Here is a 57671-nt window from a genome sequence, read left to right as displayed (position 1 = left end):
AACCCCAATGTGCGAGCAGTTCAAGACCGATTGCGACAGTTGGGCTATTTTAACAGAAGTTCCACCGGTCAACTCGGCCCCCTCACTCAAAAAGCTTTGACTAACTTTCAGCGAGACTATCAACTATCCCTGACGGGAAGACCCGATCGCGATACAGTATCAGCACTCAATAGTTTAAGGGCGAAAACTCAAGCTTCTAGAACTGTTGATACCAATAATTATCGGGAGTTGCGTTTTGGAGACAAGGGTGAAGATGTTTTAGTTCTCCAGCGCCAGTTGCAGCAGTTGGGATATTTTACAACAACTCCTACTGGTACTTTTGGCAGAATTACTGAAGAAGCTGTCAGAAGTTTCCAACAAATTAACCGACTACGGGTAACTGGTGTGGCTGACAGCCAAACTTTAGCTTTGCTCTTAGGACCGTCCCAGCCCCTGCCAACGAATCCGAATCCCGACGTTATTTCTGGAAATGGGGGTTGCAGAGGGTTGCGCTTTGGAGACAGAGGAGCGACGGTAGACTTGATTCAGCGGCAGTTAAAGGATTTGGGCTATTTTAAAGGTCCTGTTGATGGCAAGTTTCGGGAACGTACTCTCTATGCTGTTACTCGTTTTCAGCAAGATAATTTTCTGGTAACAGATGGCTGTGCTGACACGGCTACTTTGATTGCGATAGATACCCGGAGGGCTGAGTTTCAAGCTACTTTTTTTCCTAGACAAAGTAAACAGCCAAATTTTGTGGTGGACTTTCTCAAGTTCGGTGACACGGGCCGACAAGTAGAGCAGTTACAACAGAGACTGCAAGTATTGCGCTATTATGCAGGTCCGATTCATGGTTTGTTCGATCGAGCTACTGAGGCCGCGCTGATTCGGTTTCAGACAGCTAACCGCCTGTCTGGGACTGGAAAGGTCGATAGACAGACTCAGGGAGCTTTACAGCAAAGTCAGAAACAGACTGCACAGACAGTTCCCCCTGGGGGCGTGAGCATACCACAGGTCGATCGAGGTTCTACAGTTCCAATTAGCATCACTTCTCGATCGAGCATTTACCAGTTACAAAGACGACTGCGAGACCTCCGTTTTTACAACGGTCCCATTAGTGGAGTGTTGGATGCTCCCACTCAAGCCGCTCTTGACCAAGCTCAGCGCAGTTACCGGGTCAGCAGTGACGATTTGTTGACCAAAACTTTCTAGCCAAGGCAGCACCAATATTTGTTAATTTTTGTAACAAGTTGTACTTAAAACGCGAATATAGGTGTAACTTTAGTCGCTTGATTCCGGGGCGTTGGCATTTTGGGCGATCGACCTCGGACAAGACCAATTACTCGAAACCAAAGAAGGCCATCCCATTCTCAAAGCTTCGTGACAAACAGTATGAATGGTGAGCTGGCAGTCGAGGAGGTGCAACCCTGACTTTTCAGCTTGCTTCATGCCAATTTTTAAGATCGAATCGTTGTTAAATTCGATCGTGCGGTTGCACTGAACGCAGACTAAGTGATGGTGGTGGTGCGGATAAGGCTGGTTTATTTCATAGTGTTTGTGACCTTCTGCTAGTTCGAGTTCCCGCAACAAGCTCATCCTTGCCATTAACTTTAAAGTTCGGTAAATAGTGGATAAGCTAATGTTTTCTCCGCGATTTTTCAACAAAGTATACAAATCCTCCGCACTCAGGTGGTTGCCTTTGGGGAGGTTCTGAAAAACGTGCAAGATGGTTTCCCGTTGAGGAGTCATCCGCCAGCCTTTGTCATTGAGTTCCGATTTGAAGGAAGAAGCTGTGTAAAGTGCCATAGTGACCCTCTCAAGAAAGTCTGTCTATTGACAATCATACACAACGATCGGGATATTTTTCAAATATCAAAGCTTATTGATAATTTTTAAAGACAGGAGAACCCGGACTTCTTGAAGAAGTCCGGGTTCTGACATCACAGGATTGTGGATGTACCAACTTTAACCCAGAGACTCTAAATAATCCCGCACGCGGTTGCGACGCTTGGGCTGACGCAGCTTTTGCAAAGCTTTAGCTTCAATTTGGCGGACACGCTCGCGAGATAAATCCAGTGCACGACCAATTTCTGCCAGTGAGTAGGGGTGTCCATCACCCAAACCAAACCGCATCAGAATCACATCTCGTTCGCGACTGCTCAAATCTGCCAACAGTTGCTGCAAGTCGCGGTGCAAAGCTTCTCGCATCAGCATTTCTTCTGGCGATACGCAGTCTGTTTCGAGCAAGTCGCCCAACTCTGTATCTTTCTCGTTGCCAACTTTAGTTTCTAGAGAAACAGAGCGGGGTACTCGGAGTAAAACTTCCCGCACTTGGATCGGAGTCATATCTAACTCAACAGCGATATCTTCTATAGTGGCTGTCCGACCTTTTTCTTGAGAAATTTTGCGCTGGGCTTTTTTAATTTTATTCAGCTTTTCGGTAATGTGAACCGGGAGGCGGATGGTACGGCTTTGAGTAGCGATCGCCCGTGTAATTCCCTGGCGAATCCACCAGTAGGCGTAGGTGCTAAATCGATAGCCCCGCGTCGGATCGAACTTTTCGACAGCTCGTTCCAGTCCCAGAGTACCTTCTTGTATCAAGTCTAGTAGTTCTAAGCCACGATTTTGATATTTTTTCGCCACCGAAACGACTAGGCGCAAGTTAGCCTTAATCATGTGGTCTTTAGCTTCGACACCTTCAGTTTGAGTCCTTTCCAAGGTCTCTACTGTCATCTCTGCTAACTCGGCCCAGTGGCGCTTACCTTCACTCATAATCCGCTTGAGTTCCGACACATCACCGACTCCGGCCGTGGTGGCCCAACGTTCCAGGGAAGGTTTGTGTCCCAACTGTGCGGCCAAGCGATCGCGCACCTCAATTAAATGCACGAAGCCCTGAATCTTTCCTTCTTCCTGCGAAGCGGCGGTGTTCCGCAATTCTAGCAATTTGATATAGCGCTGAACTTTTTGAGCTTCGGAGACTTCCTCATCTCGACCTAACAGACGTACCCGCCCTATTTCTTGGAGGTACAGACGCACTAGATCAGTAGTGCGGCGATTAGCATTTTTTTGAGACTTTGCTGCTGAGTCTGCATCTTCAGTCTCTGCTGTTTCTTGGTCGATGAGTTCGTCTCCAGCTTCTTCAGCATCCTCATCCAACACATCATCTTGCAAGGGATTTACTCGCAGTTGTTCGTCGAATTCAGCTTCAGCGTAAAAAGAGGTGGCTGGCATAGTGATTTTCTCAGTGGCTCCGGGTGAAAAGATGCTACGCTTAGCGGTTATTTATATTTATGATGCCCATTTGGTTAGGACGAAGCATCACCGCTTTTTGTTTCTTTACTAATTTTCCTGACTGGAATACTGTTGTCCGATCGAACTTTGACTTACCATCTTGTTTTAGTAACTTTCGGGAAAATGCCAAGAACTTTCTGATGTAACAGTTTGGAGACCAGGAAAGTGTGTTCTACTTCTTTGTTTATGTAGCTAGTATAGATAATCTCTAGCTATAAACAAGTGACTCTCGTCAGAAGTTAAGTTAATCTTCATCACCGATCTGCTGGTTCCCGATCACTTCTGAAAATTAGTTGCTTTTTTCATAAAACTTCATAAACTCTCAGATTTAGACGCCAACGATCGCCCAACCGAGCATTTCTACCGAGGGTAAAGTTCCATCAGTTCCCTCACCTGTTCGGCATGATAAGAACTGCGAGTTAAGGGAGAAGCCACAACCTGCAAGAAGCCCAAAGATTCACCAAATTCTCTCCAAGCATCAAACTGTTCCGGTGTCACAAAGTTTTCCACATTTAAGTGTTTTTGACTAGGTTGCAGGTACTGTCCAATTGTCAAAATATCGCACCCCACAGCGCGCAACTCCTGCATAGCCTCACGAACTTCCTCGTCTGTTTCTCCCAGTCCCACCATAATCCCAGATTTGGTGTAAACCTCTGGTGCGATTTCCCGGCTGCGTTGCAACAGTTCCAGAGAGCGATCGTACTTGGCCTGTGGTCGCACTTTCCGGTAAAGTCGTTTGACAGTTTCAGTATTATGGTTGAGTACCTCCGGCTTAGCTCCCAGAATAATTGCCAAAGCTTGCCAATTGCCACACAAATCGGGAATCAAAACTTCTATAGTCGTCTGTGGCATCACAGAACGAACTGCTTGAATGCAGTGCACAAACTGGGATGCACCGCCATCTGGCAAATCATCCCGATTCACCGAAGTAATCACCACATGGTTTAATTTCAGGCGCTCTACTGCTTGCGCCAATCTTTTCGGCTCCGTCGGATCGAGAGGTTGGGGCTTTTTCTCAAAGTCAATGTCACAGTAAGGACAAGCGCGGGTACAGGCTGGCCCCATGATTAAAAATGTGGCAGTACCTGCATTGAAGCACTCGCCGATATTGGGACAGGAAGCCTCTTCGCAAACCGTATTCAGGGCTAAATCCCGCAAAATTTCCTTAACGTTGCCGACGCGCTCCCACTGGGGGGCTTTGACTCGCAACCACTGTGGCTTAACTGTCACGTCTGTTTTTGCCTGGTTAGTATTTTACAAATTATTATATACTATAATGTTGAATTTCGAGTTGAATATGATATAATATTCAAACATTGACTTGATTCGGGATGTAGCGCAGCTTGGTAGCGCACCTCGTTCGGGACGAGGGGGTCGCAGGTTCAAATCCTGTCATCCCGATTTAATTTAACCGTTTATTTCTTTAGCTAAAAGCTTAGGGAAAAAAGCGGATTTGATATCACTTCCGACCCAGCCACAAGTGATATCAAATCCGGTATTCATGTCCTAGTAAAGTGTTCTCCAACAGCCAAGCAATATCAGATTCAATCAGCTAAATCTGGGAAAACTTCGCGGACCGCAGGATGCACCAATCGGTGATGTTGCACGTTCAATCCCTTGGCTAAACTAGGATTGGTTTCCAAAGCTTTAATCCCGAAATTTGCCAACTGCAAAACATAAGGCAAAGTGCTGTTATTCAAAGCTTGAGTCGCAGTCCAAGGCACTGCACCGGGCATATTTGGCACACCATAATGCACGACTCCTTCCTCAATATAGGTAGGATTGGTGTGAGAAGTTACCCGCAAAGTTTCTACGCAACCACCTTGGTCAACTGCGACATCAACTATCACAGAACCGGGGTGCATTTTGGCAACAAAGTCACGAGAAACCAGAGTTGGGGCTTTTTTACCCAACACCAAAACCGCACCGATTAACAAATCAGCATCGGGGACAACAGCTTCTATTTGTAAAGGACTGCTGTAGAGGTATTCCACTCTGGAACCGAACAGAGTTTCTAAATAAGCTAGGCGATCGACATTGACATCCAAAATCTGCACTCTAGCACCCATTCCAACAGCAATACGCGCTGCTTCGGTCCCGACGATTCCGCCGCCCAAAATCACAACTTTGCCCGGTCTTACCCCTGGTACACCTCCCAAAAGTACGCCTCGGCCTCCTTGCTGGCGTTCCAAAAACCGAGCCCCGAACTGCACGGCCAAACGCCCTGCAATAATACTCATGGGGGTTAGCAGTGGCAATTTCCTGTCTGGGAGTTCGACAGTTTCGTAGGCGATCGCCTGGACTCCACTTTCCATTAAATACTCGGTTAACGTGCGATCGGCTGCTAAATGCAAATATGTAAATAGCAACTGCTCTTTTTGGATCAGCGGATACTCAGCAGGTAAGGGTTCCTTAACTTTAACAATTAGTTCCCGATTCCAGACATCCTCCGGCTTTGAGACAATCTTAGCCCCTGCTTGAATGTAGTCTTCGTCGGCGAAACCAGCCCCAGTACCGGCACCTGTTTCGACAAACACTGTGTGGCCTTTGTCTGAACAAGCGCGGACACTGACGGGACTCAGGCCAACTCGAAACTCTAAATCCTTGATTTCCTTCGGGACGCCTATTTCCATCTATAAACCTCAAATTTTAGCCATACTTCGATCGAATCTAGCTTAGAAATTATCCCATCGGCATCATACCATGCGCCATGTCAGCACTTGAGACCCGCCACAACTCCGGCGAAGTAGGGGATTTGGAGATACTAGGTTTAGAAATCATACTGTGGGGGCGAACAATTGTTTGATTTTCAGCCAGTACGATCGCATTTTCCCAAAATTGTCATTTTCCATCAAATAAATCCTATTTTTAGCTTTCTCTAACTCTAACTGAAGCTGTTGGATTTGAATTTGGGCACTATCCCAGTCTGAATCCTCATCTGGCAACTGAATTCGCACTTCCTTGTCGTCGCTGTTTTTCTTGATTGCAATATCGTGATAGCCAAGAGACTGAAGTGCCAAAAATACGATTTCCCAGTTATTAGCTAAACAAAATTCATTGACCGCTCTGGCAACACCATAAGGCATAATCTCGCAGATAGACCAATTTGTATAATCGTTAAAAACCATCATCCCGTCGGATTTTACTTTTTTATATCCTCGATCGATATCTTTGCAGACACCTTCATAAGCGTGGTCAGCATCAATATAAATCCAGTCAAAATACTCATCGGGAAACTCACTTAAAATTGTCGATGAATCGCCTTCATGAAGCTCGATTGTCCCATTTTTTATGCCCTCTTGTAACAGGATTTTTTGTTTCTGAGTTACCTGGGTTTTAAATAATTGCAAATTATTATCTATGATATGCAGTTTTTTGGGTTGAGTAATAGAAAATATTTTTTCAGCAAAGTTTCCATATTGAGTTCCCACCTCAGCAACAACACTATCTTTAGGCAGGTATTCTAACAGTTTTGCCCGACTTTCAACTAAGCGGCAATTTTTGACGTGGCGATTTTGCAGAATCGGGGCAGAAATCAGGAAGGAATTGCTATCTACATTGCTCCATTTTTCATTATCCCAGCCCTTAGTCGCTTCTACAAATCTTTTTTTGTATTTGATAAAATCAAACATAAAATTATGAAAGTAAGTGAACGCGGTATAGTAGATTATGGTTGAATAGATTTCCTCATAAAAGTAGCCTAAAGAGAGTCTGCTGTCAATATATGTAAAAAAAAATGCCACGGATACCTAGCTTAACATTCGATCGCGGAACTCTCCTGCTACATCCACCACCAAAAGGCAGAGACTGGGTGGATTTTGCCACATGGGACGATCGCGTCGAAAAATTCCGCATTCGGGCGATTCACTACCGTCCCCTGGTAGAATGCCTCCAGGCCGATTGTGTCAACTTCACCGACCTTGCCCGCGCCTACGAACAACTCGAACTCGTACCCAGCGTGGAAATGCAGCCTTATCCACATCAAGAACAAGCCCTGGCTGCATGGCAGCAAGCCGGTAGTCAAGGAGTTGTGGTGCTTCCCACGGCTTCCGGGAAAACTTACCTGGCACAATTAGCCATGCAAGTCACTGGTCGCAGTACATTAATTGTAGTGCCAACTCTGGATTTAATGCACCAGTGGTATGCTAATTTGAAAGCAGCTTTTCCCAAAATTGAAATCGGATTGTTAGGCGGAGGTTCGCGGGACAAAACGCCGATTTTAGTAGCAACTTATGATAGCGCAAGTATTCATGCAGAAACCTTGGGCAACAAATACGGCTTGCTAGTTTTTGATGAATGTCATCACTTACCTACGGACTTTTTTCGAGTGATTTCCGAATATGCGATCGCCCCTTTTCGACTAGGACTAACAGCCACACCCGATCGCACAGACGGCCGCCATAGCGATTTGCATTTCCTGATCGGTCCGACAGTTTTTAGCAGAAAGCCTGAAGACTTGGCTGGCGATGCTTTAGCCGAACACAAGATAGTCCAGATCATGGTAAAACTGTCAAAAGAAGAAGGCGATCGCTACCGCGAATTAATCAACACGCGCAACGAATTCTTAAAACAGTCTAACATTAAAATATCCAGCCTGGAAGGATGGAAAAAGTTTATCATGGCCAGCGCGCGATCGGCCACCGGACGCCAAGCCATGCTAGCCCACAACCAAGCCAAAGCCATCGCCCTTTGTACCGAAGGCAAACTGCGAATATTAGGGGAATTACTAGAAAAACATTACCCCCAGCGCACCCTAATTTTCACAGGGGACAACGCCACAGTTTACCGAATCTCCCAAGAATTTCTGATTCCCACAATCACCCACCAAACCCCAGTCAAAGAACGCCATGAAATCCTGCAAAAATTTCGCAGTGGCGAATACAAAACCCTGGTAGCATCCCACGTACTCAACGAAGGAGTTGACGTTCCCGATGCCAGAATTGCTATTATATTATCAGGCACAGGTAGCGAACGGGAATACATCCAACGTCTAGGTCGAGTTTTGCGGAAAAGCAGCGATGTCAATAAACTAGCAATTCTCTACGAAGTCGTCACCGAGAACACCAGCGAAGAAAGAACATCCCAGCGGCGGCGGGGTGGAATGCAATTTGAGAAACCGAAACTACCAACCATAATAGAACCACCACAATCCGAACCTCAGCAACTAGAAATATTCCAGCCAACACCTATTTACGGAGTCAATCGCCAGACAACCAAGCGCGCGGCCGAGTCGCCTCAAAAATGGGGAGAAAATAATGATGATAATAATGAAGAAAATAACCAGGTAGAAAATGAAGATTGAAGAGCGCCAATTTAATGTATAATCTCATAAACCACTAACTCGGAGTAGCTAACAATGAGCGATATTCCACCAATAACTAACTTTAAAGTTTTGCCCAAACATATAGGAGTTTGGGAGGGAGACTGGACAATACTCGATGGAGACTGCAAGGAAAAGATGAAATTTACAGCAGTATTAACCCAAAAAATAGTTGATAACCAGTGGAGGCAAACTAACGTTCAAACCTATGCCAACGGTCAGAGTGAAACCCAAAATTTTGTGGGTCATGTTGTGGGTGAAGGACAAATAGCAATAGAAAGTCCAGACTCTCCTTTTTCCAACTACAAGACACTAGCGACAGAAGTTGGAGAGGATTTGATAATTTTTCAAGTATGGGAGAAAGCAACGGGAAGTCTCAGGGCTGTGGAAACTATCAATTTGATTAATTCGGGTGAACGAATTCGGACTACCCAAAGCTTGACCCCAGAGGGAAAACTCAGGGGAATTATGGTGGTTGTTGAACGAAGAATTGAGTAAAACTTTTACTGCTGATGCTACCAACCGAACTACTAAGTCACCGCCAAAACGGCGAATCGATCGTCCCCCTACGCCTGAAGATCGATGCGAGAAAAAATGATATATTGATTTGATATATAATCTCAATCAAAATTTATCCGTTGGTATTCGGTTCGCCGATTGCGTAAGTCCTGTCTAAGTCATTTGTTCTAGGTCAGATTCCTCTTCCATCTCTTCATCCTCGACGATCGCAAATTCGCTGATGTAATCTCGCACGACACGCTCGAAGAACAGGGGAGCAGGTAAACTCGACCAGTCGCTGTAGTGACCGAAACTATAGCGCAGAGATTCTACAAGCGCAGCAAGGCGATCGGGATTGTCATTTTCTTGTCGCAAGGTAACAACAATCTCAAGGGGATTAGGAGTTGGCAATTGTCCGATATAAGGTGAACGGCTTCCGATTTTGTGAACCTCTAATCCAGCTTTATTTAAAACTATTTCAAGCGAATCATCTTGTTTTTTGATTTTGAAAAGTGTACTAATTTGTGTCGAGCAATAGCAACTTTGACCGCGCGATTCTTTATGGAGGGTTTTACGTCCTACAGACAGGTAAGCAACACAACCAGTTTGATTAATTTCGCGGCTTTGATTAGTTGGATTTAGCCGAAATAACTTCATTGCGCTGGAGGCTGATGGAATTTCAAAAGTTGAAGTTAATTCTTCTTTGGTTCGCCGATCTTCCAGAAAAGTTTCTGCAAAATATCTTACTTTTTTATCGATAATTCCAGGGGCGAGGTCTTGGCGAATCCGAATTATCCGCGCGCCTTTCCATTCTTGTTCCATATGTTCGTGCAAGGGGCTTCCCGACTTGGTATCAAAATTAATCTGATTTGCATTCATTTTAGAATCGGCAAGCCAAGACCAAAGTTTCACGCAGTTGGAAGAATCGATCGTAACTAATGGTTGATTTCCCTCCTCTACAGAATTGGAAATAATCTGCTTGACAAATTCCATGAAACGATTCCGACGCACATCTTCTTTGTCAGCCAGTTTCACGGGGGAGATTTGAGAAATGAAGGCGATCGCATCAGAAAACTTGCTCCAAGGACTGATTTGTAAATTATTACCCTTCTCATAAGCACAGCACAGTTCGCACTCGCCTGTCTCCACGTTGAGACGCATAGCAACTGGTAAAAATGTCTTCTCAATAGAGCCGCGAGTGCGACCTTTCTGTTTGCGGACGATCGTAATCCCGATAATTTCTTTTGGCCTGGCTTCTATTGGAGTATCTTTTAGCCATTTGTCAACCTTTTCTTTGACATCATCAATGCGACCAGAATGAGCTGAAAGTAAGTCTTTTAGAGCAGCTTGCACTCGATGGGAAAAATTATCGAGGTTGAGAATATTTTTCTCCTTAGTTTTTTCAATTGGTAGCAGAAACTGCACGCAAGAACCGGCGATTTTAGCCAGTGCTTGACGGGATGATGGTTTATTCACCGAATCGTCATGTTTATTGTTTGGATACCATTCCGGCGCCATTACGAGGCAAAAAGTGCGCTGTTTGCGTAAAGCCAGTTGTTGGACGATCGAGTCCCAGGCTTTTATGCGGTTTTGCGATCGCTCTTTCGGTTTCAAATTTGCACCTGACAATGACTCTTTCGGCCCGTGAGTGTTTGCTGGCAAACGATTAGCAATGAGTTCGATCGCACCACCCCAGAGAACGCGAATCATTGCTTGCAGCAGTTTTATTTCGGTTTGGCATTGTTCTTCGTAAAAGACAACAAGCAACAGTCTTTCGTTAGGATATAGCCGACGCATAGCTTCCTGGTTTGCCTGAATCATCGCCTGGAGTTCTTTTAATTGACAAACCAATTTAAGGGCTTTTCTGCCTTTTGCAATATTATCTAAATTGGTATCAAGGTGTTTAGTGAGCAAGCTGTTTAACTCATTGTCCTCAAAGCTTTCTAGATATTTGGGAGTCAAATCATAGCAGTCGTCTTTTTCGAGAACTTCTAAAGCAGCACCTAACAGAGTAGGCAAATTAATCATGCGTGAAGCTGCATCATCTAATTTGTGGCTTTCACCTCTCTTAAATTTTACAGGAGAGTAATTATCAAAAGCTTTAAAACCGATAGGTTCAAGAATTTTGGCGATCGCCTCAAAAGCTTCTAATTTATCAATCTCCGGTACACCAGCATCAATCTCGTGTTTTCCTTCTTGCAGTCCGTTGCGGTAAGTTAACATTACTTGACAGCGTTCTGTTGAAGCTTGACCCAAAGCAATTTGGGAACCATCAATATTTTGACCGTTAGGGGTTTTCAGCGGGAGTTTTAGCTTGCCACGCAATGCTTCAAAATCTTTATCGATCGCCCAAAACCAATTTTTCTTTTTGTCCTGCTGATTTTTCTCCTGTTTTTCCGACTGGGAAAGCACTGTGTAGCTAAAAGCGCGATCGCTGTAGTTTTGAGAAAAGACAAAACCGCTAATATCTGCTGAGTTATAGCGTGCAGGTTTTAACTTACTGAACCATCGGCGTTTGGAGACATCTATCTTCAATAAAGGCTGGTGCAAAGAAGGATAGGTTACAACTTCTAAGCGTACCACCAGACTGAATGTTCCTGTAGTGTCTGGTAGAGTAATGGGATCGGTAATTAATTTTGCCATCCCAGTTGTGAGGCTACCACTGCTGGAAATAACCCGCTTCATTGTTCCTAGCCCCTGAAAAATCTCTTTTCCGGCGATCGCACGAGCTGCATAATCGACTAACGCGCGATAATCATCATTCTTTCCCTGAGTTGTTCCTGTTGCTGCTGACCACTTCCAAGGTAAAACATGAGACTTTAACACAGTAATTTTTAGCAACTCCTGTTTCTCATGGAAATCTTCCAAACGGTCGATAACTTCCAATAGCCCCTCTTCTTTTTTAGCAAAAGGTTTGATAAAATTTATCATCCACTCGTTGATAATGGGGCGTAACGCTTTCTGGATATCTTGAGAATTTGCGCAATTTAAGTAAGCAAATGGTTCAGGCTCATTTACACTTTGAGGATTCAACGAATAGTTACTCAAACCTACATTTGACTGAATCCGTGCGGCACTGTCAAGTCCTACTTCTAACAAACCTCGCAGCGAGGCATAAGGGAGATTTTTGATGGTTGAATCACCCTTGCAAATAGCTTTTTGGATGGTCGAAAGCTCATGCAAAGCAGCTTTTGTCCAACCTAGCGTCAAGCCTTTGACTGTTACTGGCTCGATGTTATCTGGCACGGTAAAAGCTAGGGGAATCTCTTTCAGACTTTTGGGCTTGCCGAGAGGAATGTAAAGGGTGTCTGAAAGCACAGTCGCTTCAGTTTCTTCGTCATCATCGGATTCGATTTCGTCAAAAATTTCGTCGTTCATGGTTGCATCTCCAATAATAGTAGTTTCCTTTGCTTCGCCGTCATCATCGAATTCAATTTTGTCAAAAATTTCGTCGTTCATGGTTACATCTCCAATAAAGGTGAAAAATTATCAAAATCGTCTTCTTCCTCTGTCAAACCTTCTGAATTCCGTAAACTGGGCGGGTAAACTACGCCATCAATGCGCCGCAGGGGATCGAGAAATGCACCGTAAAGCTCTTGATATATTTCTTGAATCACTGGATCGGGATGCTTGAGGCATTCTTCTAAAATAATTCGCATCTGAACTAGCATACTGTCCCGCCCGGAGTCAGGTTCATTTTTAGTAGATTTAATAGCCCAAGCTGCATCGACAAAGTAAACTTGTACCGGACACCCATTTCGCATCCCGCGCCCGATAGTTTGCAAAATTCCCACCATCTGATTGGCCGTAAACGGTTTAAATAAATCTTCACCCAAACGGCTAGCCATCAGAGGTTCGCGCAACAGCCGATTCGCCGTTTTCCAGAGTTGTTTTCTCGACTGTTTCCAAGCATTAAAAATTGCTGGCAAGTCTTCTGCTTCAGTAAAAACTAGACTGTCAAATTCTTGGGTAGATTTTCCGGCTAGGCTGTACAAAAGTTGTGTATCGTCAGTCGTGGGGTGGGGACGGGTGAGGAAATAAATTGTACCAATGGCTGCATCGAGTTTCCTATCTCCTTTGGTGAAAACAATATTTACGCCTCTACCAATTGCCAACATGGGAAAAATGATAATATCACAAGTTTCATCATCTCCTAAAGCCTCGCACTGGGCCGTGGTAACGAAATCAGTGGGTTGCTCTCCGTTTTTGAGAAAATTAACAACTGCTTTGGTTCGTTTGCCGATTTCTGGATGATAATCGTTGATAAATTTCTTAATGTTGCGAGCTTGTTCGTAGCTGTTAACAATTAAGGCTGCTTTGCGGTAAATACCCTCTTGCACGTCAAAGTTGAGGATGGATTTGTAAATTTCAGATTTCTTCTTTCCTCCCCGTACCAGCAAGTCTATCATTTTTTCTAAATTGCGATCGCGCCGATCATTACCAGCACCGCTATATCGGAGAGGTTCATCGCGCCATTCGCGATCTGGCAGCCATTTGAAGCGGTAGATGCTCTTTTTGGGATCGTGTTCGGTTTGGCGCGGTTTCAGCAGATAATCCGGCCCCGAGTTAATGTGATAAGCAGGACTTGCTTCGAGAAATGAGGTAGCTGAAGTCATTAAAACTGCCGGCCCCGACCTTTCGCCATCTGCCTTAAATAACTGAGGAAAACGGTGCATTAACATCCGAGGCGCGCCCACAAAAATGATATAAGACAGTTCTACATTGCGGGCTTGAATTCGAGTAGTTTGTGCCGATTGGAAACTGTATTTCACGCCCGAAAAAGACCCCAAAATATTCTCAGGAATCAGTTGTCGCAGTTCCGGCGTTGCCGTTGATTCGACAATCGGTTCCCGAATCAGTCCTTCTGCTACCATTGTTCTCGTTTCCGGTACGATCCGCTGATAGCCTAAAATTACAAAAGTGACGCAAACAAGTAAGGTAATCGTATCCTGAGCTTCGGCTGATTCAGTGGCATCCTTAAAACACAAAGGCAAAAACAATTCGGCAATTTCTTTGACAATTTTGTCGCGCCGTTCGATCAGATTCTCCGCTAAATAACGGCGAAAATAAAGAATTTGAGTTTCCCACTGCTGTTTGAGGGTATCGCGGTTGATTCCCAGCCTTTGAGCGCACAGATCCAGGTTAAGTCGATCGTGCGGTTCAATGCCAGTGCGATCGTAAAAAGCATGGTAAGCAGCCGTTTCCCAGAATTCTTTCAAGGCTCGACTTTTGCTAAATCCTTGTTTGACTTCCTCTTCGTCAAGGCGATCGCGTTTAGAAGTTTTCTCATAGCCATCCAACAAATCGCTGACAATTCTCAGAACGGTTAATAACTGATTCTCATAGCGTTTGCCGACTGGCGATGAGGGCATATTTTGAACGGCAGTAATTAACGATGTGTTGTGATTGCCAAATTCTGCTAGGTCGCGGCTATAAAGTTCTACATCTCGATCGAACAATCGATAATTCTCGCCACGAGCAAAACGATTGTGAATTTGTTCTTGAATGACTAAATGGATAGAATCTGCCGCACCAGAAAGTTTTAAAGTTGCAGCACCGTAAGCATCCAGATTTGATTGCACCATATCTGCTTCGTCAAAAACTACGACATCAAATGTCCGGGCAATTAATTCAAAATAACGAATGCGATCGCGAATAGCATGAGGTGGAACTTCAGTATCCATTGACAGAACGTGGCCGACCCAAATATCAGCATCTAGCAAATCGCGGGGTGATTTTTGGCGGCCGCACATCGTCCAAACCGGACAAAGATACTTTTTCATTTGCCCTTTTTTGCCACCGCTTTGTAAAATTTCATTGCAGGGTGCTTTACCAAATTCCCACATCGAAGTATCAGCATTTGAAAACGCAGGCAAGACGCAATTTAAGCCAAAAGTTTCTGCCTGTTCCAAACTATAGGCAAAGCCGCCATTTCCCCCTGATGCTGCGATCGCCTCGGCAATATTGTTAGCGTGTCGGCGGCGAGTTCCATCGCTTTGACCGACTAGCATTCCCACTTTAATTTCGTGAAATGCCAGTTCTGCCATGTACTGTCTGGCAACTTCAATGGAGGGAAAGACAAACATCGCTTTATAACCGCGTTTTCCCAACCACACAGCTATTAATACGAGCAAAGTTGTTTTGCCCGATCCAGGCAGTCCAATTAAGTGCTTGATGCCTTCTAATTCGATGACTGTTTCTTCCCGCAAACCCTTACCAATTTCTGGCACCTTAAGTGCAAAATGTTGAAACCGTTGTACCCAGCTACCCCGTCTTTTTTCAGGATGCTTTGCTTCGCGTTCATCCATCTCAATTGCTAATTCGTACAGTTCTACAAGGGGAATACGGATTTTTGCTTTCGGCAAGCGATCGAGGGAATGGGTGCGGCGCTGGCCAAGCGGGGCTGCGATCGGCCCAATTGGCACTCTCGCGGCTGTTGTTTCTTCACCTAAAGCAACGGCCATTTGCTGGCGCGGATCGGCAAATGTGGCGCTGTAAAATTGGTGTGCTAAAGGCTGGCCCAGAATTTGACGCGCTTGGGTAATTAAAGAATCTTCTAGGGGGTCTGTGCGTTCAAAGCGAAGTGTTTCTAAGTTAATTTTATAGGTTCCCTGAGTTTTGTTGCGGTAGTGGCGATCGTTATAAATAGCAACTGCGTGTTTCACTGACTGTTCTGTCACGTAAGCCAGCGACATCAAGCGCATATTGAATATGGCTTGGCGGGCTTTTGCCAACGCGGGTGCATTGATGATACTCGCCATTCCCGATATTGTTAAAGGGGCATATTCTAGGGAATTAGTATCAATAAATTCTGCCATCAAAACGCACAGCCAGCAAATGCGATCTGGCCCTGTCCAGAAATCAGGTTTAGTTCTCATATTTGATTGCCTTTAACAACTGTATGACTTGTGAAACAGACATAATTTCGAGAGTAGCAGGCTTGTCTTTTTTATCGATCGCTGAGTGAAAAGTAGAGAGGTAATCTGGCCGCTCTTCAATTAATTGGTCGCTGACGGCAATGATGCGGCGGCGGTAGTGAATCAGCCCCCCGATGCCAGTACGGTTGAGGCGCAAGGCAAGGGAGACAGGACTGGTGTACGACTTCGCGTCAATGCCAATATTGCGACCGTTAATTGACACATCGCACAGGTCGGATTCTGGGTAAAGTTCGGCATCGAGTCCGTTTTTTAGGGCTGCATCAAAAATTGCTAATTCGTCGATCGCCGGCCCAGTCCAATAGGTTAAAATCTGGGGCTTGGCAATCAGCAATCGGTCTTGGTTTGGATCTAATTTTTCCGAAACTTTTGCTGTTGAGGAGTTGTGGCCGAGGCATTGGCGAATCGGACATCGCCCATCGGGAAAAAGTTTGCGATCGGCATATGGTCGCATCAACGTACCACAATGGGCGCAGCGATGAGCGTATCCGTTAATTAACCAGATATCCGGCACGCTATCAAAAAATGTGTCAACAATCGTTCCCTGCAAAGGTGTTAAATCGTTGTCACGTAAGTAGTCTAAGAGTTGGTGTTCTCCGATGAGCGATCGACTGCCAAATAGCGATCGCAAAGCCGTATAAGCTTTATGCTGGCGGCGAATTCCCAATCGTTCAGTTGCCTCGCGCAACCGTTCATACAGGCGATTTTCGATCGCATTATCTTCGCCAAAAGTACCTTTGCTGTTGGCAATTACTGCACAATCTGAGGTCGGCACTCGCAAGTCTGGATCGATCAGAATTACTTGACCAGATTCAAAATCGGCGTGACGAAAAATGTCTAATTCCCACTGATTGAGGGGATATCTAGCACGTTCCAAAACGGTATGGATGCAAGCCGCGCGATCGCTTTTTCCGGCTTCGATATACAGCCGGCCCAACTTGCACATAGCCCGATAAAGTTCCGATGGTATACTGTCATCTTGGCGAACAATGTCTCGATTGAGAATTCTCGCGTACTGCCGCAGAATTCCCTGGGCTAGCAATATAACAGTATCCTCAGCCAGATCGATCGTGCTGGCGTGCCCTGTGGGCAATGGCAATGTCGTTGTTTGCATTTGTGGCAGCCATGAGGGGTCTTGACCATCAGCCTCAGCGATGATTTGTTGCTCCAAAGTTGCGTCGGGGAATGAGGGTAAAACTTGAGCGATCGCCGCCAGCGTCCAGCCCCGCTTCAGCAGCAGCGCCACACCCAATCCCTCCAGAATCTGGCGAAATCTAAATTCTTGCCCTTTGGGTTGCGACAAAAGCTGCTTCGATCGCCACAGCCGGACTGTTCGCACGGCCGGCGGTTCCACAGACAACCCAAGCCGAGCGATTTGGCGTTTCAGTTCCTTGGCGATCGCCTCAGCAGTTCCCTGCCACTGACGAATATCCTCAAAGTCCATGACTGTAAAGCACCTAGTATTTTACATTTATACGTTTACATTAAACGATGTAAATCCGAATGTCAACAAGTTTTTCCCGCCTATAGCGACAAACCGGTAAAAAATGGGTTATTTCCCCTGAAAGCTTCCCACAGCAAAGATTCCAAAAGCGGTATAACTAAACAAATACCCCTCAGCGTACCCTTCGCGTTCTTCGCGCCTTCGCGGTTCGTTAAAAATAACAAATGCTACCAACCGAACTACTAAGTCACCGCCAAAACGGCGAATCGATCGTCCCCCTACGCCTGAAGATAGATGCTAAAAACCTAGAAGCAGCCGCCGAAATGATTGATTGCTTCCAAAGTGCGATCGGCAAAACCCAAGGCGAACTAGACAAACGGTTGCAAGAACTAGAAGGCGACAGTCCCGACTACCGACTAAAACGCGGATTAGCCCACCTACTCAAAGGCGGTTTCAGCACCTTTGAAATCATCAGTCCCCTAGAACCAATTGCATTGAGACAGCGCGTATTTGCCCTAGCAGCACAATCCGTACCCAGCAACAATTCCACCCAATTAACCCTCGAAACATTAGCACTTGAACTAGGTCAAAAATTAAATAGAGAAGTTTTAACCAACGAAATAACTACAGGTTTATACGCAGATTTAAACGAAAACAAAATCTTCACCCAATTCGACACACCCACACCAGAAGCACTCTTACATCGGTACAACCTTTCTCAAGTCCAAGGCATATTTTATCGCGCCAGTCAAGTCCAATTAAACGCCCACCGCAACGATCCAGGAGAATACAAACTCCTATTTCGCTATCTGAAACTATTCCAATTAATGACTTACATAGAAGGCGATGCCGAACATGGTTTCACCCTCACCATCGACGGACCGACAAGCTTATTCAAACCCAGCACCCGCTACGGCTTAGCCCTAGCAAAAATGCTACCCGCCCTGCTACACGTAACCAAATGGAGTATGCACTCAACACTGCAAACAAAAGACCCTTTTACTGGCGTATTAAAAACAGGTAAATTCACCCTAAATTCCGAGTGCGGATTAGTCAGCCACTATCCACCAGGAAAACCCTATGATAGTATGTTAGAAGCAGCATTTGCCGAGAGATGGAATTCCACAAAAACCGAGTGGAAACTAGAACGAGAAGTAGATTTAATTCCCATTCCCGGAAGCGTGATGATTCCCGACTTTCGGTTAGTACATCCCGACGGGCGAGTTTTTTTATTAGAAATAGTTGGTTATTGGCGGCCGGAGTATTTGCAAAAGAAATTTGCCCAAGTACATAAGTCCGAATGCGATAATTTAATCTTGGCTATTTCCGAAAGACTGAACTTAGAAAAAGCCGGAGTAAAAGTAAAAGACGTACCAGCAAAAGTAATCTGGTTTAAAGATAAATTGTCACCCAAATCAGTCCTAGAAGCCCTCGAATAATATCCAAATCCGCCCATAATTTGCAAACTTCTTTCTTCCTCTCTCTGCGCCCTCTGCGGCCTCTGCGGTTCAAAAAAATCCTATTCAATGAATGACATAATCTTAAATAGGACTTACGGATAGTCATGGTGTAGCAAAAATTTGAGATTCATCACAACACTTGTGAATGAAATAATTACCTTGTCAATCCCTCCAGGAATTTCTTCCTCTCTCTGCGCCCTCTGCGCCCTCTGTGGTTCAAAAAAATCCTCAAAAAACATCGCACATTCCACGCTATACTAAAATCAGAACATCCCCGAATCCTTGCCACCGCGTCCTCTCACCCTAAAATTGATTGAACAATGGCAGACACAAATATTGTCGAAAAAATCAAAAAGCTGCTAGCCCTCGCTACTTCATCCAATGAAAACGAATCGACTGCGGCGGCTGAAAAAGCTTCACTTTTGCTAGCACAATACAATCTCAGTCTCGCTGATTTAGGTCCGAATCAACAGGAAGAAATTAGCGAAAGTGGAGTGGAAACTACACCGCGCTATGTGACTTGGAAGATGATTTTACTTTCGGGAATTGGTGAAGCTAACGGTTGTAATGCGATGCGAAATAGTTATACTGGTAGTATGTTTTTGGTGGGAACTTCTACTAATTTGATTGTGTGTACCCATCTTTACGAGTATTTGAGTCAGGCGATCGAACGGAGGGCGAAATACCGCAAAGGAAGTGGGCGGGGATTGGCTTATCTCAATGCTTTTCGGGTGGGCTGCGCGACGAGATTGAGACAGAGATTGTTGGAACAAAAGCAGCAAATGGAAGAGTCGGGGATTCCGGGTGTGGGGGATGTGGCGGCGACTCCGGCGATTGTGGTGCGATCGATGTTTGAGAAGAATCAACAGGCGATCGCAGATTATTTACAGAGTTTGGGTGCTAAAGTTAAAACTCGGACAGGTTCTCAAATCAGCAGCGAGGCTGGTTTTAATTCTGGGTATGAAGTGGGCGACAAAATTAGTTTGCACAAGCAAGTGCAGTCCCAAGGGGAGTTGAAACAACTCAATGAAAGTCTTTGAGGTAAAAACATGACAGTATACGATCTAACTATTGCTAAAATTAGCCAAATGCCAGAGTCTCTTGTTCAAGAGGTGAATGATTTTATAGACTTTTTGCTCCTCAAATACAATAGTGAATTGCCACAGCTTACTGAATCCGACTTTTCTGACTATTTAAGGAATTTAGAAGCCTACGAAGAAAAGTTAGCCCGTGGAGAAATTCAATGGTAGGATCTTCATCAGTAAACCTAACATATAGAAGAGGAGATGTCGTATTATGCGATTTGAATCCGGTAGTTGGTACAGAGCAAGCTGGTATCAGACCTGTTGTCATCTTACAAATTGACCGTGCTAATGCAGTAAGTCCTCATACTATTATTGCACCGTTTACTACGAAGATTCGTCGCGCTCTTTTACCTTCTCATGTATTTGTTCCATCTGGAGTTGGGGGTTTAAATCAAGATTCAGTAATACTTTGCGAACAGATTCGAGTCATCGACAAATCCAGGGTTATTAGGGTAATCGGTCATTTAGATGAAAATTATATGGATGAGCTGGCAGTAGCCATGCGTGTGATTTTAGGTTTGTGAGCGATCGCACTTAGTTATTGACAATCAAAGCGCACTCTGGGATCGTCTATAGGCACAAATTCATAAGCAGAGTTATTGCTAGACGGGACTACTGCTACCAATTGAATAATTGGCTCCTTACGATCGCCATTTTTGTCAAAACTTATTTTACCTGTAGCTCCAATAGTATTAAAACTAGGATTAGCCAAAGCCTCTTGGATATTAATGCGGGTTGGTTGTGGCAGAGTTTTTAAGGCTGTTATCACCGCACGAGTTGCATCATAAGCTGATGCCGTATTGGGACTGACTGGAGCTCGCCATAAATCCTCACTATCTTTTGGAAATTGTTGATTTGGACTGTTCAATCTATGCCAAAAAGTAGCTATAACCAGGCGGTTGACACCTTCTTCGCCAGCCTCCTTCAATGTCTGAGAATTGTAGAGGCTATCTCCTCCTACCATGCAATAGCCATAGCGATTTGCTTCAATGGTGTTTATTGCTCCGTTACGAGTTGAGATATTCGGAAATAAAACAAGCCCTGTAGCTTCTAATTTTTTAGCCTTCTCTACAGCTAGATTTGGCTTGAACAGAGGGCTAGATAAATCAAATTCCTCGACTATCTTTCCACCACCAGATATAAAGTTAGTTTGGAATCTATCCTTGAGAGATTGGCTGTAAGGATTTCCTGGATAGTAAAAAACTGCCACTCTCTGCTGACGGGCTCTATTAAGCAAGTAACTAGACAAGCTTTGGGCAGCTACCCGATCGCTAGAGACGCTGCGAAATATAAAATCACCCGATTGTGAGATATCTTCCGATGTACTTGTAGGAGACACTAATACTAATTTTTCCTTTTCATAAACAGGAGCAGTCTTGAGAGTTACTGAACTGGAAAAGTGACCGACGACAGCTAAGATATCTGATTTAGCTGTCAAAACCTTCGCTATCTCAGTACCCTGGTCTTCTTTGTCAGCATCATCTGCGATCGCCACTTTCAGACTCTTACCATTAATTTTTTGTCCCCAATTGACCTCATCTTGAGCTTGGGCAACCCCTCGCAGAAGTTCCTGCCCCGATTGGTTTACATCGTCTTTACCGCTATCGAAAGGGGCAGCAACTGCGATCGTGTAAGCAGGCAAATTTTGATCTGCTATCCGAGCGTTATTGAGATAAATTAAAGTTTCCGGATCTCTGGGTGTTTTTTTCCTAGCCTGCTCAAATAACCTAATTGCTTCACTGTACTTACCGTCAGCGAATGCTTTGACCCCCTTTTCCTTTTCTGATAGTATCGAGCCGGGGATTAGGACTTTTTGACCATAACTTAAATGCTTTTCCCCCGGAGCAATCTTTGGTTGTGAAGAGAGTAATTGTGAAAAAGCGATCGCACCAGCCAATGTTGCTACAGCTAATCCCAACCACAAGATTTTCTTGCGACTCAAACGGCATAACTGCGACATCAACTGAGTGAGTTGGGAAAATACCCATTGCCGCCACCTTTGGGGTGGAATATCGATCCGTTGCAATGCTTGCAATGCCTGCAATGCCTGCAATGCCTCAGATGCCGACTCGTATCGATCGTGGAAGTGATACCGCACCATTTTGTCTAAAATTTTGGCTAACTCAGGAGAAACCTGTGCCCAAGGACGCCAGATTTTTTCACCCTTTAGATCTGCTTGTATTTGCTTTAAAGGATCTAATCCCGTGAGTGCTTGGATGCCAATCATTCCTACAGCATAGATATCGCTGCTAAATCTTGCTTGTCGATTGCATTGTTCAGGAGGCATATAACCAGGTGTCCCACAGGATATTGTTGGGTTCAATGACCCCGCAGATTCTCCCAAGTTACTGATTTCTTGGACTGTTCCAAAGTCAATTAAAACCAGCTTTTTGTCTCGCCGACGGCGAATTATATTAGCTGGTTTAATATCCCGGTGAATCACTTGTTCCCCATGAATAAATTTAATAATTTCCAGGATTTCCTGCAACAGGTTAATCACCTCGTATTCTGGCAACCGATTGCCTATTGTCAGTTCTTTGCTGAGGGTATCCCCTTCAATAAACTCTTGAATTAGATAGAATTTTCCTTGTATTTCAAAACTATTAGACATCTCCGGTATTTGAGAGTGCCTTCCTAAGCGTTTCAAAACTTTAGCTTCTATTTCAAATCTATATTTAGTTTCTTGCAAGATGGCTGGATCGTTAGATAACGGTATAATTTCTTTGACAACAACAACTTGCCGAGATGAATTGTTTTTATCTTCAGCTAGATACGTCTGGCTACATCCTCGCCCCAATTCCTTTATAATTTTGTATTGACCGCCAATCACATCCCCTGGATTTAGATTCATACCGTTGAGCTAAATCTTTAATTTGGTAATTTAAGTGATGATAATTATGCCACACAATATAAATTGTTGCTACTTAATAGCACTGTCTAACCCTTTCAATGCCTGCCATGCCTCCTGTGCGGATGGGTAAGGCTGTAGAAAGTCATAGCAAAGCATTTATCATTCGATTAAATTCTTAGGATGAATATTACGATACATTAAATATATATGGTCACACATTCCCAAAAAAGCGATCGCCCGCAAGCACTCAATCAATCAACTCCGCTTCTTCAAAAATTAGTCTAGTCGTCAACTCCCAACCAGGCAACAACTCATCCACAATCGGCATATTATCCGTATAAATTTGACTAGAACCATCGGGGAAAAAACTTCTAATTAAAATAGCCTCTGGATCAACCACCCAAACTCGTAGAACACCCGCAGCCAAATAATCTTTCGCCTTCTCTTCAAATTCCTTCATCGTTTGAGCCGGCGATATAATCTCAATCACCAATTCAGGAATTGCCGGACAAGCTTCATTTCGCCGCCAACTTTTCGGTAAACGTTCATAGGAAATGTAGGTTAAATCTGGAACAGGTGCCCAATCTTTACCCTGACGTTTTAACAAAATTGCCCATTCTGGCAACACTCGCCCCCGTCCTTTACACCATGCACGAATTAGGCTACATAAAGCTCCCTGTAAACTGGAATGAAAAAATTTAGGAGACATTTTAGGAACTGCTTCACCATCTACCAATTCATAATATACATCTCCGTCGGGCAAAGCTAGAAATTCTGCTAAAGTGAGTTTGGTTCCAATTCCTACCATGACTCCCAGCCCTCTCGATAATTAATTGATATATTTATTGTATCCTTATTTATTTACTTGTTATTACACCAAAGCGATCGCCTTTTTATCTCCCTTCACTACCAACTCCCTGAAAAACCGCTATAATGGGATACAGTGCAAAATGCGAACAACCAACAACTAAACATTATGTTCTTAGTAACCGGAGCAACAGGCGCACTAGGCCGCCGCATAGTACGAGAAATCAGACAGCAAGAAAAACCTGTCCGCGCATTTGTTCGCCTCGCATCTCGGTACTCAGAACTAGAAAACCGAGGCGCAGAAATTTTCATTGGCGACTTGAAACAAGACAAAGATATTAAAAAAGCCTGCCAAGGAGTCAAATGTGTCATCAGCACCCACGGCACTGGCGGCGACGTTCAAGCCGTACACTACCGCGCTAATATAGAATTAATCGACTGCGCCAAGGAAGCCGGAGTTGAGCATTTTGTATTTCTTTCGGTACTGGGAGTCGATCGCGGATACGAAGATTCGGCAGTATTTAAAGCCAAGCGAGAAGTCGAAAAATACCTGCAAAACAGCGGATTGAATTATACAATCTTGCGGCCCGCCGGTTTTGCTTCCAGCTTGTTACCCTTAGCAGAAAGGTTTCGAGAAACCGGACTTTACCTGCTAATTGGCGACGGCAAAAACCGCACCTCTGTTGTCAGTACCGACGACTTAGCTCGTATTGCAGTAGACTCCTCAACTGTGGAAGGTGCGCGCAACCAAATTCTGCCCGTCGGCGGCCCAGATGTGCTGACAAGAGATGACATTGCACGCATTTTTGGACGCTTATTCAATCGCGAACCTGTAATCATTAACCCGCCACTGGTGGTGTTTGACGGATTGCGAAATGCCTTGGGTTTTTTGAACCCTCAAGCTCAAAAAGGTTTGGGTACTTTACGGGTATTGCTAGGTAATGAATTTTTCTGTACCCCGGAAGAAGTGCATAACTTAGAAGCAATTTACGGCATCAAAATGGAATCCCTAGAAACCTTTTTGAAGCGCAACTTGAGTCTATAAAATCAGTCCTATATGGGACTGGGACAATTACAAGACTTACCTATTCTGGGAGCATCCAGATTTTGCATAGGCGAAGCATAGCCGCAGACAATTTATTAGTTATAACCAGAGATTTACTGCGGTGATGCTTCGCCCCTACAAATATAGCAATCCTTGCAGGAGTCGTAAAGTTTTTACCCCACCCCAACCCGGACCTTAGTAAGGGGAGGGGGTAAGAGAGAAATTTCACAAATGATTTAGGATTGCTATATATTTGGAAAACACAGATGCACCCCCTATTCTGAAGGAGAACACCGGGTTTTTGATGAAATCTCCGGGCTGCAACGAAGTATTTTATCAAAAAACCCGGTTTCTTAAGTTATAATCTATGCCCAATCACCTATCTTCCCAATGGACACAACTCCACGCTCAACTGCACCGGACTCTGCTACGCCGCAAAATATTGCCCCCAAATCAGCGATTATTAGTAGCAGTATCCGGCGGGCAAGATTCTTTGTGTGCCATGAAGTTACTCCTAGATTTGCAGCCAAAATGGGGCTGGCAATTAGCAATTGTTCACTGCGATCACCGCTGGCGTGTGGATTCGGAAGCTAATGCAAATCATGTAGAAAATTTAGCTAAACATTGGGGAATATCCTATTATCAAAAAACCGCCGATCGCATTCCGAAAACTGAAGCAGCAGCCCGCAACTGGCGATATCAAAGTTTAACCGAAATTGCGATCGCCAATAACTACCCCTACATTATTACAGGTCACACAGCGAGCGATCGCGCCGAAACCCTCCTCTACAACCTAATTCGCGGTAGCGGTGCCGATGGACTTTCAGCCCTCACATGGGTTCGCCCCCTTGTCGATTTTCCATTGCCGATTTCAGATTGTAGATTAGAGAAGGTAAATGAAAATCCCGAATCGAAAATCCCCAATCTCAACTCTCAAATCTACTTAGTTCGTCCCTTGCTCGAAATAAGTCGATCGCAAACAGGCGAATTTTGTCAAGAGCAAAAACTACCAATTTGGGAAGATTCCACAAACCAGGATTTGCAATACGCCCGCAACCGGATTCGATCGGAATTATTACCTTATTTAGAAACTCATTTTAACCCCCAAACCCAACAAGCCCTCGCTCAAACAGCCGAAATCCTCCGCGCTGATGTCGAATATCTCGAAGTTGCCGCCACCGAATTGCTACAGCGAGCGATGTTACAAATCAACGAAGGAGAGTACGGAACTTTTCAACTTCCAGTCAAGTTAAATCTCCCCATTTTGCGAGCAGCCCCCCTTTCCTTGCAGCGACGAGCTATGCGACAGCTACTGCAACAAATACTACCAAGTGCTCCCAGTTTTGACAGCATCGAAAAACTCACAACTTTGATTGTAGCACCCAATCGATCGCAAACCGATCCATTTCCATCAGGTGCGATCGGCATAGTAGAAAAACCTTGGATGATTATCACACATGGCCCTAGGGCCTAGCACATTAGACATCGCGCCTTAAAACCTGCTTCCTGAATTTCCACCCTTTGGGGGTGATATCGTTTCCGGTTGTATTGGAATGATTTAACCTTACTAGAACACAGAGGACACAGAGGGAGAGAATAGAGATATGAATAATTCAGATGCTACCGGATTTGATATGACTTCTTCCTTCTTAACTCGAACAATGATAAACTTGATATTCATACCCATCAACAGCAGGCAATTTTCGCGATTCCACCTCACAACCTTGCGCTTTTAAATCCACAGGTGCACGAAAATTCACCAACCATAAATCGAGGGGACGCTGCAATTGACTAAGTGTTTTCTCAAGTGTCCCAGATGCTATTTCCGGTGTCTCTCTTTTCAGGTTAGCCAAAAGAAATAAAGGAGAATCAAATGCTTCCGACTTTCCCCCAATAGCCCCATTCTGAATTCTGCCCCCCAAGGGGGGCAGGGCTGTTTCATTCTCTTGTAGGGGCGGTGCCCCCGTGCCCGCCCCAACCTCTGAAACACATACAAAATCGTGGATGAAGAGGGTAGGCACGGTGGCGCTACCCCTACAAAACCATGATTTGTCACCAGAATGAAACAGCCCTGCCTTGGGGGGGGTTGTGGGGGGTGCTTGTTCCCTCTTCCTAATTTCCCACCCAATACCCATCAATTCCCCGATTTCCACATGAGTCTTTTGAGTAGTAGCAATCAACACCGGAACTTGTGATACTTCGCGGATAATTGGCACCAAAAGGTCTGGCTTGTAATACTTCCGATAACCGAGATTAGAATTTACGGTAACACCACTCACCAAACCCATTAATAAAATTAGTAAAACAGCTTTTTTTCCAGAAGTTTGGATAGCCCCGTAATTAAACCATTGACTTTTTACTGTATGTGTGTTAAAAATAAGTGCCAAGGCTACTCCTAACAATAAAATCACCCCTGGAAAGTAAACAAAATTGTATCTAGCGCCGCGAGTGAGGTCAATCTCAAGAATATATTTAAAACTAAAGAATAAGAAAATTGCTCCAACTACAAACCAGCCAAGAATAAGAGTACCTAAAACAGTATCCGGGTTTTTTAAAGCAGTTTTAATCGCGCCAAACAGCAGGGGAAGCGCCCATACAAAAAAGACAGTCATCCCGATCGCCGATGCAATCACTACTGCCAGATTTGACGATTCTACGGGTAACAAAGATATCATAGTAATCCATCCAGCCAAAGCTTGAAAAATTGGACTAATCCAATTCAACCAAGTGCGATCGCCACTAACAATCCAATTAGTTAATTCACTGCCATACTTATTGGAAAAAAATATGGGAACCCAAATTAAACCCCCAGCAGCCGTACCGCTAGCCACTGCCAATAATCGCCAGATATTTTTAGATTTACCCAAAGGAGAGGTAGGGTTTTTAGTGTAATTTGTAATCTGAGAAAAAATATGAAATTTTTCGTTATATTGCTGGGTGATTACAGCCGTTAATGCTATGGCTTGGGCACATAAAGTTAAAACAAAAAAGTAGTGACTGGCTATTCCCAAACAGTTAAATATCAACCATATTGCCACAGTCCAAAGGGGAATTATCGCCTGTTCTTGGATGCGTTTAATACTTAAAATTAAGCAAAATAAAGAAGCAATAACCAATAAAATTCCTAAAGTGTAATGTCTAGCTTCTTGAGCGAGATAAATACCGTAGGGAGAAACTGCCATCATCGCAGCAGCACATTGACCAACTAGAGGAGAATTAAACGCAAATTTGCCCAAAAAGTAAATAGCTGGAACGGAAATTACACCCAATAAAGCTGGGAGCGATCGCCCAATCCAGACTAAACTATCGGCAGAAGGCCCAAACAACCGCATCCACCAGTGAGCCAGCATAAAATAAACTGGAGGATGATTGCTTTCTAACAGTAAATTATGCAGCACATCGCCAGTGGTAGCAGTGGGACTCCATTGCAGTGGTTCCAGTAAACTAGAAAGAGCGATCGCCCGATCGAGCGGCACACCTCGAAAACTATTGCCCAAACTAAAAACTAAAGTGGAAAACTCATCCGTCCACAGTGGTTTCAAGTCCAAATTGGCAAATCGCAACATCAAGGCGATCGCCATCCACAATAATACCAACAACAGTTGTTTATTCCTAATCATGTATTCTGTTATCCGAAGGAGAAATTAGAAAATAACCAATTCCCCATGAACAATTCCCAATTCCTTCCCCCCTTGGGGGGGGCTGGGGGGGTTGTACCATTCCCAATGCCCAATTTTTTAATTAACATCCGTCACCCGCCAACTCAGCTTCATATTAATCCAGAAATTCCACAACGTAACCGCCACGATCGCAATTAAATTAGCCAAATATTCATTCATCCCAAAAATATTAAACATCACATTCACCAGCAGCACATTCAAAATCAAACCCATCAAGCAAATCGTATTAAACTTCAACAGCCGTTTCAAGCGTTGGCGATGACCTCGCTGCCGCCTAGAAATTTCCCCAAAAGTCCATAGATCGTTCCACAAAAAGTTATTAATAATTGCCAATTCCGCAGCCAAAATCAAACTGCGAGTCAGCTCCAAATTGCAGAAATTTCGCAGCACGTACAAAGCCGCCATATTCACAAACACCCCGCTGAAACCGACTAAACCAAATCGTAGAAACTTGCCCATGGGCCAGCGGGCAAACCGCAACCGGAGCAAATGTCGCAAATACTCAATATACTGTTTCCAGGTAACTTTGCTCTCCCCTTCTTGGCGCTCCTGAAACACATAACCAACTTCTCCAATCCAGCGGATATCGCCCCTACCGAGCACTTCAATCAAAATTTTGTAACCGGCAGGATTGAGCATTTTACCAGCAATACAACTGCGGCGCACCATAAAATAGCCACTCATGGGATCGGAAACCCTGCCCACAACTCCCGGTAGTATCACCAATCCCAAAGTCTGAGCTCCCCGCGATAAAAATCGCCGGATCATACTCCAGTCGCTGACTCCACCTTCGGCAACGTGGCGACTAGCAGTGGCTAAATCGGCTCCCCGCTTAATCTCTGCCAAAAGATTCAACAGCGTCTCTGGCGGATGTTGCAAGTCGGCATCAATTACGCCCAAAACCTCACCTCTGGCGGCTTGCCATCCCCTAATCACCGCTGTAGAAAGCCCTCGCTCGTGCTCGCGTCGCATCACGCGCAATTGCGGATAGTCGGGTGTCAGGGATAGGGCAACTTCCCAGGTGCGATCGGGGCTGTCGTCATCCACTACAATCATCTCGTAGTCGCCGGCCATGCTACCATCAAGCAATTGGCTCAGCTTTTCGACGATCTTTTTGATATTTTGGCACTCGTTGTAGGTGGGAATTATCAGGGAAAAATAAATGGGCGGTTCCCCTGTTGTCCCAGAATTTGAAGCTAAAGTCGGTGCAGCCGGAATTTCCAAAGGGTTCGTCGGTACTGGCAAGAGCTGATTTACTTGATTTAAGTTCATAGTTCCTGTTTTCCGAAAGTAAAATATGTTTTACGATGACTATAGACTTGAGAATATGTTTCGTCTAGAGCTGATTTGTTAAAATATAAGAACGCCTGTAATTCTAGGTCGTGATTTTGTAACTGAGCTGGAAAATAAACTGTGGATGCCATTCTCGATCGCGCTTTACAAGGTTATAACCTCTCCACCGCAGAGGCCTTGGTACTTTTGCAGCAAACAGAGCCAAATGCGCGAGCTGCGATTCAAACAACTGCTGACTTGCTGCGTCGCCGACAATCAGGAGATGTTGTCACCTATGTTATCAATCGCAATATTAATTTCACCAATATTTGCGAGCAGCATTGCAGTTTTTGTGCATTCCGCCGCAATCAGGAAGATGAGGGCGCTTTTTGGTTAGACAGGGTTCAAATCCTGGAAAAAGCTACAGACGCAGTGCAGCGGGGTGCTACGGAAATTTGTATGCAGGGGGGATTACATCTTAACGCCAAACTCAATGGCCGATCTTTGCCTTATTATCTGCAATTGGTGAAAATAATTAAAGATGAGTTCCCTCAATTACACTTGCACGCTTTTTCGCCACAAGAAATACAATTTATTGCCAGGGAAGATGGCCTGAGTTTCAGCTATGTAATTTCGGCTTTACGAGATGCGGGAGTTGGTTCCATGCCCGGTACCGCAGCAGAAATTCTTGACGATGCAGTACGACGGATTATTTGCCCGGAAAAAACAGATGCGGCAACTTGGCTGGAAATTGTGGGTACGGCTCACAGTTTGGGATTGTCAACAACCAGTACCATGCTTTGTGGCCATATTGAAACAGCCGAACAGCAGGTTTTGCATCTAGAAAAAGTGCGATCGCTCCAACAAAGTGCGATCGACAAAAACTATCCAGCTAGCATTACAGAATTCATCTTACTACCCTTTGTCGGACAGCAAGCACCAGCACCTTTGCGCAGTCGAGTCGGCCGCGATCAACCAGTTTTAGCAGATACATTATTACTCACCGCCGTATCCAGAATCTTCTTAGGAAATTTAATTCCCAATCATCAACCAAGTTGGGTAAAATTAGGTTTAGATGGAGCTACAGAAGCCCTGAAATGGGGTTGCAATGACATCGGTGGCACATTGATGGAAGAACATATCACTACCATGGCTGGTGCAGTTGGTGGTAGTTGTCAATCCGTCGAAGATTTGCAAAATGCGATTAGTTCTTTGGGGCGGAGTTATCAACAAAGAGATACAATTTATCGGCCTTTAGGGGTTGATCGTTTGGCAGGAATAGGTGTTATTTCAAGTCCGGCTAATTGCTAATCCTTTACGGTTACTTGTGCGGAACCCTGAACTTAGTCGAAGGATCGAAGGATCGAAGGATAGAGCATTGGAAGTTGAAACATGATGTTAGGAGAAGTTGACTGATGTCTGATAGCGAATTCACCACAATTGGCAAAGTCATACCAAATCCTCTCTTCATCGTCCTGTATTAAACTCTCTCTTCTCTTCCTTCGCGTCCTTAGCGCCTTCGTGGTTAAATCATTCCGATACAACCGGAATTGATATCAAACAAGCCTAATAGACATCTCCTAAAAAGACAGTCAAGAACAGGCATCCTGCCTGTTCCACAATAATTATGTCAGAGGTCTATTGAAAAAGTCGGGGATATATCTACTATCTTTTTACCCACTAATCAAACCCGAAATCACCTGTTGTAACTGAGAAATCGTCCGATCTTGTTGTTCTCCAGTTTGCTCAAGGCGATCGAGTTCCCCCCCCACAGATTCCAACTTTTGACGCAGCCCACTCAAATTATCCTGCACCGGCTGCAACATTTCTTGATAAACATTCACCCTGCCCCAGAGTTCCGCCACAGCACTTTTGAGATTAAACAAATTCTGCTCCAACTGTTTAATTTCCTGACGTTGACCCTCCAGTTCCCCAGTTTGGCGGTTGACATTGCCATCATTTTGAGCTAATGCTTCTCGCAACTGCTGAATTTCCTGCTCCAGTTTCTGTAAATCTTGCTGCTGCTGCTGGCGCTGACTTTCCAATTGTGCCACGATCGGCCCCAAATCAATCTCTCCCTCTCGCGATGCTGGATTAGCAGTACCCAAGCGTTTCCAAAGCACCGCCTGATGTTGCTTCAAAATACTCTCCCGTTCCTGCAAGCGCAGTCGTTGTCCCACCAGAGTTTCATTCAACATCTGATAACTTTCTAGCTCATCGGCCATTTCATTTTCCAGCCCCATGCGATCGTACTCGTTAGCAGCTTGAATTTTCGCTTGCAATTCCTCGATAGTCTGCTGCTGGAGAGTCAACTCCTCCTCTTGATCGTTAACAAACCGAAACACCTTTTCCAAATCCTGTTGCAAGTTTTGAACTAGCCCCTGCAACTCATCTATCGACATTTTCTCCAGAGCTTGCACATCCACTTGCTGCTCTGTAGCCACAGCCCCAAAACCTTGAGCCATACCGGAAACTTGTCTCGTTAGAGCCTCCAGAACCCTCACCTGGGCAGACAACAACTGAAACTGTTCTTCCTTGGCACTCAACGTACTTTGCAGGCCCTTGCTCTCCACCTTGGCTTGCGTCACAGCATCCGCAGCTTGATACCACTGTTCCCAGCGGTGTTGGATATGGGGAAGTTGGCGATCGACCTCTGCTTGCTGCTGCTGAGCATTTGCCCGTTGTTGCTCCAACTGCTGCCAGTGTAAATCCAAAATTGCCTGTTGAGCCCCGACGACACCAAAAGACTGATTCAATTGTTCCCGCACCCCTTGAGCCGAAGCAATCGCCCCCGAAAGCTTATTCATTAACTCCTGAATTCTACGGGCCTGTTCCTCATCTACCACCGCCCCTTGCTGAACCTGAGACTGTTGCTGCTCCACGCGCTGCTGCTCGCCCCGCAACTGTTCCCAAGCCATCTCCATTTCCACACGAGAGCGATCGACTTCTTCCCGCAATCGGTGAGCTTCATCGCGAGTATTTTCAATTTCCGAGCGCTGCGCCTCCAGCCGCTCCAACTCATCCACCATTTGAGCCAACTGCTCTTCGCGGGCTTGCATTTCCATTTCCCGGCGATTTAGTTCCTGACTCGAAAACGTCAGAGAAGCCTTCCACTGTTCAATTTCCTCTTCCTTATCCTTAAACTTATCCTGTAAGCGCGAGAAATTTTGGAGAATACTCACCAATTGGCGCGCAGCTTCCTGAATTCGCTGCACCTGCTTGCTAGCGCTTAACTCCACCAGCACCAGGGTGCCGTCGTTAAACTTATTAGCTTCCTCCACTGGAATCAAATCATCTCCAGGTACAGCGCTCCAATTATGTTCGCCCCGCTGACAAGCTAGAAGTTTTAGTTCAGCCTTACCGCCACCGAGACCAAAGCCGCTTCTCTGTTTTTGTACTTCTGCTAGATACAGCACGCTGATAGTCCTCTCTTTGGTGTCGTTTGCGCAATTTGTCGATAGCAGTATCCGTGTTCTGTGAAAGCCGATCGCATCTACTCAAAGCAGACTCAATCTTCACTTCCTGCTTCACCCTGGGGAGTCAGCTCCTTCCAGTCCACAGGCGTAATTTCGGGCCAAACTCTCCCTAATCTCATCTGTATTAATCTTTAAAGATTAACCCTTCCCAACTTTAGCAGCAAGCGACAGCAATGCTGGACTAGGAGAGTCAATCAAGCCTTATTTAGGGCTTTCTCAACTTCTCCTTGGCAGAATCAATGCCACTTTCTTAAAAAGATTAGCAAAACTGCGGAGACTGCCATCACCAAAAGTTAAAAAATTTAACAGCAGGTATCAGCCTTCTATGTTTGGCTCTACTGCTTTTCAGATTATGCCATACACACTAGATTTAGTAACATTCCTAGATTAACCGAGTCAAATGTATGCGTTCAATTAGGTTCTGCTGAATCAGAGAGGGAGTATGTCACAATAGGGTAACGCCTTAGCCTGTTTCCTCCCAAGGGGCGAGCAAACAGAGATTCAGCACCAACACCCTACAGCTAAACAAATGCTGAGGTGAATGGTTTTTTGAAGATTGGTCACAAAATAGTTTGTTATCGATAGAAATCTAGATGGGAAAAAAATCAGTTCCCGCCACTCAATAGCATTTTTGAACTCAGACGCCAACGGTTTTAAGGAGAAAATTTTAGCTCCATGCAGGGAAATTTGAGTGAAATAGACATCCGCAGCATCCTGCAACTGATTGAGTTAGGTCAGCGAACCGGAGAATTGTTCGTAGAGGCCTACAGCTCCTCCATCGGTGCCAGCACAGGTACTCACCCACCCCCGCGCTCCCCAGCCGGACAATCCTGGTATGTTTTCTGCTTCAACGGTCAGATTATTTACGCTACCCAGAGTGCGGGAAGTTTGTTTCGCCTGCGGGACTACCTGCGCCGCTACAAAGCAGAAAAAGCCCTAGACAAAATCGAAGTTCCCTATATGGCATCTACCAATGCTCCAGAATATGGCTACCTGTGGGCGCTGCTAGAACAACACATCCTCACCCCAGCTCAAGGGCGCAACATTATCCACAGCATGATCCACGAAACCCTATTTGACTTGCTCAGTCTCCATCAGGGTTCCTTTACCTTTGAAATGGGTTCTGCCTTAGCTCCTCAATTAACCAGCTTAGAAATTAGCTCCTTGCTGGCGAAAATTGTCAAACAGGTGCAGCAGTGGAAACAGTTTCACCCTCACATTCAGTCGCCCAACCAATGTCCGGTGATTTCAGACCCCACCGAGTTGCAAGTCGCCCTACCTGTCAATACTTTTAATACTCTCAAACGCTGGGCTGACGGCCGCACTTCGATCCGCCAAATGGCGCGCTACCTCAACCGGGATGTGTTGACTGTCGCTAAGGCAATTTACCCCTTCGTGCAGCAGGGATTGGTGCAGGTATTTTTTGAGTCTGTTAGCCCCGCTAACAACAAAAAAGAATGGTCTTCTCCCAAAACCAAAGTTCCCAGAGTTGTCTGTATTGACGATGATAATGTGATTCGCAAGACCGTAGAGTCGATTTTGAATGAACATGGCTACCAAGCTACGGGCATCAGTAGTCCCCTCACAGCCCTGAGTTTAGTGTTTCAACTCAAACCCGATTTAATTTTGTGCGACATTGCCATGCCGGAACTAGACGGTCACGAAATTTGCGCTATGCTACGTAGTTCTAGTGCTTTCCGACAGACACCCATCGTGATGTTAACGGGTATTGACGGATTTATCGATCGGGTTCAAGCTCGGATGGCAGGAGCTACTGAATACATCACCAAACCTTTTGGTGAAAACGAGTTATTAATGCTGGTAGAAAAATATGTTGGTCCTGGTTACCCAGAGGCGACAGTGGAGGCTCATTTATCAAACAAATAATAGATAATCGCCAAAAAATCCTGTGGTGCTACTGTAGAGAATTTATCGACTCAAGTGGGCCACACAGGCTCAAAGTACAAATATAATATACTTGTTTCTTCACACAAAGCCTTCTCTGATTGACCAAAACCGCGAGACCTCAGAGCTAATGTAGTTCATGGCGTCCGCGCTTCTATTGCCAAACACATCCAGCAGTCACGCCATTTACGCCTTGGTTATGTCAAGCTTGGCTATGTCAAGTTTCGATGGGACAAGCTTGGCGGGAACCCTCAATAATTTGCTAGAAAAGCAGGTGTCAGAAAAATGATTAGTGGCGGCCCAGACTTCATATTACCAGGACTAGGTATCGATCATGCTCCCGAATTCCAAGAACTAGAAACTCCCGAAGGCGAGCTGCACCTGCGGTTTTATGTACCTTCGGGCAATGAGTTCGCGCTGCCAGCGACAGGGATTAGAGAGGTACTATCCCCCTCCCCAGACCGCATGACACCAATTCCTAACGTTTCTTCCTTGCTTTTAGGTACGCTAAACATGAGAGGGCGTGTCATTTGGGTGGCAGACTTGGGCCAATTTCTGGGAGACCAAACACCTCTGAATACCGACAGACAGGAAATTCCGATCGTAGCTGTAGAAGACCAAGATACGATTTTGGGATTAGCAGTCGATCGAATTGTGGGGATGGACTGGCTCGATGTCGAGCAACTGCACTCCCAGAACAATGCACCAGACGGTATGATGCCATTTCTCAGAGGAGAATGGATGTTAGGCGAACCAGGTCAGAAAGTGCTCCGACTGCTAGATCAAGTGAAAATTCTGCGCTCGGCGCGGTGGGCAGCGTGAAATCAATTTTAGATTGGCGATTTTCGATTGAGTCTAATCACAAACAGTCACAGCGCCGCGTATCTAACATTCAAGATAAAAATCTAAAATCTAAAATCTAAAATCTAAAATCCAACATGGGGCGGCAAATGGCAACAAGTACCAACTTTCAGCAGGACTACCAACGAGCCGAAGCGGCATACATGGAAGGCGACTATCCAGAAGCCGCCGCTCTAGTTTGTCAATTAGTAGCAGATTTTCCCGAAGACCCCAGCGCTCGTCTGCTGTGCGGACACATATATTGTTACGGCCTAGAAGACTACGAAGTGGCACGGGAACAGTACGCAGTAGTGCTGGATTTGAGCGACGACCAAAGCTTGGTTGAACACGCTCACAACGGGATTAATTACACAGACCAATTTTTACCCGGAGAATTGCCATCAGACAATTTAGATGCCGAAACGGAATTGGAATTCTATCCAGATAAATCTCTGGATGTAGGTTTAGAAAACCCCAATTTTGAACTTTTCTCACCAGAGGCTGGTGGTATGGACTGGGAGAACCCATCCCCCCATGCTATGGAAAATGAAGACTTAGCAGACTTGGGAATGAGTGCCTTGGGATGGGAACCAAAGGACGACAATGAAATCGGTGCTGCCGATTTAACCATGGCCTCTAACCCCTTTATGAGCGATTCAGGTGGGATGGCTGCTTACGCTGAGGCGACAGGCCCACTAGACGAGGAATTTGCTAGTTCAGACTTTGGAGATGCTTTTGCCTTAGAGCATGAAGGATTAGAGGATGCTTTTGAAGAGAAGAAAGTGTCGGGCAAATCAGTTGCTTACGAGGCAGATTCGTTTTCCGAAGCTCCGACTCAGATTCTTAATGGTAGGGGTTTTGCGGCTCCTGAAGTTGAGCATGACATTGACTTGAACCCAGTAGACTATCCCACCAGCCCATCCCACAATTTTGACGAATCTTTTGCACCACGCTCGTTACCAGAGGAATTTGACCTGGAGGATGATTTGGATGATTACTCTTCCTCACCCCCGATCGGTCAAAATCATAACTACGATATAGAAGAAGATGCAGACCCCTTCGCCCAGGAACTCCCAGGGGAATTTGGACTGCCCCAAACCAATGGGGAATACTCCTCAAATTATGCCCTGGCTGAAGATGAAACTTTGTTGATGGGCGGTGCTGTTCCCAACTCTCAAAGTCCCAGGGCGAGGCGGGGAGGTTTGAATTCGAGCGATCGAACTTCCCAAAGTAATGGTTACGGCGACTCTTCGAGTGTAGCATTCGGCTCTAGGGATAGTTTTGAGTTAGACGCTTTTGATGACGATGCTTTTAATGACTCTTTCTCTCTCGACACTTCCGAGCAATTGACTTCTTTCGGAGCTGGGGGAGCGGCCAGCAGCGATTGGTCATCAAAAGCTGGTAAATCTCCAGAACATAGCGATTTTTTGGACGAATTTGATGCTTTTGATGATTTGGGCAATTTGCCAGATTTTGATATTTCTGAAGATGTCAATAGTTCGATTCTCACTAGGGGTAGCACTCATTTTGGCAGCTCGAATAGTGGCATGATGGGGACCACCAGCAGCAGTCTAGATTTCGATAATACCGATGGCTCGGCTATTCGGGATGATGAGATATTTAGCATGAGTGGCCCGGCCGATACATCGGCGCAAACTTTTACGGTGACGGAAACAGAGCCTATTGATACTACTGTCACTGTCGAACAGGGTGGTCTGGCTTTCTTGGAAAATGCTCCTTTGGCTGCCAAGCATTTTTACACAGCAGTGGGGGCGGGACTGGTTTCTTTGGTAGCTGTGGCTTTTGTCACCAACATTGCTTCTTACCAAGCGTTGCGGCAGGATAAGCCAGAGGCGATCGTCTATCTGCGCCAAACAGGCTGGGTAATGACCGCAGCAGCAGGTGTTACCAGCTTTTTAACTTCTTGGGGTATCGGTCAGTTAATCGCCAAGCAGGTACGGAATTCTTCGGACAATTTGCAAGCTCAATTTGATGCTGTCTCTCAAGGCAATTTGAATGCTCGTGCCACGATTTATTCGGAAGATGAATTTGGCAAAATGGCTGCTAAATTCAACCACATGGCAAAGGCCATCCAAACGACTATTAGCGATACTAGACGCAAATCCGACGAGCAGGAACAGGCAAAGGAAGACTTGCAGCGCCAAGTGATTCGCTTGCTAGACGACGTGGAAGGTGCTGCTCGTGGTGATTTGACCGTGACGGCGGAGGTGACGGCCGATGTATTGGGCGCTGTGGCTGACTCGTTCAACTTGACGATTCAAAATCTCCGAGAAATCGTCCACCAGGTGAAGCAGGCGGCTAGGGAGGTCAGCCAAGGCGCTACTGATAGTGCCAAGTTTGCGGGGGATTTGTCTTCCGATGCTCTGCGACAAGCTGAGGAACTGGCGGCAACCCTGAATTCGGTGCAGGTGCTGACGGACGCAATTCAGCGGGTTGCTGAGAGTGCTAGGGAGGCTGAAGAAGTAGCACGGGGCGCTGCCGCTACCGCTCTTAAAGGCGGCGAGGCTGTGGATCGCACGGTGGCTGGGATTTTAGATATCCGAGAAACAGTAGCAGAAACAACCAGAAAAGTCAAGAGGTTGGCAGAAGCTTCTCAAGAAATTTCTAAGATTGTGGCTTTAATTGCGACGATCGCCTCCCGGACTAATTTGTTGGCTCTTAACGCTAGTATTGAAGCAGCAAGAGCAGGGGAAGCAGGCAGGGGTTTTGCGATCGTGGCAGATGAGGTCCGACAGTTGGCGGACCGCTCGGCTAAGTCTCTCAAAGAAATTGAACAGATTGTGATGCAAATTCAGAGTGAGACTGGGGCAGTGATGACGGCGATGGAAGAAGGGACGCAACAGGTGATTGAGGGGACAAAATTGGCAGAACAGGCTAAGCGATCGCTCGACGATATTATCCAAGTAACTAATCGAATTGACGTGTTGGTGCGATCGATTACTGCCGATACTGTGGAGCAGAACGAGACGGCTAGATCGGTGCGGGCAGTTATGCAGGCTGTGGAGTTGACTGCTCAGGAAACTTCCCAGGAAGCACAGCGAGTTTCCGGTGCTTTGCAAAACTTGGTAGGGGTTGCTCGCGACCTTTTGACCTCCGTGGAAAGATTCCGAGTAGAAACAGTAGACAGACAATAATTAATTGTCTAATGCTTGTTTTGCTGAGTGAATTACCAGCAGATTAGTGCCGAAATGATAGCACAAAAAAAAGCAACCTCGCAGTCTTTAAATGGCTGCGGGGTTGCCAAACCAGCACCTAAATAAACTAGGAGTTGCCCCGATGGACGATGAGTAGTTGAAAGTCCAGGTATTAGTATTAGAAAAAAGATATTCTCTAAAACAACTAGCAGACAAATAAATTAGAAAAAAGGAATAAAACTATGCAAGCAGAGCAACAACAAAGAATCATGGGCTATTTTATTGAGGAGGCAAAGGACCATCTCAATACGATCGAACAAGGCTTGCTAAACCTTCAAGCAACGATCGAAGACCCAGAACTGGTCAACGAAGTATTCCGAGCAGCCCACTCAGTAAAAGGGGGAGCGGCAATGTTGGGGCTTACCAGCATTCAGCAGACAGCCCACAGGCTGGAGGATAGTTTCAAGATCCTCAAGGAATGCAGCGTGAAAGTAGACCAGCAGCTAGAGTCTTTGTTTTTGCGAATATTTGATACCTTGCAGGGACTATTGGAACAACTCTCTGGACCTTTTGGACTCACGGAGGAACTGGGAGAGCAGATGGTGAGAGAACTCGAACCAGTGTTCCAGGAACTCAACGGTCATTTGGGAGGGTTGGTGGGATATAGGGTTGGTGATGGCGAAGAAAGCAGCCCTTTTGTGCCAGTCAGCATGATGGGGATGATGGGGGCTATGGCTTCGACTGGGGCGGTGGTGGATTCCCGCGTGGCAGGGGGCTGGCAAGGAGAAGTGCCGTTAGGTTCTGTGCGGATGGTTTTTGAGTCGGATGTGCCGGCACGGATGCGAGAAATGCTCCAGGAGTTCAAGCAGTCAGAAACAAATCAAAGCAAAAATCGGCTGAAAAACATTTGTGGGAGTCTCCGGTTGGCGGGCGAGGAGTTTGGTTTCGGTTGTTGGATAGAGTTGATCGATGTGGTGGAAAGGGCGATCGCTAATCCAGAAAATTCCTACCGTACCTTGGCTCCGATCGCCATTAAAGATATCAAACAGGCTCAGGAATTAGTGCTCGCCGGGATGGAATCCTCCATTGTCGTCGGGCCAAGGCTCAAAGAGTTAGCCCTAGTGGCAGATGCGGAAGCAGATTTTGAAGACCTATTAGCCTTTGCTCAGCCAGGAAGCGTAAATTCCAGACTCAGCACCCAGGAAGATACAACCTGGAACTTGGTTGAAGATGGCGATAGCGGAGAACAACTGATGTTACCCGCCATTTCGGGCTTGAGTATAGATGAATTGTTTGACAAGCTTGATAGTGGAGATAGCAACGACTACGGTGGAGGTCGATCGCCTCAGTTTGGTGACTCGCCTGGATTTGGAGATAGCGAATTGGAATCGAGTAGTTGGAAAACTTCTGCTCGCACCGGACCTGAAGTAGGAGCAGCAGAATTAAATACCTTAGCTGATTTGTTCGATGGGGAAAGTCCCGACCTTGATGGGGCTTGGGAAGGAGAAGATGAGCTAGAAGAAACTACAATTTCTGGGTTTCCCACCAGAGGGTTGCTGCAACCAGATGATGGGGATAGTTCAGCAGATTTCACCGATTTGCTGGTAGATGACTACGATAAAGTCGTTTCCGATGTAGGCTCTGTTGGCGCTGTGGGAGACCTGACGAGTCTGTTTGGCTCAGACCTGCTTTCTGGCGAGTCGGGAGAATTCGAGAGCGCCCAGAGTCTCGAAGATCGGCATGGGATGGTGGCACGAGGTGCTGTGCCACCGATGGATGGGCGATCGCGAAATGGCGGTTTGGCAGAGTCCCAGGAATCCGATGACCCCTTGGGTAAGCTGTTGGATGAGGTGGCTGCTAGAGCATCGGTGATGGATGATGTTGGTTTCGATAACGGGTTATCGAGAGAGTTAGAGACATCGGAGACTTCTGGGAGCTCGCCGGAGGATATTTTTGAGGATTTAGCTGGCTGGGATGAAAGTGATGGGGAGGTTTCTTTGTCGGCGATCGCCCCCCAAGACCAGAGTCAGGAACTGGCAGAGGTGTCATCGCCACTGAAAATAGCAGATTCTGATGCTGAGGCAGATGTGGATTTGGATTTGAGTGAATTGCTGGGAATTACTTCGGATTTCTTGTCCTCCGAAAGTGACAGCACAGAACAGAAGGATGATGGGGATTGGGCTGGTCTGGATGCACGCAACCAAGAAATTGATAGTTTATTTAATATGACACCAGATGCAGATTTGGATATTTCTGACGATGAAAATTGGCTGGAAAATGCTTTGGCTCAAGATGAATCAGTTTCTCTAGACCATGGCTCGGACTCAGATTTAGATTTGGATGCTCTGTTTGGCGGTGTGTCCGAGTCGGGGACGGGGCTAGATGAAGAGATAGAGCCCATTGGTGTGGGTGGGGCTGGGGTGAGGTCTCAGGAAGCAGCAGATTTAGTCGAGTTGTTTGACTCAGTGCCGACAGGAATTGACCATGACGACGAAAGTTTGGAGGATATTAACACGGCGCAGTGGCTGAATTTTGAAGATGTTGCGGAATCCCCTGGTGTGGATTTGTCTCTGTCGAAACGGGATACAGGGGGCGCGATCGATAGTCTGGCGGTTAACTTGCCAGAAAGTGACTTAGAGCCTGGAACGGTCAAAATCAGCCGCGGGGACAATCGCATGAATCGGAATTTTGACGATGAGAATACTTTTGATTTGCTAGAGGATATGTTTGGGGAGGGCATGGATGCCTCCGCTTCGGAAGCGCCTGCTTCTTCATCGGGGGAGTTGGAGGAATCTTTGCCTATTGGTGCCGATGATTCCTTGGAGGAAAATGAGGCAGATTTGTTTGATGGTCTGTCGGCTATGACTGGTGAACTGACTGGCGATGACGAGGATGATTTATTTGAGGTGCTTTCTCAGTCGGTTTCTAGTGGTGATTTGGAAGTGATGTCATCGCAGTTGTCCGATGATGGTTTTGGGGGAGAAATTGGTTTGTTGGCGGCGCTGGAAACTGGCGCGACTCTCGATAGTGCTGATTTGGATGGTTTTGATGACTTGTTGGATTCCATCGATGCTGGTGCTTTGGTAACATCCGAGCTGACCTCTGGTTTTTGGGATACAGAGGAATCGCCGACGACAGATACTTCTGAGTTGGATGGTTCTTCGCTGTCGGGCTTTTTTGAGGGTACTGATGGGGGTGCTGGGGATGGGGAGGAGAGTTTTGATGATTTAGAATCCCTGTTGAGTTTCCAGGGTACAGAGGCTGCAATGGCTGCTGTGCCGATCGCTAGTCAAACTCCTGTAAACACAGAAGTTTTCTCCGACTTGGAGGAGATGTTGAGCGAAAGCAAGACTGTGCCGGAAATTTATGGGCGATCGACTCTTAGTCCCGCTAGTGGCGCGACAAGCTCTTCCCAGGAGGGGCGGGATGACTTTAGCGATCTTGAAGCACTGCTGGATGAACCCAAGGAAGGCGTTCGTCAGAGTGAGGTAGGCATGAGTTCGCGTCCGGGGGGGATTCGACCCAAGGGGCCGCGTCAGGGATTTGGCGACCAAACTATGCGAGTGCCGGTCAAGCAACTGGATAACCTCAGTAACTTGATGGGGGAACTGGTGGTGAATCGGAATAGTTTGGAGCAAGATCAGGAACGGATGCGACAGTTTTTGGATAACTTGCTGCATCAAGTGACTTTATTGAGTGATGTCAGCCAACGTACTCAGGATTTTTATGAGCGGAGTTTGCTAGAAATTGCGCTCTTAGCAAATCGGCAGGGCCATCGCTCGGCTTGGCGATCGGAGGATTCTGGTCATCAGCGGGATGGAGCTTGGAAGCCTGAAGAAATGGATCGGTTTACTCCTTTCCACAGTTTGGCTCAGGAAATTATTGAGTTGATTGTGCGGGTGCGGGAGTCGGCGGCAGATATTGAGTTTTTGGTGGATGAAGCAGATCAAGTGACTCGTCAGTTGCGACAAGTAACTACTCAGTTGCAGGAAGGATTGAATAAGGCTCGGATGAAGCCTTTTGCAGAGACGACCGATCGCTTATTCCGTGCTGTGCGAGAAGTTGGGATTAAATGCGGGAAGCAGGCTCAGTTGCAAGTGGAAGGAAAAGAGATTTTGATTGACAAGATGATTGTGGATCAGCTCTATGACCCCATGACTCACTTGGTGAATAATGCCATTACCCATGGCATTGAGTCGCCAGATGTGCGGTTGGCCGCTGGGAAACCTGCCATGGGAAGGATTACGATTCGGGCTTTTCATCAAGGAAATCAAACCGTAATTTCGGTGTCTGATGATGGGGCTGGTATTGACCCTCAGAAGGTGAAGGCTAAGGCAATTAAGCAAGGTTTGTTGACGGCGGCTCAGGCTCAGAGAATGACTCGCTCCGAGGTTTATGAGTTGTTGTTTAGACCTGGTTTTAGCACTCAGGAACAAGCTACAGAGTTTGCTGGCCGTGGGGTGGGGATGGATGTGGTTCTGACTTCTTTGCAGGAGATTCGGGGGACTGTGGGGATTGATTCTACTCTGGGTAAGGGGACTGTGTTTACGATTCGATTGCCTTTGGTGTTGAGTATTTCTAAGGCTTTGTGTTGTATTAGCGATCGAGCTCGGATTGCGTTTCCCATGGATGGGGTTGAGGATATGATTGATGTTCCTCGCGATCAGGTGACGAAAGGAGCTGATGGGCTTCCTTGCATCGATTGGCGTGGTTCGATTTTGCCTTTCCGTCCGCTGCGAGATTTGTTGGCTTATCATCGTCATTTGGGCCGTGGCAGTGTTTATGGCTTTAATACTGACGATGACATGATTTCGGTGATTGTGTTGCGCTCTGCTGGCAATTTCTTGGCCGTGCAGGTGGATCAGGTTTCTACTGAACAGGAAATTGTGATTAAGCAGTTGGAAGGGCCTGTCCCCAAGCCGGTGGGGATTGCTGGGGCTACTGTGTTGGGGGATGGTCGGATTGTCGCGATCGCCGATGTTCTGGAGTTGATTGATTTGGCTACTGGTAGACTGCGGAAGGATGCTGGTGGTACTTTGTGGGATGAGGGCGATCGGGTGCCTGCTGAGCCGGTGGAGGAGAAGGCTGAGCCGACGGTGTTGATTGTGGATGACTCGATTACGGTGCGATCGCTCCTATCCATTACTTTCGAGAAGTCTGGCTATCGTGTGGAAGAAGCTCGCGATGGTAAGGAGGCTTGGGAGAAGATGAAGTCTGGTTTGCCTTGCGATATCGTGTTCTGCGATATTGAAATGCCTCGAATGGATGGTTTGGAGCTGCTTTCTCGAATGCAGAAGGATGCTGTTTTGTGTGAGTTGCCGATCGCGATGTTGACTTCTCGTGGTGCTGACAGACACCGCCAAATGGCTTACAGTTTGGGCGCGAAAGGTTATTTCACCAAGCCTTATTTGGAGGAGCAATTGCTCGATGCGGCTGCTCGGATGTTGAAGGGTGAGGTTGTTGGTGCTCCAGTTGGTGTTTAATCTCTAAATCTGCGTTCATCTGCGGTTAAAAAAGGGAATTTTTAACCGCAGATGCAGGCGGATTGACGCGGATAAACGCTGATGTTCGATCGCGCGTTGGGTTGTGGTGGTACTTTATTTTATTGAACCGCGAAGGCGCGAAGGACGCGAAGGAAGAAGGAAGAAGGAAGAAGGAAAATGCAATTTATGTTCGATCGCGCGTTGGGTTTTGGTGGTAGGCTGGGAATGTGGGGTGTATAGAAGGGCGATCGATTATTTATGGATGCTGAAGAACTTTTAGAAAGATACGCTAAAGGCGAACGTAACTTTCAAGGAGCCGAGTTAAGTGGGATAGACCTCAAAGGTGCAGACTTGAGTGGCATAAACCTAGTGAATGCAAATCTGTCGGGAGCTGATTTTAGTGACGCTACTTTGAATGATACAGACCTCAGAGGAGCAAACTTCAGTAGAGCATCCCTGGTAGGAACAAACTTAATCGGGGTGACAGGTAATAGTATCAACTTCAGTTTTGCAGACCTCAGCGGTGCTGACTTGAGTATGGCAAACCTCACCAGTGCCAATTTGAGAAATACTAAGCTGGACAATGCAAACCTAAGTGGTACTAAATTAAGCAGTGTATGGTTAACTAAAGCTTCTCTGAAGGAAGCAAATTTAAATAAAGCAAGTCTGGAAGGAGCAAATTTAACTAGGGCAAATTTGACCGGAGCAGAATTGATTCGAGTTAACTTAAGTAATGCTAGTCTCGAAGATGCCAATCTCCAGAAAGCTAAACTTCGAGGTGTCAATCTGTATAGATTTAACTTATCAGGCGTGAATCTGGCTGAGGCGGATCTTGGTGCAGCAAACCTGACAGGGACAAATTTGAAAAAAGCCTGTCTGAAAGGGACAAATCTCGAAAGAGCGAGTCTTCAAACAGCAAATTTGATGATGGCAAGTTTGGAAGGAGCCAAATGTCTGAAAGCAGACTTGACTGATGCTCAAACCTATGGTTGGAATATCAAAAATGCAGACTTAACTGGTACAATAATGCCGGATGGAGAAATATACGAATCAGAAATCTCGGAACCAGAAATCGATTACCAACCAGAAACCTCTCAACAAGAATCCCAACAAGTAACATCTATGACGCGCAAAATTATTCGTACTGACAAAGCACCTGCACCCGTGGGCCCTTACAATCAAGCGATCGCCGCTTCGGGCACTATGCTGTTTGTAGCTGGCCAAATTGCGATCGACACTAGACTAAACGATATTGTCTACACCGACGATGTAGCAAAACAAACCGAACAAGTTATGGCAAATCTCGAAGCCATTCTCACAGAAGCTGGGGCGACTTGGTTAAATGTGGTAAAAACTACGGTGTTTCTCAAAGATATGAATGATTTTGCTGCTGTGAATGCGGTTTATGGGAAGTATTTTGATGCGGAAACAGCACCGGCGCGCGCTTGTATAGAGGTTTCGCGTTTACCGAAGGATGTGTTAGTTGAAATTGATTGTATTGCTGTGATTTGATTTAATCTTTTTCTGAAATTTCTGACTCGTTCAATCCTTCGGGGGTTGGGTTATATCGGAATTATTTAACCGCAGAGAACGCTCTTGACACAGAGGGAGAGAAGAGAGCTTTGACAGGATCGGTTTTAACCGTCGATCGATCGAAGATAGTTTTAACCGCTGAGGGTAAAGTGCGCGACTGTCTTTAACTTCCACAGCCGATCGCATTTCTGGATCTGTCGCTGTCGCGCACCCTACTCCTAAATCAATCTGAAAACAATCAGATTTAATTTCAATTAGCAATTAGCAATTAGCAATTACTCTAAAAGCAATTACCAATTACCAACTGTCAACTATTTATTCAACGCTTCACGGGCGGCAACCGCTTCGTCAGGATGAATATTCAATCGGGTCAAATTGATCCGACCTTTATTGTCAATTTCTCGCACTTTGACAATCACTTCGTCGCCGACAGCTAACTCGTCTTCCACTTTGCCAACGCGGTAGTCGGCTAACTGCGAAATGTGAATCATTCCTTCTTTTCCAGGCAGAATTTCCACAAAAGCGCCGATCGGAATAATCCGAGTAACGTGGCCAACATACACGTCTCCTGCATTCAACTTGCGTGTCATGCCTTGGATAATGCTGTGAGCTCGTTGAGCTTTTTCGCTGTCGTTGCCGGCAATTGTGACGGTTCCGTCGTCTTCGATGTCAATTTTGACACCGGTTTCTTCGGTGATGGCTTTGATGGTTTTGCCACCGGGTCCAATTACTAAACCGATGAATTCGGGGTCGATTTTCAGGGTTAGCAAACGCGGTGCAAAGGGCGACATTTCCTTGCGGGGAGTGTCTATTGTTGACAGCATTCTTTCTAGAATGTGCAGTCTGGCTGGTTTGGCTTGGCGGATGGCATTGGCAATCACATCTAAGGGTAAACCTTTGATTTTCATGTCCATTTGCAAAGCAGTAATCCCGGTGTCGGTACCGGCTACTTTGAAGTCCATGTCGCCTAAAAAGTCTTCAATTGCCTGAATGTCGGTCAAAATTCGGACTTCATCGCCTTCTTTAATTAACCCCATTGCTGCGCCGCTGACTGGTTGGGACAGGGGTACGCCTGCGTCCATGAGGGCTAGGGTTGAGGCGCAAACGGAACCCATGGAGGTGGAACCGTCGGAAGAGAGAATTTCCGATACTACGCGAATCACGTAGGGGAATTCTTCTTTTGATGGCAACACTGGGACTAGGGCTCGTTCTGCTAGGGCTCCGTGACCAATTTCTCGGCGTCCTGGCGATCGCATGGGTTTGGTTTCTCCCACGGAAAAGGGCGGGAAATTGTAGTGGTGTAGGTAACGTTTGTCTTGCTGTGGGTGCAAGTCGTCTGCTAAGTCTTGGGCATCGCCTGGGGTTCCCAGGGTTGCTGCCGACAGCACTTGAGTCAAGCCCCGATTAAACAACGCACTGCCGTGTACTCTGGAAGGGAGCACGCCGACGCGACAAGAAACGGGTCGCACCTCGTCTAGCTTGCGGCCGTCTACACGGACGCCATCTTCGAGGATTTGCTTGCGCATCATTTTTTTGGTGACGTCCTTGAAAACGTTGCCGATCGCCTTGCTGTTGGCGGTGGCGGCTACTTTTACCGGATCGTCTTCGGAGAGTTCGGCGATCGCAGATTCTACTTCATTTGCCTTAACTTCGTCCAAAGCTGCGTTGCGCTGATTTTTGTCTTGTTCAAATTTAGACAAAATAAAGCGGATTGGGGCTTCGGCGCGATCGCGAATAAAGTTTTCCAGGGCTGAGTCTAGGGATGGCCGTTCTTCCACCACCAAATCTATGCCCAATTCTGCCATGATTTCCCGTTGGGCTTGAATCAAGTCACAGGTTGCTTCGTAGCCGAAATCGATCGCCTCGATGATATCCTGTTCTGGCAATTGGTTAGCGCTGGCTTCCACCATGATTACTCCATCTGGAGAACCCGCCACCACTAAATCTAATTCGCCTTCTTTGATTTCGCTGTAGGTAGGATTGATGATGAAGTCGTCTCCTACCAAACCAACTCGGACTGCTGCCATGGGTCCATAAAAGGGCATTTTCCCTAGCAAGATCGCTACGGAAGCCCCTGTCACCGCCAAAACGTCTGGGGGTACTTGTTCGTCCATTGACAGCGTTGTGGCGACGACTTGGATGTCGTCTCTGAGCCAGCTTGGAAATAGCGGACGCAACGGTCTATCGATCAAACGGCCCGTGAGAGTCACTTTTTCTGGGGGACGCCCTTCCCGGCGCAAAAATCCACCGGGAATTTTACCACCTGCGTAGAGTCTCTCTTCGTAATCCACTAACAGGGGCAGGAAATCAATTCCTTCTCTTCCCTGGGAGCGAGTTGCCGTCACTAAAACCGCCGTGTCACCCGACTGAATCAAAACTGCACCGCCTGCTTGAGGCGCTAGTAAACCAATCTTCAGTCTAATATCCCGTCCATCAAAGGATATTGACTTGTCTATCTCTACCATGTAGCACTGCTTCCTTATCTACCACATTCTTTCTCTGTCGGGATCGTAACATTAACCACAGGGCTTTGAGAGGAAGCGGGGAAAAGAGACTAAATAATTGTGGTTCGATCGAGGTTTTGCGCCGAAATTATGAGTAATTATACTCTCGAAGTTTGTTTGATATTCTGGGGTCGATTGGGCGATCGCCCGCCACATCTCTGAAATAGGTGGTAGGATCTTCGTCTGGGCATGGGGCGAAGTCTGGTTCCGGCATTGAAGACAGGAGATAGGCCCCAGGATGTGGCTGAGGGATTGAAACACAAATAACCAATAACCAATAACAAATAACCAATATTTTAATAAGATGGCAATTTTACACGGTAGTTGGATTATAAATGAGTCCGAAAGTTGTTTATTTATTTGGGCAGAAACTTGGCGCAAAATAGAACCAATCGATACTATTGAATTGGGGATGAATCTTCGCTTTCCCTTAGCAATGAGTGAGTCTGAGTTAAAAAGTTTCTTAATTTCTTTGCACCAGTCTGGTAAACTGAATTGGCTGTTACCGGAAACCTCTCTTCGACTAAGCTCAGTGACGGCAGAAACTCCCCAGGAAAAAGGCAAAAAAAATAGGCGATCGGCAAAAAATCACAACCCAGAAGTGACAGCGAAAAACTCATCTATTCGACACGAAATTCAGGCGATCGCACTTCCTACCCAAATCTCCACATCTAACATCAATCTGGTGTTAGCACAGCACTCAGCAGCAACATTTGCCGGACAAAATAATGACAATCTTTTCATTTTTCCGTGGGAGATAGAGGGGCTTTGTCTCAATCCCGAAGCAGCTTTTATTTTCTTGCAAACACTACCGCTCAATAGCACAGAAACTGACTCTTTTGTGGGTTCAGATTTGCGTTTTTGGTCTTATATTTCTAGATGGACTTTAGATTTATTGGCCAGATGCAAGTTTTTACCAGCTTTAGACATACAGTCTGATGGTTCGGCTATTGCTAAATGGCAACCTCTGTTAGATAGTTCTACAGATCAACTTCGTCTTGCTACTTTTAGCAAGCAAATGCCGACGGCTTGTCGAACATATCAAGGGAAGTCAACCCCCCCCTACCCCCCCCAAGGGGGGAAAGAAAGAGAGGGGAAGTCTAACCTCCCCCTTGAGGGGAAAGAAAGAGAGGGGAAGTCAACCCCCCCCTACCCCCCCCAAGGGGGGAAAGAAAGAGAGGAGAAGTCTAACCTCTCCAACTCTACCCAAGGAGAAGGCAGTCAATTGCCTTTAGCCGTGGATTTGCCGGTGGATGCTCAGGAGTTGATTTTGGGATTTTTGAGCAGTGTTTTAGACAGTCAAGTGCGATCGGCTATTAGCTCAAATATGGGCTCAAATTTAGAAATAAAAACAGTTTCTCCCACCCGCGAATGGCTGCAATCTTTGCAGCAGGAATCTGGGATAGTTCAAGCAGAATCAGCGGCTTTAGAAAAATTGGCAACCAAGCTGAGTGCTTGGACAGCACCGCTGCAAAATTCACTATCTCAAAAAAATCAATTTCGCACTTGTTTTCAACTGATACCGCCGTCCCCTGGTAAAACAGAATGGAGTTTAAATTATTGTTTGCAAGCAGTGGAAGAAAATGATTTTTTGGTAGATGCGAGAACTGTTTGGAACAATTCTGTGGAGAGTTTGAATTATGCAGGCAGGACTATACAACTACCTCAAGAAACTTTGCTCAGTGGCTTGGGTTTAGCTTCAAAACTTTATCCGTTAATTGAACCGAGTTTGCAAGCACAGCGCCCTCATTGTTGTTTGTTAAAACCCTTAGATGCTTACAATTTTATCAAGTCTGTGGCTTGGCGATTCACTGACAGCGGATTGGGCGTAGTTTTGCCACCGAGTTTGTCTCATACTGATGGTTGGGCGAGTCGTTTGGGTTTGAGCATTCAAGCGGAAACTACCCCCCCCAACCCCCCCTTAGTAAGGGGGGGCGCTCCAGAAATTAACCCCCCCTTACTAAGTGGGGGCGCTCCAGAAATTAACCCCCCCTTAGTAAGGGGGGGCGCTCCAGAAATTAACCCCCCCTTAGTAAGGGGGGGCGCTCCAGAAATTAACCCCCCCTTAGTAAGGGGGGGCGCTCCAGAAATTAACCCCCCCTTAGTAAGTGGGGGCGCTCCAGAAATTAACCCCCCCTTAGTAAGGGGGGGCAAGGGGGGGTTAGGATTGCAAAGTCTGTTAAGTTTTAAGTGGGAATTGACGATTGGGGGACAGCGCATTTCTAAGGCTGAATTTGACAGATTGGTAGGATTGAATTCCCCTTTGGTGGAAATTAACGGCGAGTGGGTGGAATTGCGCGCGCCGGATGTCAGGGCTGCTCAAACTTTTTTTGCTAGTCGCAAAGAGCAAATGACTCTTTCTTTGGAAGATGCTTTGCGTTTGGCGAATGGTGATTCTCAGACAATTGAGAAACTGCCAGTGGTGAATTTTGAAGCAAGTGGTCAACTTCAGGAGTTGTTGAATACTTTAAATAATAATGAGGCCGTAAGTGCGATCGAGCCGGCTAGTTTCCGAGGAAAATTACGACCATATCAAGCCCTAGGAGTTGGCTGGTTAGCTTTCTTAGAAAGATGGGGTTTGGGTGCTTGTCTCGCGGACGATATGGGTTGTGGTAAATGTATCTTGCCACAAAATATTCTTTTTGTCAATGGTTTTTTACAAAAAGCTGCACAAATCTGGGAAGCTTATGCCGGCAAGACAGAATTTGATGGTGAGGGGTTTTGGGCTGAACCTAACGAGCAATTACTGGTGAATTCCATCAATCAGGAAACAGGCAAAATTGTAGAGGCGAATATTCGACGACTTTATCGCCAGCAAGTGCAAGAAAAGTTGCGAACAATCAAACTGCAAGACGGTAGCAATATCACCATTACCCGCCGTCATAAATTGTTAGGACGCGATGGCTGGACAAATGAGTTCAAAGTTGGAGATTATGTTTGTGTTCCTGCTAAATTGTATTGGGAAGGAAAGCCGGAAGATCCTGATTTAGTGAAGTTTCTGGCTTGGCAGATTGCGGAGGGATACGAGCAGCGGAATCAAGCTGCGCTCAAAATAGCACAAAAAGATGCGACAGTTCTGGAAGAGTTACGTGTCACACTCCACCGAATCAGTACAAAGTATGGGATAAAAATCAATAATCCTGCTGTTCGTACTCCCGGTAAGCAAAGACTAGTATATTTATCTGTATGCAGTCGAGAATACCAAACCTTTCTTGAGTCTAAAGGCTACGAGTGGGGGAAACTTTCAGCCGAGAAAAGCTTCCCACAATTCATCATGCAAGCCAATCTTGACAGCATACGGATTTTCCTCAAAAACTACTTTGATGCTGAAGGTTCTGTCCTGCTTAACACGCGAAATATCGAAATTAGTAGCGTTTCGCCTTTACTAATGCAGCAACTTTCTACACTGCTGCGACGCTTTGGAATTTGGCTGCGAATCAGCGCTAAACAAAAACGGGCTACCAATGGTAGCGGTATTTTTTGCACCTATTATATCGGTACTTTTGGTGGGAACTCAGTTCGCATATTTTTGGATGAAATTGGTTTTGGTTATCCAGAAAAACAGCGTAAATTAGAGCTGATTTGCGAAGCGACTTGCAACACCAATGTTGAAGGGATTCCAGTTTCTGATATCGTCGCTAGTGCAGTGGAAATTACAAAATTACCATTGCGCCATTTGGGAATGCACAACCCGGTTTATATCAACGGTTCCCAGCAATTTTCACACACGAGTCTGACAAGGGTAGTCGGTGGGATGGACAATATTCTAGATGGCTCGGCAGAACAAGAATACCGTCAGCTAAAGCTTTCAAAGTGGACGAATCAGACTCTAGAAGCTTATGCAAATTTAGACACACAACAGCTACAGACAATCAGACAAAGTTTACAAGTTGTTCTCGACCAAGAAGTATTTTATTGTCGGATTGAAGAAATTGAGGATTTTGAGTATGAAGGGTGGGTTTATGATTTTGAGGTTGGCAAACATCACAATTTTGTTGCCAATAATATTTTGTGCCATAACACTGTTCAGCTAATTGGTTTTCTCCTGCATTTACAAGAAAACAATTCCTTGGAATGGCCGACATTACTGGTGTGTCCGACATCGGTATTGGGTAATTGGGAACGGGAAGTCAAGAAATTTGGCCCGACACTAAAAGTATTGCTGCATCACGGAGAAAAACGCGCTAAAGGTAAAGCATTTGCTACGGCAATTAAGGGTAAAGATTTAATTATTACCAGTTATTCTTTAGTGTTTCGTGATGCGAAGGAAATTCAAAACACTAAATGGCAAGGATTGGTTTTGGATGAAGCGCAAAATATTAAAAATTCGGAGTCTCAGCAGTCGAAAATAGTCCGACAAATTGAAACATCTTTTAAAATTGCGCTGACAGGAACTCCGGTGGAAAATAGACTGCAAGAATTGTGGTCTATTTTAGAGTTTCTGAATCCGGGATATTTGGGAGCTCGCAATTTCTTTCAGCGCCGATTTGCGATTCCTATTGAGAAGTATGGAGACAGGGAATCTTTACAGAGTTTGCGATCGCTCGTGCGGCCTTTTATCCTCCGTCGCCTCAAAACTGACAAGTCAATCATCCAAGATTTGCCCGAAAAACAGGAGATGACTGTATTTTGTGGATTGGCGACTGAACAGGCGATATTATATCAGCAAATAGTTGAAAAGTCAATAGCAGAATTGGAATCGGCAGAAGGTATTCAGCGCCGAGGTATGATTCTGGCTTTGTTAGTAAGACTCAAACAACTTTGCAATCATCCGGCCCTTTTGACAGGTAAAGAAAACCCGAAATCTTTGGCAATTAAGAGTCAGGAGTCGGGGAAATTGCAGCGGTTGTTGGAAATGTTAGAAGAAGTTGTCGCTGAGGGCGATCGCTCTTTAATTTTCACTCAATTTGCCGAATGGGGAAAACTGCTCAAACCACATCTAGAAAAGCATTTAGGTCGAGAAGTTCTGTTTTTATATGGCGGAATTAAGCAGCAACAGCGGGAAGAAATGATCGATCGCTTCCAGCACGACCCCCAAGGTCCACCGATTATGATTTTATCCTTAAAAGCTGGCGGTACTGGTCTTAATTTGACCAGAGCAACTCATGTTTTCCACTATGACAGATGGTGGAACCCAGCAGTAGAAAATCAGGCGACTGACCGGGTATTTCGCATTGGTCAAACCAGGAATGTTCAAGTACATAAATTTGTGTGTACTGGCACATTAGAAGAAAAAATTCATGATATGATTGAAAGCAAGAAAGCCTTGGCTGAACAAGTAGTCAGTGCTGGAGAAAACTGGATTACCGAGTTAGATACAGACCAACTTCGGAATTTACTAATTCTCGATCGCAATGCTATCATAGAATCTAGTGATGAAGAATAAAGCTTTTTTCCTTATTCCTTTGCAACCGGATTTGATATGATATAAAATCCTCTCTTCATCGTCCTGTATTAAACTCTCTCTTCTCTTCCTTCGCGTACTTCGCGCCTTCGCGGTTAAATCATTCCGATACAACCGGAATTGATATGACTTCTTCCTTATTCCTTCCTTCTTCCTTCGGCTTATGATTGACAGAGAATGGTGGACCCAACAATGGCTAGATTTAATCAATACCTACCGCTTCAAAAAGCGGTTAGAACGCGGCTGGCAATATGCGCGAGAAGGTAAAGTTCTCAGCATTAAATTTCCTAATCAAGAAGTAATTGCCATCGTTCAAGGTACCGATCCCAAACCCTATCAAGTTTCTTTAGGACTCGATCCACTAACAGATGAAGATTGGGAATATGTGATTGAAAATATGTCACAAAGAGCTATTTTTTCAGCAAAATTATTAGCTGGAGAAATGCCACACAATATTGAAGATGTGTTCGCAGCGGCCGGGAAAACCCTATTTCCGTTAAGTTTGTCCGATATTCGATCGCGCTGTAGCTGTCCCGATCCCAAAAACCCTTGCAAACACATAAGTGCAGTGTACTACTTATTGGGCGATCGCTTCAGTGAAGACCCCTTCGTGCTGTTTCAAATGCGGGGTAGAACCAAAGAGCAAATCCTGACAGCACTCCGCCAAAGACGAGGTACAGAAGCCAAAGACAATACACAACTAAATTCAGGGGAAAATTCCCCAACTGAAAATGCTAAATTACCTAAAGTCGATCGCTTTTGGGAATACAACCAACAACTAGAATCATCTCTAGTAGTAATTGTACCACCACCGAGTAGCGAAACAGTGCTAGATATTTTAGGGCCAATGCCCCTCGCCACTGACGGGAAAGGAACCACCAGTAAATTATCCCCAGCCTCCGATGCACTCAAGCAGCATTTTAGCAAAATCTACCAAACCGTTAGTCAGCAAGCAGTTTTCGCAGCACTAAAACGCAGTGAAGGAGATTAACTGTTTTTCAATTACAAAATAAGAGAACAGCTTGCCACCAATCTTTTGTGTTCCCAGTAAATGTAATATTCCTAGAGCTTACCCTCCACTTACAAACAGCGCCAATCAATATGACATTTTATACAAACAAATATTAAGTATTGACAGTTATTTAAAGAAATGCTAGGGTGTGTCCAAATTTATATTCGGCACCCAAAATAAATCTAATACCAGTTCTTATAAATTTGAGTTACAGATAAATAAAAATTCCCATTGGTGCTGAGGCACTATTGTCAATAATATGTAGCTTGAGTTTAGAGAATTAGTGTTTTTAGGGTGCTAAATTCACCTACCTAAAACTTCAAACAACTGTCAGTATGAACAACAAAATAAAGATAGGGGTTGCGGAAGCTTTCGGCACTTTCGTATTAGTGTTAGGCGGATGTGGTAGTGCGGTGTTAGCGGGAGACAAAATCGGATTTTTAGGAGTGTCTATCGCCTTTGGTTTATCCTTGTTAATCATGGCTTACACCATCGGACCAATCTCAGGATGCCACATCAATCCAGCAGTGAGCATTGGTTTAGTAGTGGGCAAATTGATCGATGCCGTCTTGCTTCCTTATTATATAGGAGGTCAGATTTTAGGCGGAATTCTAGGTGGTCTTGTTTTGTACATGATTGCATCAGGAAAACCGGGATTTGATGCTGCCGCTTCGGGATTTGCATCTAACGGTTTTGGCGAGCATTCTCCTACAGGTTACGGACTTTTGGCCGCGGCATTAACTGAAATTGTACTGACTGCTTTTCTGTTATTTACGATCATGGGTACTACCCATCCCAACTATCCTGTAGGTTTGGGCGGAATCCCGATCGGCTTGATGCTGGTTTTGATTCACTTAGTGGGAATTCCTGTAACCAATACTTCGGTAAATCCAGCTAGAAGTATCGGTGTGGCACTTTTTCAAGGAGGATGGGCAATCCAACAGTTGTGGGCGTTTATTGTATTCCCGATCGTGGGTGGAGTTATCGGCGTTTTGGCTTATAATTTGATTAAGCCTGTCCCGCAAGAAGTTTAATCAAAAATTGACTTAAAAATCGGGTTTCTAGAGGTGTATTGCAATCCTTGCAGAAGTAGTAAATTTTTTACCCAACCCTAACTATTCCCTTGAATCAGAGGAGGGAGTAAGAAATTCAAAAATGAATAATTTAAGAAACCTGATTTTTGGGTCGATCGTGGCTATGATTGTAGTTCTGATGGGAGTATCCGGTGCTGGCAAAACTACCGTGGGCAAGTTGCTGGCGGATTCACTACATTGGAAATTCAGTGATGCAGATGATTTTCACTCCCAGGCAAACATCGACAAAATGAGTTTGGGTATTCCCTTAGAAGATGTCGATCGCCTTCCTTGGCTTTTAGAACTGCAAGCTGCTATAAATAACTGGTTAGTAGAAAAGCAAAATGTAGTATTGGCTTGTTCTGCCTTAAAAGCATCTTACCGCAAAATGCTCTGCCGAGACAAGCAACAAATAAAAATATTTTATCTCAAGGGTTCTTTTGGGCTACTCACAGAAAGGTTGAAAAATCGCGAAAATCACTACATGAAAGCAGACTTATTGTCAAGTCAATTAGCAACTCTGGAACCACCTCAAGATGCAATTGTCATAGATGCCTCACAGTCTCTAGAGGTAATTGTCCAATTCCTGATAAATAGTATAGGGACTGCGGGAGCGGGGAATCTTCTTCCTGGTAATGAAAATTGAGAGATTTAATAATTTTTGTACAAGTACAAGAAAGCTTCTACTTCAGCAGCGCTTGGTTGAGCAGAAATTGCACCAGGTTTCATTGCCGTCATGGCACCTACTGCACTGGCATAAGTAACCACTTTTTTGGTGACTTCTGCATCAGCTAAATTCAGAATTCCCACCTTGCACAACTGGCTGACAAAACCAGCCACAAATCCATCGCCGGCACCAGTTGTATCCTCAATATCTACTTTGAAAGCGGGGATTTTTCCTTCATTCTCCGAGATACAATAGGAACAACCTTTATCTCCCCCAGTTACTAAAACTCCTTCTGGGGAATCGAGGCGGTAGGTAATAGCTCCAGCGTCGGTAGTTTCAAACAGCCATTGGGCTTCTTCTGCCGATAATTTCAGAAAATCAATTTTGGTGAAGAGTTTTTTAATCAGTGATTTGGCTTCCTCTGGATTTTCCCAAAACACTGGTCGCCAATTGATGTCTAGTATAATTTTTACGTCATACTTTTCTGCTAGTTCAATTGCTTTTTCTATCGCCTTTCGACTATCAGGATAAGCTAATTCTAAAGTACCTAACACTAGAAAATCAGCATTTTCAAACAGCACCTCTGGTATTTGGGCCGCGATGAGGTGAGTGTCGGCAAACTCCGCAGTGTTTGCATCGCCAAAGCCGGCAAAAAATCGATCGCCCATTTCATTTCGCAATACATAAACTTGTCGTGTCGGTGCTGTCGGGTGACGCTGCACTCCAGTGGTGTCAACTCCTATTTCTTGCAATACCTGCACGAGGGAGTTACCCAATTCATCCCCACCCACAGCACCAATAAATCCGGCGCTATGCCCCAATTTAACTAAAGCACAGGCAACATTCGCCGGGGCACCACCGGGATAGGGTGTCCAAGATTCTACCTCTTCTAGGGCAAGTCCCGATCGATCTGCGAGACAGTCAAATAATATTTCACCCAAACACAGTACGC

Annotated in this window: 35 protein-coding genes, 1 tRNA gene and 1 pseudogene (2 of these 37 cut by a window edge); 21 read left to right on the top strand and 16 right to left on the bottom strand. The window is 45.5% G+C overall.

From position 1 onward, the window contains the following. On the top strand, window positions 1–1191 hold the 3' portion of the coding sequence (locus AAFP14_RS16355; RefSeq protein ID WP_341733301.1) for a peptidoglycan-binding domain-containing protein. It extends 183 nt beyond the left edge of the window; 1191 of the gene's 1374 nt are visible here — the last part of the coding sequence; the start codon falls outside the window, past its left edge; the stop codon is at window positions 1189–1191. A gap of 69 nt (window positions 1192–1260) precedes the next feature. Here AAFP14_RS16355 and AAFP14_RS16350 read toward each other — a convergent pair whose 3' ends face one another. The 3 genes and pseudogenes from AAFP14_RS16350 to lipA form a co-directional block, all read right to left on the bottom strand. Continuing rightward, window positions 1261–1785 carry a transcriptional repressor gene (locus tag AAFP14_RS16350; RefSeq protein ID WP_340550219.1) on the bottom strand — a complete coding sequence of 175 codons (525 nt, stop codon included), beginning with the start codon at window positions 1783–1785 and terminating at the stop codon, window positions 1261–1263. 159 nt (window positions 1786–1944) lie between these two features. Further along, window positions 1945–3210: an RNA polymerase sigma factor SigC gene (gene sigC / locus AAFP14_RS16345; protein WP_341733300.1), complete on the bottom strand. Its 1266-nt coding sequence runs from the start codon at window positions 3208–3210 to the stop codon at window positions 1945–1947. A 420-nt stretch (window positions 3211–3630) separates the two neighbouring features. Next, window positions 3631–4509: pseudogene (lipA, locus tag AAFP14_RS16340) on the bottom strand (lipoyl synthase); the annotation flags it as partial. 88 nt (window positions 4510–4597) lie between these two features. Between lipA and AAFP14_RS16335 the strand changes: the two are divergent. Next, window positions 4598–4671 (top strand) — tRNA-Pro (locus AAFP14_RS16335). A 143-nt stretch (window positions 4672–4814) separates the two neighbouring features. Here the strand turns inward: AAFP14_RS16335 and ald are convergent. Both ald and AAFP14_RS16325 read right to left on the bottom strand, forming a co-directional pair. After that, window positions 4815–5903 (bottom strand): alanine dehydrogenase, encoded by a 1089-nt coding sequence (gene ald / locus AAFP14_RS16330; RefSeq protein ID WP_341733299.1) that lies wholly within the window; start codon window positions 5901–5903, stop codon window positions 4815–4817. A gap of 144 nt (window positions 5904–6047) precedes the next feature. Beyond that, a complete protein-coding gene (locus tag AAFP14_RS16325) occupies window positions 6048–6902 on the bottom strand; it encodes a class I SAM-dependent methyltransferase (RefSeq protein WP_341733298.1) in 855 nt (284 codons plus the stop codon). Between the two features lie 104 nt (window positions 6903–7006). Here AAFP14_RS16325 and AAFP14_RS16320 point away from each other — a divergent pair, with 104 nt between their 5' ends. Next, window positions 7007–8572 carry a DEAD/DEAH box helicase family protein gene (locus AAFP14_RS16320; protein ID WP_341733297.1) on the top strand — a complete coding sequence of 522 codons (1566 nt, stop codon included), beginning with the start codon at window positions 7007–7009 and terminating at the stop codon, window positions 8570–8572. 54 nt (window positions 8573–8626) lie between these two features. Continuing rightward, the gene (locus AAFP14_RS16315) at window positions 8627–9088 is read left to right on the top strand and encodes a hypothetical protein (protein WP_341733296.1); all 462 of its coding nucleotides are present in this window, start codon (window positions 8627–8629) and stop codon (window positions 9086–9088) included. 174 nt (window positions 9089–9262) lie between these two features. On the opposite strand, the gene AAFP14_RS16310 is transcribed toward AAFP14_RS16315, so the two are convergent. Genes AAFP14_RS16310 through AAFP14_RS16300 form a run of 3 tightly spaced genes read right to left on the bottom strand, consistent with a single transcriptional unit; the run spans window position 9263 to window position 17467 of the window. Further along, window positions 9263–12547, bottom strand: a complete 3285-nt coding sequence (locus tag AAFP14_RS16310) for an RNaseH domain-containing protein (protein WP_341733295.1) — start codon at window positions 12545–12547, stop codon at window positions 9263–9265. A 2-nt stretch (window positions 12548–12549) separates the two neighbouring features. After that, window positions 12550–15966: a pPIWI_RE_Z domain-containing protein gene (locus AAFP14_RS16305; protein ID WP_341733294.1), complete on the bottom strand. Its 3417-nt coding sequence runs from the start codon at window positions 15964–15966 to the stop codon at window positions 12550–12552. After that, entirely contained in the window at window positions 15956–17467 is a 1512-nt protein-coding gene (locus AAFP14_RS16300) for a restriction endonuclease-related protein (protein ID WP_341733293.1), read from the bottom strand. The genes AAFP14_RS16305 and AAFP14_RS16300 overlap by 11 nt, the downstream gene beginning before the upstream one ends. 224 nt (window positions 17468–17691) lie before the next feature. Between AAFP14_RS16300 and AAFP14_RS16295 the strand changes: the two genes are divergently transcribed. The 4 genes from AAFP14_RS16295 (at window position 17692) to AAFP14_RS16280 (ending at window position 20536) form a co-directional block, all read left to right on the top strand. Beyond that, on the top strand, window positions 17692–18906 hold the full coding sequence (locus AAFP14_RS16295) for a DUF790 family protein (protein ID WP_341733292.1): 1215 nt from the start codon (window positions 17692–17694) through the stop codon (window positions 18904–18906). A gap of 341 nt (window positions 18907–19247) precedes the next feature. Continuing rightward, window positions 19248–19967, top strand: a complete 720-nt coding sequence (locus tag AAFP14_RS16290) for a DUF2786 domain-containing protein (RefSeq protein ID WP_341733291.1) — start codon at window positions 19248–19250, stop codon at window positions 19965–19967. Window positions 19968–19976: 9 nt separating this feature from the next. Beyond that, window positions 19977–20177, top strand: coding sequence for a DUF2281 domain-containing protein (locus tag AAFP14_RS16285; protein ID WP_341733290.1), 201 nt, complete (start codon window positions 19977–19979; stop codon window positions 20175–20177). Beyond that, window positions 20171–20536 (top strand): type II toxin-antitoxin system PemK/MazF family toxin, encoded by a 366-nt coding sequence (locus AAFP14_RS16280; RefSeq protein WP_341733289.1) that lies wholly within the window; start codon window positions 20171–20173, stop codon window positions 20534–20536. The genes AAFP14_RS16285 and AAFP14_RS16280 overlap by 7 nt, the downstream gene beginning before the upstream one ends. Before the next feature lie 14 nt (window positions 20537–20550). Here AAFP14_RS16280 and AAFP14_RS16275 read toward each other — a convergent pair whose 3' ends face one another. Further along, window positions 20551–22863 (bottom strand): bifunctional serine/threonine-protein kinase/ABC transporter substrate-binding protein, encoded by a 2313-nt coding sequence (locus AAFP14_RS16275; protein WP_341733288.1) that lies wholly within the window; start codon window positions 22861–22863, stop codon window positions 20551–20553. A 247-nt stretch (window positions 22864–23110) separates the two neighbouring features. Then, window positions 23111–23671, bottom strand: a complete 561-nt coding sequence (locus AAFP14_RS16270) for a Uma2 family endonuclease (protein WP_341733287.1) — start codon at window positions 23669–23671, stop codon at window positions 23111–23113. Window positions 23672–23839: 168 nt separating this feature from the next. On the opposite strand from AAFP14_RS16270, the gene AAFP14_RS16265 reads away from it, so the two are divergent. Both AAFP14_RS16265 and tilS read left to right on the top strand, forming a co-directional pair. Continuing rightward, window positions 23840–24715 carry an SDR family oxidoreductase gene (locus AAFP14_RS16265; protein WP_340550496.1) on the top strand — a complete coding sequence of 292 codons (876 nt, stop codon included), beginning with the start codon at window positions 23840–23842 and terminating at the stop codon, window positions 24713–24715. A gap of 367 nt (window positions 24716–25082) precedes the next feature. Beyond that, the gene (gene tilS / locus AAFP14_RS16260; RefSeq protein WP_341733286.1) at window positions 25083–26189 is read left to right on the top strand and encodes a tRNA lysidine(34) synthetase TilS; all 1107 of its coding nucleotides are present in this window, start codon (window positions 25083–25085) and stop codon (window positions 26187–26189) included. Between the two features lie 175 nt (window positions 26190–26364). Here tilS and AAFP14_RS16255 read toward each other — a convergent pair whose 3' ends face one another. Both AAFP14_RS16255 and AAFP14_RS16250 read right to left on the bottom strand, forming a co-directional pair. Then, complete coding sequence (locus tag AAFP14_RS16255) at window positions 26365–28335, bottom strand: glycosyltransferase family 39 protein (RefSeq protein WP_341733285.1); 1971 nt, start codon at window positions 28333–28335, stop codon at window positions 26365–26367. Between the two features lie 117 nt (window positions 28336–28452). Then, complete coding sequence (locus AAFP14_RS16250) at window positions 28453–29667, bottom strand: glycosyltransferase (protein WP_341733284.1); 1215 nt, start codon at window positions 29665–29667, stop codon at window positions 28453–28455. A gap of 141 nt (window positions 29668–29808) precedes the next feature. Here AAFP14_RS16250 and cofH point away from each other — a divergent pair, with 141 nt between their 5' ends. Then, window positions 29809–30978 carry a 7,8-didemethyl-8-hydroxy-5-deazariboflavin synthase subunit CofH gene (gene cofH / locus AAFP14_RS16245; protein ID WP_341733283.1) on the top strand — a complete coding sequence of 390 codons (1170 nt, stop codon included), beginning with the start codon at window positions 29809–29811 and terminating at the stop codon, window positions 30976–30978. 362 nt (window positions 30979–31340) lie between these two features. Here the strand turns inward: cofH and hmpF are convergent, their stop codons facing one another. Beyond that, a complete protein-coding gene (gene hmpF, locus AAFP14_RS16240) occupies window positions 31341–33083 on the bottom strand; it encodes a pilus motility taxis protein HmpF (RefSeq protein ID WP_341733282.1) in 1743 nt (580 codons plus the stop codon). Between the two features lie 735 nt (window positions 33084–33818). Here hmpF and AAFP14_RS16235 point away from each other — a divergent pair. From AAFP14_RS16235 to AAFP14_RS16210, 6 genes are all read left to right on the top strand, one after another. After that, window positions 33819–35030: a response regulator gene (locus AAFP14_RS16235; RefSeq protein WP_341733281.1), complete on the top strand. Its 1212-nt coding sequence runs from the start codon at window positions 33819–33821 to the stop codon at window positions 35028–35030. Window positions 35031–35336: 306 nt separating this feature from the next. After that, on the top strand, window positions 35337–35870 hold the full coding sequence (locus AAFP14_RS16230) for a chemotaxis protein CheW (RefSeq protein ID WP_341733313.1): 534 nt from the start codon (window positions 35337–35339) through the stop codon (window positions 35868–35870). A gap of 128 nt (window positions 35871–35998) precedes the next feature. Next, window positions 35999–39043 (top strand): methyl-accepting chemotaxis protein, encoded by a 3045-nt coding sequence (locus AAFP14_RS16225; protein ID WP_341733280.1) that lies wholly within the window; start codon window positions 35999–36001, stop codon window positions 39041–39043. Window positions 39044–39285: 242 nt separating this feature from the next. Further along, window positions 39286–44526: a hybrid sensor histidine kinase/response regulator gene (locus AAFP14_RS16220; RefSeq protein WP_341733279.1), complete on the top strand. Its 5241-nt coding sequence runs from the start codon at window positions 39286–39288 to the stop codon at window positions 44524–44526. A gap of 62 nt (window positions 44527–44588) precedes the next feature. Then, window positions 44589–44744 (top strand): hypothetical protein, encoded by a 156-nt coding sequence (locus AAFP14_RS16215; RefSeq protein ID WP_340550808.1) that lies wholly within the window; start codon window positions 44589–44591, stop codon window positions 44742–44744. A gap of 40 nt (window positions 44745–44784) precedes the next feature. Next, on the top strand, window positions 44785–46038 hold the full coding sequence (locus AAFP14_RS16210; protein WP_341733278.1) for a Rid family detoxifying hydrolase: 1254 nt from the start codon (window positions 44785–44787) through the stop codon (window positions 46036–46038). Window positions 46039–46068: 30 nt separating this feature from the next. Here AAFP14_RS16210 and AAFP14_RS16205 read toward each other — a convergent pair whose 3' ends face one another. Together AAFP14_RS16205 and AAFP14_RS16200 are read right to left on the bottom strand one after the other, a co-directional pair. After that, on the bottom strand, window positions 46069–46320 hold the full coding sequence (locus tag AAFP14_RS16205; protein WP_341733277.1) for a hypothetical protein: 252 nt from the start codon (window positions 46318–46320) through the stop codon (window positions 46069–46071). Between the two features lie 50 nt (window positions 46321–46370). Next, window positions 46371–48524, bottom strand: coding sequence for a polyribonucleotide nucleotidyltransferase (locus tag AAFP14_RS16200; RefSeq protein WP_341733276.1), 2154 nt, complete (start codon window positions 48522–48524; stop codon window positions 46371–46373). Between the two features lie 343 nt (window positions 48525–48867). Here AAFP14_RS16200 and AAFP14_RS16195 point away from each other — a divergent pair, with 343 nt between their 5' ends. The 4 genes from AAFP14_RS16195 (at window position 48868) to AAFP14_RS16180 (ending at window position 56698) form a co-directional block, all read left to right on the top strand. After that, window positions 48868–53949 (top strand): SNF2-related protein, encoded by a 5082-nt coding sequence (locus tag AAFP14_RS16195; protein ID WP_341733275.1) that lies wholly within the window; start codon window positions 48868–48870, stop codon window positions 53947–53949. Window positions 53950–54130: 181 nt separating this feature from the next. Then, on the top strand, window positions 54131–54958 hold the full coding sequence (locus AAFP14_RS16190) for an SWIM zinc finger family protein (RefSeq protein ID WP_341733274.1): 828 nt from the start codon (window positions 54131–54133) through the stop codon (window positions 54956–54958). 356 nt (window positions 54959–55314) lie between these two features. Beyond that, entirely contained in the window at window positions 55315–56013 is a 699-nt protein-coding gene (aqpZ, locus tag AAFP14_RS16185) for an aquaporin Z (RefSeq protein WP_341733273.1), read from the top strand. Between the two features lie 121 nt (window positions 56014–56134). Then, window positions 56135–56698: a gluconokinase gene (locus tag AAFP14_RS16180; protein WP_341733272.1), complete on the top strand. Its 564-nt coding sequence runs from the start codon at window positions 56135–56137 to the stop codon at window positions 56696–56698. 5 nt (window positions 56699–56703) lie between these two features. Here AAFP14_RS16180 and AAFP14_RS16175 read toward each other — a convergent pair whose 3' ends face one another. Continuing rightward, window positions 56704–57671 carry the 3' portion of a carbohydrate kinase family protein gene (locus AAFP14_RS16175; RefSeq protein WP_341733271.1) on the bottom strand. 13 nt of this gene lie beyond the right edge of the window, so the window shows 968 of its 981 coding nt (coding positions 14–981); its start codon lies off the right edge, out of view; it ends in the stop codon at window positions 56704–56706.

It is taken from the genome of Microcoleus sp. EPA2 (assembly GCA_020882975.1).
In the GTDB taxonomy this organism is placed as follows: domain Bacteria; phylum Cyanobacteriota; class Cyanobacteriia; order Cyanobacteriales; family Microcoleaceae; genus Microcoleus.
This window is presented reverse-complemented; position numbering and strand designations above follow the sequence as displayed.

What these genes read in the sequence shown, in the direction of transcription:
- AAFP14_RS16250 (WP_341733284.1), bottom strand. Translation starts at nt 29,667, where the DNA reads ATGAACTTAAATCAAGTAAATCAGCTCTTGCCAGTACCGACGAACCCT.
- AAFP14_RS16180 (WP_341733272.1), top strand. Translation starts at nt 56,135, where the DNA reads ATGAATAATTTAAGAAACCTGATTTTTGGGTCGATCGTGGCTATGATT.
- AAFP14_RS16220 (WP_341733279.1), top strand. Translation starts at nt 39,286, where the DNA reads ATGCAAGCAGAGCAACAACAAAGAATCATGGGCTATTTTATTGAGGAG.
- AAFP14_RS16305 (WP_341733294.1), bottom strand. Translation starts at nt 15,966, where the DNA reads ATGAGAACTAAACCTGATTTCTGGACAGGGCCAGATCGCATTTGCTGG.
- ald (WP_341733299.1), bottom strand. Translation starts at nt 5,903, where the DNA reads ATGGAAATAGGCGTCCCGAAGGAAATCAAGGATTTAGAGTTTCGAGTT.
- AAFP14_RS16290 (WP_341733291.1), top strand. Translation starts at nt 19,248, where the DNA reads ATGGCAGACACAAATATTGTCGAAAAAATCAAAAAGCTGCTAGCCCTC.
- AAFP14_RS16265 (WP_340550496.1), top strand. Translation starts at nt 23,840, where the DNA reads ATGTTCTTAGTAACCGGAGCAACAGGCGCACTAGGCCGCCGCATAGTA.
- AAFP14_RS16190 (WP_341733274.1), top strand. Translation starts at nt 54,131, where the DNA reads ATGATTGACAGAGAATGGTGGACCCAACAATGGCTAGATTTAATCAAT.
- AAFP14_RS16315 (WP_341733296.1), top strand. Translation starts at nt 8,627, where the DNA reads ATGAGCGATATTCCACCAATAACTAACTTTAAAGTTTTGCCCAAACAT.
- AAFP14_RS16320 (WP_341733297.1), top strand. Translation starts at nt 7,007, where the DNA reads ATGCCACGGATACCTAGCTTAACATTCGATCGCGGAACTCTCCTGCTA.
- AAFP14_RS16295 (WP_341733292.1), top strand. Translation starts at nt 17,692, where the DNA reads ATGCTACCAACCGAACTACTAAGTCACCGCCAAAACGGCGAATCGATC.
- AAFP14_RS16225 (WP_341733280.1), top strand. Translation starts at nt 35,999, where the DNA reads ATGGCAACAAGTACCAACTTTCAGCAGGACTACCAACGAGCCGAAGCG.
- AAFP14_RS16255 (WP_341733285.1), bottom strand. Translation starts at nt 28,335, where the DNA reads ATGATTAGGAATAAACAACTGTTGTTGGTATTATTGTGGATGGCGATC.
- aqpZ (WP_341733273.1), top strand. Translation starts at nt 55,315, where the DNA reads ATGAACAACAAAATAAAGATAGGGGTTGCGGAAGCTTTCGGCACTTTC.
- sigC (WP_341733300.1), bottom strand. Translation starts at nt 3,210, where the DNA reads ATGCCAGCCACCTCTTTTTACGCTGAAGCTGAATTCGACGAACAACTG.
- AAFP14_RS16200 (WP_341733276.1), bottom strand. Translation starts at nt 48,524, where the DNA reads ATGGTAGAGATAGACAAGTCAATATCCTTTGATGGACGGGATATTAGA.
- AAFP14_RS16275 (WP_341733288.1), bottom strand. Translation starts at nt 22,863, where the DNA reads ATGAATCTAAATCCAGGGGATGTGATTGGCGGTCAATACAAAATTATA.
- AAFP14_RS16310 (WP_341733295.1), bottom strand. Translation starts at nt 12,547, where the DNA reads ATGAACGACGAAATTTTTGACAAAATTGAATTCGATGATGACGGCGAA.
- AAFP14_RS16280 (WP_341733289.1), top strand. Translation starts at nt 20,171, where the DNA reads ATGGTAGGATCTTCATCAGTAAACCTAACATATAGAAGAGGAGATGTC.
- AAFP14_RS16235 (WP_341733281.1), top strand. Translation starts at nt 33,819, where the DNA reads ATGCAGGGAAATTTGAGTGAAATAGACATCCGCAGCATCCTGCAACTG.
- AAFP14_RS16325 (WP_341733298.1), bottom strand. Translation starts at nt 6,902, where the DNA reads ATGTTTGATTTTATCAAATACAAAAAAAGATTTGTAGAAGCGACTAAG.
- AAFP14_RS16350 (WP_340550219.1), bottom strand. Translation starts at nt 1,785, where the DNA reads ATGGCACTTTACACAGCTTCTTCCTTCAAATCGGAACTCAATGACAAA.
- AAFP14_RS16285 (WP_341733290.1), top strand. Translation starts at nt 19,977, where the DNA reads ATGACAGTATACGATCTAACTATTGCTAAAATTAGCCAAATGCCAGAG.
- AAFP14_RS16210 (WP_341733278.1), top strand. Translation starts at nt 44,785, where the DNA reads ATGGATGCTGAAGAACTTTTAGAAAGATACGCTAAAGGCGAACGTAAC.
- tilS (WP_341733286.1), top strand. Translation starts at nt 25,083, where the DNA reads ATGCCCAATCACCTATCTTCCCAATGGACACAACTCCACGCTCAACTG.
- AAFP14_RS16270 (WP_341733287.1), bottom strand. Translation starts at nt 23,671, where the DNA reads ATGGTAGGAATTGGAACCAAACTCACTTTAGCAGAATTTCTAGCTTTG.
- AAFP14_RS16195 (WP_341733275.1), top strand. Translation starts at nt 48,868, where the DNA reads ATGGCAATTTTACACGGTAGTTGGATTATAAATGAGTCCGAAAGTTGT.
- AAFP14_RS16300 (WP_341733293.1), bottom strand. Translation starts at nt 17,467, where the DNA reads ATGGACTTTGAGGATATTCGTCAGTGGCAGGGAACTGCTGAGGCGATC.